53 protein-coding genes, 1 tRNA gene and 3 pseudogenes (1 of these 57 running past the window's edge) are annotated in these 57671 nt (G+C 41.6%); 11 read left to right on the forward strand and 46 right to left on the reverse strand.

Translation table 11 applies throughout. From position 1 onward, the window contains the following. Both B9T29_RS16275 and B9T29_RS07555 read left to right on the forward strand, forming a co-directional pair. Positions 1-1000 (forward strand): annotated as a pseudogene (locus B9T29_RS16275) (hypothetical protein); the annotation flags it as partial. A gap of 145 nt (positions 1001-1145) precedes the next feature. Beyond that, on the forward strand, positions 1146-2210 hold the full coding sequence (locus B9T29_RS07555) for a hypothetical protein (RefSeq protein ID WP_416202481.1): 1065 nt from the start codon (positions 1146-1148) through the stop codon (positions 2208-2210). A 95-nt stretch (positions 2211-2305) separates the two neighbouring features. Here B9T29_RS07555 and htpG read toward each other — a convergent pair whose 3' ends face one another. The 5 genes from htpG to B9T29_RS07580 form a co-directional block, all read right to left on the reverse strand. Beyond that, on the reverse strand, positions 2306-4225 hold the full coding sequence (htpG, locus tag B9T29_RS07560; RefSeq protein WP_086175336.1) for a molecular chaperone HtpG: 1920 nt from the start codon (positions 4223-4225) through the stop codon (positions 2306-2308). A gap of 93 nt (positions 4226-4318) precedes the next feature. After that, entirely contained in the window at positions 4319-4663 is a 345-nt protein-coding gene (locus B9T29_RS07565; protein WP_086175337.1) for a lysozyme inhibitor LprI family protein, read from the reverse strand. 179 nt (positions 4664-4842) lie between these two features. Beyond that, on the reverse strand, positions 4843-5454 hold the full coding sequence (locus tag B9T29_RS07570; protein ID WP_086175338.1) for an OmpW/AlkL family protein: 612 nt from the start codon (positions 5452-5454) through the stop codon (positions 4843-4845). A 302-nt stretch (positions 5455-5756) separates the two neighbouring features. Next, positions 5757-7169, reverse strand: coding sequence for a Na+/H+ antiporter family protein (locus B9T29_RS07575; RefSeq protein ID WP_086175339.1), 1413 nt, complete (start codon positions 7167-7169; stop codon positions 5757-5759). A gap of 130 nt (positions 7170-7299) precedes the next feature. Next, positions 7300-8169 carry an alpha/beta fold hydrolase gene (locus B9T29_RS07580; RefSeq protein ID WP_086175340.1) on the reverse strand — a complete coding sequence of 290 codons (870 nt, stop codon included), beginning with the start codon at positions 8167-8169 and terminating at the stop codon, positions 7300-7302. A gap of 119 nt (positions 8170-8288) precedes the next feature. Between B9T29_RS07580 and B9T29_RS07585 the strand changes: the two genes are divergently transcribed. Then, on the forward strand, positions 8289-8774 hold the full coding sequence (locus tag B9T29_RS07585; protein ID WP_086175341.1) for a DUF4442 domain-containing protein: 486 nt from the start codon (positions 8289-8291) through the stop codon (positions 8772-8774). Between the two features lie 49 nt (positions 8775-8823). On the opposite strand, the gene B9T29_RS07590 is transcribed toward B9T29_RS07585, so the two are convergent. Beyond that, on the reverse strand, positions 8824-9183 hold the full coding sequence (locus B9T29_RS07590; protein WP_086175342.1) for a DNA transfer protein p32: 360 nt from the start codon (positions 9181-9183) through the stop codon (positions 8824-8826). A 116-nt stretch (positions 9184-9299) separates the two neighbouring features. Then, positions 9300-9560, reverse strand: a complete 261-nt coding sequence (locus B9T29_RS07595) for a hypothetical protein (RefSeq protein WP_143223875.1) — start codon at positions 9558-9560, stop codon at positions 9300-9302. A gap of 339 nt (positions 9561-9899) precedes the next feature. Between B9T29_RS07595 and B9T29_RS07600 the strand changes: the two genes are divergently transcribed. Beyond that, positions 9900-10751 (forward strand): alpha/beta hydrolase, encoded by an 852-nt coding sequence (locus tag B9T29_RS07600; protein ID WP_086175344.1) that lies wholly within the window; start codon positions 9900-9902, stop codon positions 10749-10751. A gap of 161 nt (positions 10752-10912) precedes the next feature. Here the strand turns inward: B9T29_RS07600 and rpoC are convergent, their stop codons facing one another. The 14 genes from rpoC to B9T29_RS07670 form a co-directional block, all read right to left on the reverse strand. Continuing rightward, positions 10913-15112 (reverse strand): DNA-directed RNA polymerase subunit beta', encoded by a 4200-nt coding sequence (gene rpoC, locus B9T29_RS07605; RefSeq protein WP_086175345.1) that lies wholly within the window; start codon positions 15110-15112, stop codon positions 10913-10915. Between the two features lie 159 nt (positions 15113-15271). Next, entirely contained in the window at positions 15272-19360 is a 4089-nt protein-coding gene (gene rpoB / locus B9T29_RS07610; protein ID WP_086175346.1) for a DNA-directed RNA polymerase subunit beta, read from the reverse strand. A 304-nt stretch (positions 19361-19664) separates the two neighbouring features. Then, on the reverse strand, positions 19665-20030 hold the full coding sequence (gene rplL / locus B9T29_RS07615) for a 50S ribosomal protein L7/L12 (protein WP_086175347.1): 366 nt from the start codon (positions 20028-20030) through the stop codon (positions 19665-19667). A 48-nt stretch (positions 20031-20078) separates the two neighbouring features. After that, a complete protein-coding gene (gene rplJ, locus B9T29_RS07620) occupies positions 20079-20585 on the reverse strand; it encodes a 50S ribosomal protein L10 (RefSeq protein WP_086175348.1) in 507 nt (168 codons plus the stop codon). A 305-nt stretch (positions 20586-20890) separates the two neighbouring features. Next, on the reverse strand, positions 20891-21586 hold the full coding sequence (gene rplA / locus B9T29_RS07625; protein ID WP_086175349.1) for a 50S ribosomal protein L1: 696 nt from the start codon (positions 21584-21586) through the stop codon (positions 20891-20893). A 3-nt stretch (positions 21587-21589) separates the two neighbouring features. Continuing rightward, positions 21590-22018, reverse strand: coding sequence for a 50S ribosomal protein L11 (gene rplK / locus B9T29_RS07630; protein ID WP_086175350.1), 429 nt, complete (start codon positions 22016-22018; stop codon positions 21590-21592). A 118-nt stretch (positions 22019-22136) separates the two neighbouring features. Then, positions 22137-22670: a transcription termination/antitermination protein NusG gene (gene nusG / locus B9T29_RS07635; protein WP_086175351.1), complete on the reverse strand. Its 534-nt coding sequence runs from the start codon at positions 22668-22670 to the stop codon at positions 22137-22139. 7 nt (positions 22671-22677) lie between these two features. Next, the gene (gene secE, locus B9T29_RS07640) at positions 22678-23118 is read right to left on the reverse strand and encodes a preprotein translocase subunit SecE (RefSeq protein WP_086175352.1); all 441 of its coding nucleotides are present in this window, start codon (positions 23116-23118) and stop codon (positions 22678-22680) included. 73 nt (positions 23119-23191) lie between these two features. Further along, positions 23192-23267: transfer RNA gene (locus tag B9T29_RS07645), tRNA-Trp, on the reverse strand. Between the two features lie 52 nt (positions 23268-23319). After that, entirely contained in the window at positions 23320-24510 is a 1191-nt protein-coding gene (gene tuf / locus B9T29_RS07650; protein ID WP_086175353.1) for an elongation factor Tu, read from the reverse strand. 96 nt (positions 24511-24606) lie between these two features. Further along, on the reverse strand, positions 24607-26745 hold the full coding sequence (gene fusA, locus B9T29_RS07655) for an elongation factor G (protein WP_086175354.1): 2139 nt from the start codon (positions 26743-26745) through the stop codon (positions 24607-24609). 131 nt (positions 26746-26876) lie between these two features. Continuing rightward, the gene (gene rpsG / locus B9T29_RS07660; protein ID WP_004648014.1) at positions 26877-27347 is read right to left on the reverse strand and encodes a 30S ribosomal protein S7; all 471 of its coding nucleotides are present in this window, start codon (positions 27345-27347) and stop codon (positions 26877-26879) included. A 179-nt stretch (positions 27348-27526) separates the two neighbouring features. Continuing rightward, complete coding sequence (gene rpsL, locus B9T29_RS07665; protein WP_004648013.1) at positions 27527-27901, reverse strand: 30S ribosomal protein S12; 375 nt, start codon at positions 27899-27901, stop codon at positions 27527-27529. Between the two features lie 178 nt (positions 27902-28079). After that, positions 28080-29504, reverse strand: a complete 1425-nt coding sequence (locus B9T29_RS07670) for an EcsC family protein (protein WP_086175355.1) — start codon at positions 29502-29504, stop codon at positions 28080-28082. 280 nt (positions 29505-29784) lie between these two features. On the opposite strand from B9T29_RS07670, the gene B9T29_RS07675 reads away from it, so the two are divergent. Then, the gene (locus B9T29_RS07675) at positions 29785-31014 is read left to right on the forward strand and encodes a beta-ketoacyl-ACP synthase II (RefSeq protein WP_086175356.1); all 1230 of its coding nucleotides are present in this window, start codon (positions 29785-29787) and stop codon (positions 31012-31014) included. Between the two features lie 71 nt (positions 31015-31085). Continuing rightward, a complete protein-coding gene (gene hemJ, locus B9T29_RS07680; RefSeq protein WP_086175357.1) occupies positions 31086-31538 on the forward strand; it encodes a protoporphyrinogen oxidase HemJ in 453 nt (150 codons plus the stop codon). Positions 31539-31586: 48 nt separating this feature from the next. On the opposite strand, the gene B9T29_RS07685 is transcribed toward hemJ, so the two are convergent. The 4 genes from B9T29_RS07685 to B9T29_RS07700 form a co-directional block, all read right to left on the reverse strand. Then, entirely contained in the window at positions 31587-33047 is a 1461-nt protein-coding gene (locus tag B9T29_RS07685) for an amino acid permease (protein WP_086175358.1), read from the reverse strand. A gap of 139 nt (positions 33048-33186) precedes the next feature. Beyond that, positions 33187-33546: a RidA family protein gene (locus tag B9T29_RS07690; protein ID WP_166170803.1), complete on the reverse strand. Its 360-nt coding sequence runs from the start codon at positions 33544-33546 to the stop codon at positions 33187-33189. A gap of 51 nt (positions 33547-33597) precedes the next feature. Further along, positions 33598-34695 carry an alanine racemase gene (alr, locus tag B9T29_RS07695; RefSeq protein ID WP_086175360.1) on the reverse strand — a complete coding sequence of 366 codons (1098 nt, stop codon included), beginning with the start codon at positions 34693-34695 and terminating at the stop codon, positions 33598-33600. Between the two features lie 36 nt (positions 34696-34731). After that, positions 34732-35991 (reverse strand): D-amino acid dehydrogenase, encoded by a 1260-nt coding sequence (locus tag B9T29_RS07700; protein ID WP_086175361.1) that lies wholly within the window; start codon positions 35989-35991, stop codon positions 34732-34734. Positions 35992-36128: 137 nt separating this feature from the next. Here B9T29_RS07700 and B9T29_RS07705 point away from each other — a divergent pair, with 137 nt between their 5' ends. Then, positions 36129-36593 carry an Lrp/AsnC ligand binding domain-containing protein gene (locus tag B9T29_RS07705; protein WP_086175362.1) on the forward strand — a complete coding sequence of 155 codons (465 nt, stop codon included), beginning with the start codon at positions 36129-36131 and terminating at the stop codon, positions 36591-36593. Between the two features lie 58 nt (positions 36594-36651). Here the strand turns inward: B9T29_RS07705 and B9T29_RS07710 are convergent, their stop codons facing one another. After that, complete coding sequence (locus tag B9T29_RS07710) at positions 36652-37296, reverse strand: HAD-IA family hydrolase (RefSeq protein WP_086175363.1); 645 nt, start codon at positions 37294-37296, stop codon at positions 36652-36654. A 101-nt stretch (positions 37297-37397) separates the two neighbouring features. Here B9T29_RS07710 and B9T29_RS07715 point away from each other — a divergent pair, with 101 nt between their 5' ends. Continuing rightward, entirely contained in the window at positions 37398-38165 is a 768-nt protein-coding gene (locus B9T29_RS07715) for a hydroxymethylpyrimidine/phosphomethylpyrimidine kinase (protein WP_086175364.1), read from the forward strand. Between the two features lie 132 nt (positions 38166-38297). Here the strand turns inward: B9T29_RS07715 and B9T29_RS07720 are convergent, their stop codons facing one another. From B9T29_RS07720 to B9T29_RS07800, 18 genes and pseudogenes are all read right to left on the reverse strand, one after another. Continuing rightward, positions 38298-38633, reverse strand: coding sequence for a YegP family protein (locus B9T29_RS07720; protein ID WP_086175365.1), 336 nt, complete (start codon positions 38631-38633; stop codon positions 38298-38300). Positions 38634-38926: 293 nt separating this feature from the next. Then, positions 38927-39288: pseudogene (locus tag B9T29_RS07725) on the reverse strand (5-carboxymethyl-2-hydroxymuconate Delta-isomerase). A 187-nt stretch (positions 39289-39475) separates the two neighbouring features. Continuing rightward, positions 39476-39817 (reverse strand): zinc ribbon domain-containing protein YjdM, encoded by a 342-nt coding sequence (locus tag B9T29_RS07730; RefSeq protein WP_086175366.1) that lies wholly within the window; start codon positions 39815-39817, stop codon positions 39476-39478. A 96-nt stretch (positions 39818-39913) separates the two neighbouring features. Continuing rightward, complete coding sequence (locus B9T29_RS07735; protein WP_086175367.1) at positions 39914-40261, reverse strand: DUF488 domain-containing protein; 348 nt, start codon at positions 40259-40261, stop codon at positions 39914-39916. Positions 40262-40270: 9 nt separating this feature from the next. Further along, positions 40271-40735, reverse strand: coding sequence for an SRPBCC family protein (locus tag B9T29_RS07740; RefSeq protein WP_086175368.1), 465 nt, complete (start codon positions 40733-40735; stop codon positions 40271-40273). A gap of 219 nt (positions 40736-40954) precedes the next feature. After that, positions 40955-41172 (reverse strand): annotated as a pseudogene (locus tag B9T29_RS16775) (catalase); the annotation flags it as partial. Next, complete coding sequence (locus B9T29_RS16535) at positions 41144-41350, reverse strand: hypothetical protein (protein ID WP_228146580.1); 207 nt, start codon at positions 41348-41350, stop codon at positions 41144-41146. The pseudogene B9T29_RS16775 and the gene B9T29_RS16535, both read right to left, overlap by 29 nt. 722 nt (positions 41351-42072) lie before the next feature. Next, entirely contained in the window at positions 42073-42453 is a 381-nt protein-coding gene (locus B9T29_RS07750) for a ribonuclease E inhibitor RraB (RefSeq protein ID WP_086175369.1), read from the reverse strand. Positions 42454-42606: 153 nt separating this feature from the next. Next, complete coding sequence (locus tag B9T29_RS07755) at positions 42607-43560, reverse strand: hypothetical protein (RefSeq protein ID WP_086175370.1); 954 nt, start codon at positions 43558-43560, stop codon at positions 42607-42609. A gap of 235 nt (positions 43561-43795) precedes the next feature. Next, positions 43796-44461, reverse strand: coding sequence for an RluA family pseudouridine synthase (locus B9T29_RS07760; protein WP_086175371.1), 666 nt, complete (start codon positions 44459-44461; stop codon positions 43796-43798). 55 nt (positions 44462-44516) lie between these two features. After that, complete coding sequence (locus tag B9T29_RS07765; RefSeq protein WP_086175372.1) at positions 44517-44987, reverse strand: hypothetical protein; 471 nt, start codon at positions 44985-44987, stop codon at positions 44517-44519. Between the two features lie 593 nt (positions 44988-45580). After that, positions 45581-46294: an SIMPL domain-containing protein gene (locus B9T29_RS07770; RefSeq protein ID WP_086175373.1), complete on the reverse strand. Its 714-nt coding sequence runs from the start codon at positions 46292-46294 to the stop codon at positions 45581-45583. A gap of 132 nt (positions 46295-46426) precedes the next feature. Beyond that, positions 46427-46675: a DUF6868 family protein gene (locus tag B9T29_RS07775; RefSeq protein WP_086175374.1), complete on the reverse strand. Its 249-nt coding sequence runs from the start codon at positions 46673-46675 to the stop codon at positions 46427-46429. Between the two features lie 559 nt (positions 46676-47234). Continuing rightward, positions 47235-47936 (reverse strand): DUF1003 domain-containing protein, encoded by a 702-nt coding sequence (locus B9T29_RS07780; protein WP_086175375.1) that lies wholly within the window; start codon positions 47934-47936, stop codon positions 47235-47237. Positions 47937-48138: 202 nt separating this feature from the next. Then, positions 48139-48360: a hypothetical protein gene (locus B9T29_RS07785; protein ID WP_086175376.1), complete on the reverse strand. Its 222-nt coding sequence runs from the start codon at positions 48358-48360 to the stop codon at positions 48139-48141. Between the two features lie 121 nt (positions 48361-48481). Next, positions 48482-49180 carry a hypothetical protein gene (locus tag B9T29_RS07790; protein ID WP_143223876.1) on the reverse strand — a complete coding sequence of 233 codons (699 nt, stop codon included), beginning with the start codon at positions 49178-49180 and terminating at the stop codon, positions 48482-48484. A 205-nt stretch (positions 49181-49385) separates the two neighbouring features. After that, the gene (locus B9T29_RS07795; RefSeq protein WP_086175377.1) at positions 49386-49592 is read right to left on the reverse strand and encodes a hypothetical protein; all 207 of its coding nucleotides are present in this window, start codon (positions 49590-49592) and stop codon (positions 49386-49388) included. Between the two features lie 473 nt (positions 49593-50065). Then, complete coding sequence (locus B9T29_RS07800) at positions 50066-50209, reverse strand: zinc ribbon-containing protein (protein WP_086175378.1); 144 nt, start codon at positions 50207-50209, stop codon at positions 50066-50068. A 412-nt stretch (positions 50210-50621) separates the two neighbouring features. On the opposite strand from B9T29_RS07800, the gene B9T29_RS07805 reads away from it, so the two are divergent. Next, complete coding sequence (locus B9T29_RS07805) at positions 50622-52400, forward strand: retron Ec67 family RNA-directed DNA polymerase/endonuclease (RefSeq protein ID WP_086175379.1); 1779 nt, start codon at positions 50622-50624, stop codon at positions 52398-52400. 58 nt (positions 52401-52458) lie between these two features. On the opposite strand, the gene acnD is transcribed toward B9T29_RS07805, so the two are convergent. Beyond that, positions 52459-55065, reverse strand: coding sequence for a Fe/S-dependent 2-methylisocitrate dehydratase AcnD (acnD, locus tag B9T29_RS07810; protein WP_086175380.1), 2607 nt, complete (start codon positions 55063-55065; stop codon positions 52459-52461). A gap of 727 nt (positions 55066-55792) precedes the next feature. Between acnD and B9T29_RS07815 the strand changes: the two genes are divergently transcribed. Beyond that, a complete protein-coding gene (locus B9T29_RS07815) occupies positions 55793-56518 on the forward strand; it encodes a YgfZ/GcvT domain-containing protein (RefSeq protein WP_086175381.1) in 726 nt (241 codons plus the stop codon). A 56-nt stretch (positions 56519-56574) separates the two neighbouring features. Here B9T29_RS07815 and B9T29_RS07820 read toward each other — a convergent pair whose 3' ends face one another. Continuing rightward, positions 56575-56826 (reverse strand): hypothetical protein, encoded by a 252-nt coding sequence (locus tag B9T29_RS07820; RefSeq protein ID WP_086175382.1) that lies wholly within the window; start codon positions 56824-56826, stop codon positions 56575-56577. A 353-nt stretch (positions 56827-57179) separates the two neighbouring features. On the opposite strand from B9T29_RS07820, the gene B9T29_RS07825 reads away from it, so the two are divergent. Further along, a protein-coding gene (locus B9T29_RS07825; RefSeq protein WP_086175383.1) for a tetratricopeptide repeat protein crosses the window boundary here: on the forward strand, positions 57180-57671 show its 5' portion. Its footprint extends 315 nt past the window's final position; 492 of the gene's 807 nt are visible here — the first part of the coding sequence; its start codon is at positions 57180-57182; its stop codon lies off the right edge, out of view.

The following is a 57671-nucleotide window of genomic DNA, read 5'->3' on the forward strand; positions in this document are numbered from 1 at the left end:
CGAGACCGAGACCGAGACCGAGACCGAGACCGAGACCGAGACCGAGACCGAGACCGAGACAAATCTAACCGTATCTGCTGATGAACTTCAAATCATTGCTCTAAATAAAGCATCAAATCCGAGTGAGCTATTCATAGCGGAGGTTGATGCAAAGCAAGATCAGACAGCAACTGATGCATCTATGCAGCAAAGCCAGCAGCCTGCTTTCGTAGCAGAGCTCATTGCTGATTCTCCTCTCGCTGAGACGGATACAAAAAATCCGGCAGATCAATCCCCTGCAATAAAGGATGTTCCCGAAACTCTGAAACTTAATCAATACGTAGCGCATCTGCATTTGCTGCATAGCGAAGATACTTCGCTACAACAGCTATACAGTTTAGACATTTCTGACCTGCCTGAACTTTACCAGCATGTAGATTTACTGTTGTATGGGGCAGACATAGAAAACTGGCAACAACGCCCGATTTATCTGGCAGAACAGATTAGCCAGCAAGGTCATTTTATTAAATATCTGGCTTTATTGGGTGCAGAAGACCAGATGCAGGCCATTCGGTTAATGCAATTATTTAATGCTCCTTCCCAGCATGCCATGGCTGCAATTAAGCAGATTTTCTGGGTAGACTTGGCCGATCGTTTTACCGACATTGAATCGCTGTTTGATGCCTATATCCATAAGGCTGTTTGTATCTGGAATGATGAAAACTATATTCCGTTTATTCCTGCACAACTGCTTCAGACCCAAAAAATTATTCAGTTTGAAGAAAGTGCTGCCAATATTCATACTCCGCTACTTTTACTCAAAGAACGGCAAAAAATACGCATCATTCATGGGCAAAAACGTTTAGCCCTCTCACAGACTGAATCGGCTTATCCTTATTTTTTATTAGAACGCCATCATGGAATTAGCTGGCAAATGATTCAGATGATTATTGCCCAATTCAAGCCTCCAATCGATTGCCGGGAATTATATAAAGAGATTCAAAAACATATTTCAGATTAAGTTTTTATTTTTTGTAGCCAAAGCTTGCTTTTTAGTCTGTATTTTTAACAGACTAGACAGCATCAGATAATATAAGAGCAAGGATATGCAGCAAAAACAATTATCTATATTAAAACCCCTCTTATGTGTGTTGATCTCTGGATTAATGTCTACTGTCAGCTGGTCAAACTTAGCTGAAACCGGGGCTAATCAACCAAAGCGTATCGCAACAGAAACAGAAAAAAATTCTAATTTGCTCTATCAGATTCCAAGCCTGATTGATGCGATGCCGACAGTTTTACCGCAACAGTCGGATGCAGTGATTGTTCCTCCCATACAAGCCACTGAAAAGCAAAGCTGGCTAGATCGTAAACAATATGAAATCCGGAATTGGACCGACCGTAGCTCACATAAAATTGATAACTGGTTTGGAGAAACCGATCCGAATGATCCAGCTTCAGCAACCCTCCGCCTGATTATCGATAACAGCTGGAATAAACATGATGGTTATGAAATTAAGCCGCGTCTTCGTGGAAAAATTAAACTTCCGACCTTAGAACGTAAAGTCAGCCTAATATTTGGTGATGACTCTCTGGATAACGAACTGAAAAATAATATCGCCATTACCGATGAAAACCCGGATAGCAGCAGTAGTAAAGCTTTAGACAGTGAACGGACGCGAGAAAGTAACAGCTCTTTAGCCCTGCGTTGGTCTGATTTTTCCAAGCGTCTTCCTTTTGAGACCGATCTGGATTTAGGGGTCCGTTCAGGAGATGATATTTATTTACGGCTAAAGGCTTCCAGAGACTGGCAACTGGAAAATGATTTCAGATTCCGTGCTGAACAGATTTACCGCTATGGGATTCAGAGTGATAACTACTTAAGAACCAATCTGGAACTCTCACACTCTCATCCGAATCAGGCATTTCTGTCCAATCAGTTCAGCCTGACCTATGCGGATCAACAAGTTGATGACTTAAGCTGGGATAATTATCTGTTTAGACAGCACCAGTTTTTCCATAATAACCGTTTTGCCTATGGCCTCTATACTGGCGGTTTTTATAATAATAATGACCTCCGCCTGAACAGTTGGGGACCCTATATTTCATGGCGACAACCTTTCGTGCGTGAATGGTTTTTTCTACAGGGCGATTTGAACTATCTCAATGACCAGCGTGAAAACCGGAGTCATTTCCTGGGCGCATCAGTGCGCCTAGAAGCATTGTTCTAGGCAGGTCAGTTCCAGAAATTGAACAACAATGATTTATATTTTCCTGCAATAAAAAACCTCCCGAAGGAGGTTTTTTATTGCACAGCAAAGCGTACTTATTTCAACAATAAACTATTGATACGCTTAACATAGGCAGCAGGATCTTCCGGTAGACCACCCTCGGCAATCACGGCCTGGTCAAAAATCACATTGGCCAAATCATCAAACTGGTTCGATCCTTCCAGCTTTTTCACCAAAGGATGTTCCGGATTAATTTCCAGGATCGGTTTCGACTCAGGAACAACCTGACCGGCTTGTTTCAACATACGAATCAATTGTGGCGAAAGTTCACCTTCACCTGTCACCAAACATGCAGGCGAATCGACCAGACGCGTAGTCACCCGCACTTGTTGGGTTTTGGCCTTGAGTGCATCTGAAAGCTTATCCACGACAGGTTTAAACTGTTCAGCTGCTGCTTCCAGTGCTTTCTTCTCTTCAGCATCCTGCAGATCACCCAAGTCCACGGCACCTTTAGACACGTTTTGCATAGGTATACCATCAAACTCGTGCACAAATTCCATTGCCCACTCATCTACATGGTCTGCCATTAACAGCACTTCAATACCTTTTTTCTTAAATAATTCCAGCTGCGGAGAATTTTTTGCAGCAGCCAGACTATCAGCAGTTACGTAATAAATGGCCTTCTGACCTTCTTTCATGCGTGCCTTATAATCGCTCAATGAAGTGGAAACTTCATCATTGCTTGAAGTCGAGAAACGTAATAATTTTAAAATACGTTCACGGTTACCCAAGTCTTCACCCAAGCCTTCCTTAAGTACTGAACCAAATTCAGCATAGAAAGTTTTGAATTTTTCCTGATCCTGTTCATCTTCAGATTTTGCCAGACCATCCAGCATGGTCAGCACACGGCGGGCATTTCCTTCACGAATGGTTTTGACATCACGGCTTTCTTGCAGCAATTCACGGCTAACATTGAGGGGAAGATCGGCACTATCCACCACCCCTTGCACAAAACGCAAATAGTTTGGAATCAGGTCATCTGCTTCATCCATAATAAACACGCGTTTGACATACAGCTTGATGCCGGCTTTGGCTTCACGGGTAAAGAGGTTTCCAGGTGCCTTGCTTGGCACATACAGCAACTGGGTGTATTCGGTACTGCCTTCTACACGGTTATGCGTCCAGGCCAAAGGCGCATCAAAGTCATGGCTGAGATTCTTGTAGAACTCGATATATTGATCTTCAGTGATCTCGTTTTTATTGCGGGTCCAGAGTGCGCTGGCAGAGTTAATCGCTTCCCATTCGTCAGTTTTAACGTATTCACCAGACTTGGCTTGTTCACCTTCAGCAGCTTCTTCTTGCTGCCAGATTTCTTTCTGCATTTCAATCGGCAAGCTGATGTGGTCAGAGTATTTATTGATAATTTGCTTAACTTTATAAGATTCTAAATACTCAAGGGCATTGTCACGCAAATGCAAAATGATATCTGTTCCACGTGAAGCCTTATTGATTTGTTCAACTTCGAAATCACCGGTACCGGTACTGATCCAGCGTACTGCGTCAGTGGTATCGGCAGCTGCATGACGTGATTCTACGGTAATTTTTTCAGCAACAATAAAGCCTGAATAAAACCCGACACCAAACTGGCCAATCAATTGCGCATCTGACTTTTGATCGCCAGACAGTTTAGACATAAAGTCTTTGGTACCTGATTTGGCAATGGTACCCAAGTTATCAATGGCTTCCTGTTGGGTTAAGCCAATACCATTATCAGAAATGGTGAGGGTTTTATTCTCTTTATTCAGGCTGACACGTACATGCAAGTCAGGGTCATTCTCATAATATTCAGGATGATTAATCCCTTCAAAACGCAGCTTATCGCAGGCATCCGAAGCATTCGAGATCAGTTCTCGCAGGAAAATTTCAGGGTTTGAATAGAGAGAATGCGTCACTAAATGTAATAGCTGTGCTACTTCGGCCTGGAAACTATGTTTTTGTGCGCTATGTTCACTCATAAATCACTCCTTAAATTCATTACACAGTTTTTATTGGATGCTTAATGAATGGAGTGAGTTAGCGAATTTTCAATAGGACTAAATAAATTTTTCTTAAAAAGGACCCTGTTGATAGACCCGTTCCATATACAGATCCAGTTTTTGTTGGCGCATTTTATAAACTTCAGTTAAACAACGGCTTGAATTGCCACATTGATCGCGCAACTGTAACCATTTGACTTGTTCATCCTGAATGATCCCACGTGTTCCCATCGGTACCAAACGTTTAATCATCTGGTAGGTGGTGGCCATTTTGACATCCGCATCATTAATAGCGCGATGATCACAAATTGCATGTTCTGTTGCAGTACGTGCCTTGTCACAATTAAAACTGGCAGCAGATGCAGAACCCATCAAAAAACTAAAAAAGACTGCACCACATAAAGTGAATAATTTCATGATTCTTCTTACTCTTTTAGCTTATTGTAGACGATTAACTTAAACGCATTTTTAATGATTAAACAGAACTAAACTGCTCAATTTGTGTGATTTATTGTGACTGAATAAGTAAATAAAAAGATCCCCATCAGAGATGGGGATTTTGACGCTGATTTGTTATTTTAGTTTTAGTTTTGGTTTTAGAATTTGTAGCTATAACCAATGGTGTAAACAAGTGGATCAATATCCAAGTCAAATTGAGCAACAGTAGTATCGCCTGCTTTAACTGTCACTTCAGGACTAATTTGTGCATAACGTACGTCAGCAAATACACCCCAGTTTTTCGCATCAGCTGGTTTAAAGTTAAATCCAACTTGACCTGCAAAACCAAAGTCCTCTTTAACCTTAACGTCAGTACCAGTTAAAGGACCACGTTCGCTTTCATCCCAAGCAACAAATGCTGTACCACCAACCCCAATGTATGGTGTGAAGCCAGTTGAGTTTTTAAAGTTATATTTCACTGTTAATGTAGGCGGTAAATGTTTAATTTTAACCGCATTAACACCATCGAGTGTTACATCATGGCTAATTGGCGCTGCAAGAAGTAATTCAGTCGAAATATTGTCATTGAAAAAATATTCCACAGAAGGGGTGAACGCATATTCATTGTCAGCTTGAACAACGCCTACGCCAGCCACTGCTGTATCTTCTGTTGGAGCAACTACAGAACCACCTACTTTAACCTGCCACTGACCTGCCATCGCAGAAGCAGACATCCCCATTAACGCGATAAGAGCAACTTGTTTTAACATTTTTAAACCCCTATGGAAGAATAATAACAGTAATTTTCAAACATTAATTAATAATAAACACGCCTATTATTAATATGCAATAGCCATTAATTATTTTAAATTTCATTTATTTTTAAACTATTGAAAATATTGGTTATTTATTTTAAACTGACCAGCTTGGTTGGTTTTAAATACCAACCAAGCCAATCAGATTAATGATTATATTCCAAGTATATTGCTTGGTTTTATTATATTAATTATTTAATAACATTTATTTTAAATACATATTTTAAAATTAGCAATAAAATGAATTAAAAATTCAATTAAAGTACCATTGCTGCAATCCAGCCAAATACCAATAATGGAATATTAAAATGGATAAAAGTCGGAACCACCGTATCCCAAATATGATCATGCTGACCATCCACACCCAGACCAGCTGTTGGACCTAAAGTTGAATCTGAAGCTGGAGAACCGGCATCACCCAGTGCTGCAGCGGTACCAATCAGTGCCACAGTGGCCAATGGAGAGAAACCGAATTGGACGCAAAGCGGTACGTAAATTACCGCCAATACCGGTACACTGGAGAATGATGAACCAATCCCAATGGTCACAAACAAACCAATAAACAGCATCAGGAAGGCAGCCAAGGCTTTATTGTCACCAATCAGATGTACTACCCCATTCACCAAACTATTGATGTCACCAGTATGCGTCATCACCGAAGCAAAACCAGCCGCAGAAATCATAATGAAGCCGACCAATGCCATCATGCGCATGCCTTGAACAAAGACATCATCAGCCTCTTGCCATTTGAAGATACCCGCAGCAGACAGCACCGCAAAACCGACCAGTCCACCCAAGATCATGGAACCTGAATACAGCTGGGCAACCAAAGTCAAGGAAATCGCGAGTAGTGCCATCAGGATGGTTTTTTTCGCGATAATTGGTGCTTGTTCAGCTTCGTGTTTGAGTTCTTCGGCATCCGCTTGCAGACTCACTTCGCCCGCACGAATTGGCTTGTCCAGATCGATGGTGGTCACACGGGCAACCGCACGATCAATATAATGACGTGGTTTGCGATAGCTGAAAAATACGGCAGTCAATGTACCAATCAGCATGCCAATAACCGGAATGGCCATCCCCATCGGCATCATCCAGCGATCGACATGCAAGTCATAGGCTGCACCAATTTTATTGATATTGCCCATCAAAATTTGTTCAAGGAAAATTGAACCAAAACCGACTGGTAGGAAAATATAAGTTCCGACTAGACCCATGGTCAGTACGCATGCTGCCGCACGACGGTCCAGATTCATGTGATTCATCACTTTAAGTAAAGGTGGAACCAGTACCGGAATAAAGGCAATATGCACAGGAATAAGGTTTTGAGAGAAAATGGCTGCAATGAGTAAAATGCTTAACAGTAAATATTTTACTTTTCTGGTTTTTTGATGCGTGGCTTCCGCACCCAGCAAACCAATCAGTTTATGTGCTAAAAGATCAGGCAAGCCTGATTTTGACAAGGCTAAAGCAAAGGCACCCAATACCGCATAAGCCAAGGCAACCTCCGCCCCATCACCTAGCCCCGCATTAAATGCGGTTACAGTATCTGACAAACTTAGCCCTGCAACCAGGCCACCAATAATTGCTGAAATGACCAAAGTCAAGACAACAGAAACTCGTGCCAGTGAAAGTATAAACATCACGGCAATCGCAATTACTACTGCATTCATGGGAATTTTGAGGAAGATAAAAAAGCCGTTATTTTATCAGATTCGCTCTTTTGAAACTGTAAATAAATCGGCTTAGCAATAAACTATCAAATTATTGATTTTAATTAAAATTTAAATAAAGAATCTCTATTCAATTATTTTTTAAGGCAAATGCTTTAATATATTCTGCGACTAACTCGGCTTGACTTAAAATCGCCCAGTGATTGGCATCCACCTCAACGCGTTGAAAATTTTCCGCCCATTTTGGCACTTCATCAATCAGTTCAGGACTGACAAAATTGTCCTGTTTCAGCACGATGGCTTGTACCGGACAAATGGCAAAACGTCGACGTGGCATGCTTAAACGTGGAAGGAAATTGGCACGATATAGCCCGACACCATGCTTTCCATCAGAAGCAATATGAGTATTGCTAGGCAAGTCTTTTTGATGTTCTAGCTGCTGCAAAACTTTGCCCCATTTTTCAACGCTAAAAAAATGCCAGACTGTTGGGGCAAGCAATGGCAACTGAAAAACAGCGATATACCAGGATTTAGCCAGTTGTTTGAAAAATTTGGGCTTATTTTGTTTAAATTGCTGACGCATCCAAAAAGCAGCATGATCTAAACAGGGGCCAGAAATGGTGGTATAAGACAAAATCCTGTGGCTAAATCCGGCTTCAGTCACCGATTCCCAAGACTGGATTGAACCCCAATCATGAGCTGCCAGATGAAATGCCCGATCACCCAACACAGTATTGACCACACTTTCTAAATCGAGCGACAACTGTGCCAAACCATAGTCACGAATTCGTTTTGGAATGGATGATTTCCCGGCACCGCGTACATCATAAGTCAGCACATAAAAATCCTGGATCAACTGCTGAATCACCGGCTCCCAAACTTCCTGATTATCGGGATAACCATGGACCAGAACTAAAGCCGGTTTTGCCTCATTGCCCCAGGTTTTGACATAAAGACGCTGCTGATCCGAGGTGGCAACCCATTGTGTTTGAGCTTGCATGTATTATTATCCTATTCTTTTATTGACTATTTATTGCAGAGTCTGGGCAATGCGATCAATGCCACCCTGATCATTCTGTTTTAGTATGTTCTGAAGCCATAAAAAAACAATTGACCAAAATGAGCCTTTTAAAAAAACTACAGACAATTCCTGCCATTTCTAAATTTTTATTAAATCGCTATGCACCTTACCGCGGTGCAGGGATTGAGATTGATAAGGTCGATCTGGCGAATTCTCATATTCGCATCAAAATGCCGTTAACGCGTAAAAATCAAAATGTGGTCGGGGTACATTTTGGTGGCAGCTTATATTCGATGGTCGATCCTTTTTATATGCTGATTTTGATGCATCATCTGGGTTCAAAATATATTGTTTGGGATAAATCGGCATCTATACAATTTCTGTCTCCAGGCCGTGGTACGGTCTATGCCGATATTCGTCTAGATTCCACAGAGATTGATCAGATTAAGCAGCTGACTGAAAATCATGCGCCGGTATACCGAAACTATAGTGTAAATATTTTTGATGAAGCAGGCGTACGTATTGCCGAGGTACAAAAAACGGTATACATCCGCCGCAAAAAACCAAAGGCCAGCCCTAAATGATAAAAAGCGCCTGATCAACAAGCGCTTTTATTTAAATTCTAAACGTTAATTAACGTTTTTTCTGTTCGATTGCAGCACCTGCACCGCCACCAATCGCTCCACCAATCGCAGCTCCGGCATTACCACCAAACACGCCTTTACCCACAGCAGAACCAATGGCACCGCCTATACCGCTATAAGTAGCATTACGGTTAGAACCCCCTTGGGTCTTACTACCGACTGCTGCGCCGGCACCACCACCAACTGCTGCACCAAGGCCACCACCCACTTTATTCCCTACTCCACCACCAACGGCACCACCCAATGCAGCCGCGCCAATACGTTGATCTCTTGGAGACATCGAATCACAACCCACCAGCATAAAAGTTGACAAGGTTGCCATTGCCATCACGCTCATTAACTTTTTCATGGGATTTCTCTCCTTTTTTCATTCTTTTAGATTATGCCTATTTTGTGGAAGCAATGACCCTAAAATGTTACCCATTACAGTTAAAATGCAGCGTTTTGTAAAAAGCCCTAAAAATTTCAGGGCTTTTTTATTGGAGCTTTCTCGTCTTCACTGAGCACCACAATATCTTTGGTGATTATTCCATTTTCGGTCAAAACAGTATGTGAAGTTTTAGTGTTTTGGCCTAAATTCTTTTTCTGATCCAGCTTTAAGGTACGATGAATTGGGGCTTGTCCGGATTTAAACTCAACATCTTCTGGATCAATTTTTTTGGTTTGAGAAAGGACCTTGCCTTCTTGCTTTATAGTAGTATTCAATTCAATTTTTGAGGTGGACACAATCACACCGCCCTTTTGTATCATTGGAATACCTGAACATAGTCAAATACCGTTTTTTATCTTTGGCTTTAGGAGCAAGATACATTTTTTCTAAATGATCCCTCACTGATGGCTCATCATCAATGTAGATACGATTGATCTTGTTAAGGTATTAAATCAATGCAGGCTTTATTTGCCTAACATAAACAATTCGGCATTCTTGCTGTTGTATAAATACCCTATGTTGAATTACATATTTTCAAGCTAAAAGAATTTCAAAGAAAAGTATTCCAAGCGATCAATTAGCTTATAACAAAAATTTTAAAATGCTGTAGTACTTAAAGTTGCAGGAGAGTCAGGATGAAAAACCTTGTTTTATCGATATTGACATTGCTTTGCTTCAATCCATCAGCATATCCCAATGATTTCGATACGAATGCCCTGACTAAAGCTAAATCTTTGAAAAATATTCCTTATGGACAGCACCCTCAGCAAGTGATGGATGTATATTTTCCAGCCCAACCTCTAACAGATGAAAAGCCAGCCCCGCTCATCGTTATGGTCCATGGCGGGGCTTGGACCATAGGTGATAAAAATAATGCTGCTGTAGTAAAAAATAAAATTGATTATTGGAACAAACAAGATTGGATTTTTATTTCCATCAACTATAGATTACTTCCTGATGTGTCATTACAACAACAAACACAAGATATCGCTGAAGCACTCATTTATATTCAAAATCAAGCTCATCATTGGCATGCTGACTCTAAGCGCTTAGTCCTCATGGGACATTCCTCTGGTGCACATTTAGTCAGCTTATTAACAACACGTCCCCTTTGGCTGGTATCACAGCCTCAGCCTTGGCGTGCTACGATTGCTTTAGACAGCGCCGCTTATAATGTAGAGAAAATTATGCGGTCTCCGCATGCACGTTTTTATGATCGTGCCTTCGGTGATCAGCCCTTAAACTGGAAAGCCCTTTCTCCCACATCACAACTCCACCAAGCTTTACCTGCATTTCTGGCTGTTTGTTCGACCATTCGTGCCGACCAACCTTGCACTCAGGCACAGCAATTTATTCAACAAGCACAGAAATTAGGGACTAAAGCCCAGCTATTGCCTATCCCCCTTTCACATATTGAAATCAATAAATCGCTGGGAAAAAATAATCCATACACGCAAGCCGTGAATCAATTTATACAAACCCATTAATTGACCATTGGGACAAGCTGAAGAGAGCTCATTTAGCCTGTAAATTATGTGAGCACTATTTAAAATCCTATTTTTCTCAAATTCCGGAATATGCCCTCAAATGGAATGCATAAAAAAAGCCACCCGAAGGTGGCTCTTTTTTGACTAGTTTAAAGGACTAATTACAGACCGTTAAACTCATCGCTGAATGCCTGGCTTAATGCTTGGTCTACATCAGAGAAGTCATTCACAAGTGCATGTTCTGCAGCTTCTGCTTCTTGACGACGACGTTCCAAGTGGTAAGCAAGACCAGTACCCGCTGGAATCAAACGACCCACAACAACGTTTTCTTTCAAGCCACGTAGATCATCTTCTTTGCCTGTTACAGCCGCTTCAGTTAACACACGAGTTGTTTCCTGGAACGATGCAGCAGAGATGAACGAGTCAGTAGAAAGCGATGCTTTGGTAATACCCATCAATTGACGTTCAAACTTCGCAGGGAACTTGTTCTGTGCAAGAACGGCTTGGTTCTCACTCATAACACGGATGTAATCCACTTGTTCGCCTTTGATGAAGCTTGTATCGCCACCGTCAGTAATGTCGACTTTACGCAACATTTGACGCACGATCACTTCGATGTGTTTATCGTTGATTTTTACACCTTGCAGACGGTATACGTCCTGAACTTCGTTCACGATGTAGTTAGTCAACGCCACTTCACCTTTCAAGCGTAAGATGTCGTGTGGATTTTGCGGACCATCAGAAATGGTTTCACCACGGTTCACATGCTCGCCTTCGAACACGTTGATGGTACGCCATTTCGGAATAAGCTCTTCGTAAATCTCAGAGCCGTCATCCGGAGTAATCACAAGACGGTTCTTACCTTTAGTCTCTTTACCGAAGCTTACAACACCAGAAATTTCAGCAAGAATTGCATGCTCTTTCGGTTTACGTGCTTCGAACAAGTCAGCTACGCGTGGAAGACCACCGGTAATATCACGGGTACGTGAAGTTTCTTGTGGTACACGACCAATAACGTCACCGACACCAATCGTTTCGCCATCACGGACAGAAAGAATGGTATTTTGTGGCAAGAAGTAGAACTGTTCGCCACCATCAGTGGTATCCAATACAACCGCTGGACGCAAATCTTTACCTGACGCAGGACGTGAAGTCACTGGCAAGATTTCGATCGTGGTCATACCTGTGGCATCATCAGTTTTCGATGTCACAGTTACGCCATCAGCGATCTGGCTGAAACGTACTTTACCGGCAACTTCTGTAACCAATGGATGTGTATGTGGATCCCAAGTCGCTACGATACCGCCTGCTTCAACAGCTTCACCATCTTTCAACAAGATAGATGCACCGTAAGGAAGTTTATAGCGTTCGCGTTCACGACCTAAATCATCCGCAATACCGATTTCACCTGAACGTGAAGTCGATACCAGGTGACCTTTGGCATGTTGTACTGTTTTCACGTTGTGGAAACGTACTGTACCTTTGTTACGAACTTGTACGCTGTTTGCAGCAGAAGTTCGACTCGCAGCACCACCCACGTGGAACGTACGCATGGTTAACTGTGTACCTGGCTCACCAATTGATTGAGCAGCCATTACACCCACAGATTCACCTGGGTTAACCAAGTGACCGCGAGCAAGGTCACGACCATAACACTTCGCACATACGCCAAATGTAGATTCACAGTTTACAACTGAACGTACTTTAACTTCATCGACACCTGCTTCTTCAAGGAAGGCAGCAATTTTTTCGTCGATTAAAGTGTTACGTGGAAGAATGACTTCATCAGAACCAGCACGTTTCACGTCTTCAGCAACAACACGACCCAATACTCGAGCACCCAGATTCTCGATGACATCGCCACCTTGAATGAACGGAGTCATGACCAGACCGCCTAAAGTACCGCAATCAGGCTCGGTAATAACCAAATCCTGCGCTACGTCTACCAGACGACGAGTCAAGTAACCAGAGTTCGCTGTTTTAAGTGCTGTATCGGCCAAACCTTTACGCGCACCATGTGTTGAAATGAAGTACTGAAGTACCGTCAAACCTTCACGGAAGTTCGCTTTAATCGGGGTTTCAATGATCGAACCATCCGGTTTCGCCATCAAACCACGCATACCCGCCAACTGACGAATCTGAGCTGCCGAACCACGGGCACCCGAGTCAGACATCATGTAGATCGAGTTGAATGATTTTTGTTTCTCGTCTTCACCCTGTTTGTTTTTAACAGTGGTGAAAGACAAGTTGTCCATCATCGCTTTCGCTACCTGGTCGTTAGTACGTGCCCAGATATCGACAACCTTGTTATAACGTTCACCGGCAGTTACGAAACCTTGTTCAAACTGTTGTTCAATTTCGCGAACTTCAGTTTCTGCTTTTTCGATAATCGTATATTTGGTTGGTGGAATCAGCATGTCTTCCATACCAACAGATACACCAGAGCGAGTTGCTTGACGGAAGCCCAAGTACATCAACTGGTCAGCAAAGATAACGGTATCTTTCAGACCCAATTTACGGTAGCAAGAGTTGATTAACTTAGAGATGTTCTTTTTGGTCATCTCAACGTTAATTTGCTGGAAGTCCATACCTTCAGGAACAACTTCCCAAAGTAAGCAACGACCTGGAGTCGTATCAACAATAATGGTTTGCTGTTCGCGGTTACCATCTTCATCAATTACAGTCTGGTGTACACGTGCTTTTACGCGAGCGTGTAAATTCACTTGACCAGTCGCCAATGCGCGGTTTACTTCATCAGTATCCGCAAACACCATGCCTTCACCTTTGGCATTGATTGCATCACGCGTGATGTAATACAAGCCCAAGACAACGTCCTGAGACGGTACGATGATTGGTTCACCGTTGGCTGGAGACAAGATGTTATTGGTCGACATCATTAACGCACGAGCTTCTAACTGAGCTTCAAGTGTTAATGGTACGTGTACCGCCATTTGGTCACCATCGAAGTCGGCGTTGAACGCAGCACATACGAGTGGGTGTAGACGGATCGCTTTACCTTCAATCAGGGTCGGTTCAAATGCTTGAAGACCCAAACGGTGAAGTGTTGGCGCACGGTTCAACATGACTGGATGTTGACGGATCACGTGAGCAAGAACGTCCCAAACTTCCGGCGTTTCGCGTTCAACCATTTTCTTCGCAGCTTTAATGGTTGTAGCTTGACCAGATGCTTGTAGTTTCGCAAAGATGAATGGCTTGAACAATTCAAGTGCCATTTTCTTAGGAAGACCACATTGGTGCAAACGTAAAGTCGGACCTACTGTAATAACCGAACGACCTGAATAGTCGACACGTTTACCCAATAAGTTTTGACGGAAACGACCTTGTTTACCTTTGATCATGTCGGCCAAAGATTTAAGAGGACGTTTGTTCGAACCTGTGATTGCGCGACCACGACGACCGTTATCTAACAATGCATCTACAGACTCTTGCAACATACGTTTTTCGTTACGTACGATAATGTCTGGAGCAGCAAGGTCAAGAAGACGTTTCAAACGGTTGTTACGGTTAATCACACGACGGTAAAGATCGTTCAAGTCAGAAGTCGCGAAACGACCACCTTCAAGAGGAACCAACGGACGAAGATCTGGTGGAAGAACTGGCAATACAGTTAATACCATCCATTCTGGCTTGTTGTTTGACTCTTTGAACGCTTCCATCAACTTCAAACGTTTAGACGCTTTTTTCAGCTTGGTTTCTGAAGTTGTGTTTGGAATTTCTTCACGCAGGCGTGAAATTTCGTTTTCAAGATCGATATCTTTCAACAAGTCTTGAATCGCTTCTGCACCCATTTTTGCAGTAAATTCATCACCGTGTTCTTCTAACGCTGTGAAGTATTCTTCATCGTTAAGAAGCTGGTATTTCTCCATTGGAGTCATACCCGGGTCAGTGACCACGTAAGATTCAAAATACAATACGCGTTCGATGTCACGTAAAGTCATGTCTAAAAGAAGACCGATACGAGACGGTAATGATTTCAAGAACCAGATGTGTGCAACTGGAGAAGCAAGCTCAATGTGACCCATACGTTCACGACGAACTTTCGCAGTTGTTACTTCAACGCCACATTTTTCACAAATGACGCCTTTGTATTTCATACGCTTGTATTTACCACACAAGCATTCATAATCTTTTACTGGACCAAAGATTTTGGCACAGAACAAACCATCACGTTCAGGTTTGAACGTACGGTAGTTAATTGTCTCAGGTTTTTTAACTTCACCATGAGACCATGACTTAATCATTTCTGGTGACGCAAGACCAATACGGATGCGGTCAAACTCTACAGGAGCATGACCGTCTGAATCCGTCTTTTTGCGCATGATATCGAGCAAGTCTTTCAATTTTTTTCTCCGTGTGTCGGGAAGATTTTCACTTTCTCGACTGGGTCACAAATATTGTTTTTTACTGAAATTCGGGAATCTCAAAAAATCCCCCTAAATCCCCCTTAATAAAGGGGGACTTTCTCCCCTCTTTAGAAAAGAGGGGCCGGGGGAAATTTCTTAGTCACCATTTTTCAGTTCAATGTTGATACCTAAAGAACGGATCTCTTTGGTCAATACGTTGAACGATTCAGGCATACCTGGGTCCATATAATGGTTACCATCTACAATGTTTTTGTAGATACGAGTACGGCCTTCAACGTCATCCGACTTAACAGTAAGCATTTCTTGGAGCGTATAAGCTGCACCATATGCTTCAAGCGCCCAGACTTCCATCTCACCGAAACGCTGACCACCGAATTGAGCTTTACCGCCCAATGGTTGTTGCGTTACTAGAGAGTAAGAACCTGTAGAACGTGCATGCATCTTGTCATCAACCAAGTGGTTCAGTTTGAGCATGTACATGTAACCTACAGTTACCGGACGGTCAAAACGTTCACCTGTACGTCCGTCAAACAATACGGTTTGACCAGAACGTGGAATGTCTGCAAGTTCAAGTAACTCTTTGATTTGGCTTTCATCAGCACCATCAAATACAGGAGTTGCAAGAGGAATACCTTTGCGCAAGTTTTTAGAAAGCACCAGGATTTCATCATCAGTCAGGCTATCAAGATCTTCTTGCTCGCCACCGACTTTGTTATAAATCTTGTCTAAGAAGATACGCAGTTCAGCAATAGTACGCTGTTCTTGCAGCATCTTGTCGATTTTATCGCCAAGACCTTTTGCCGCCATACCCAAGTGAGTTTCAAGAATCTGCCCCACGTTCATACGTGAAGGTACACCCAGTGGGTTTAACACGATATCAACCGGTACACCGTTAGCATCGTGTGGCATGTCTTCTACCGGTAAGATGTTTGATACAACACCTTTGTTACCGTGACGACCCGCCATCTTATCACCCGGTTGGATGCGACGTTTAACTGCCAGGTAAACCTTAACAACTTTCAATACGCCAGTTGTTAATTCGTCACCTGTAGAAAGTTTGCGTTTTTTCTCAGCAAATTTCTCGTCAATTTCGAAGCTCTTCTCTTTCAAGAACACTTGAATTTGAGTTAAACGTTCAGCGATTGCTTCATCAACAGGCTGGATATCCAACAAATCAACAAGCTCTAAACCAGCCAATAAATCTTCAGTTAATTTATCGCCACGTTTAGTTGTGCCGCCACCGTTAGATTCTTGACCTTTCAACAAACGAACGATACGTTCACGTGCTGCTTCTTCGAAGATTTTGAATTCTTCTTTCAAGTCTTTACGGTAAGCATCAAGCTGAGCTTTTTCAATTGCTTGAGCACGTTCGTCTTTTTCAAGACCATCACGTGTAAACACTTGAACGTCAATAACAGTACCTTTAACACCTGAAGACACGCGTAAAGATGAGTCTTTAACGTCAGCCGCTTTTTCACCGAAGATTGCACGAAGCAATTTTTCTTCTGGTGTTAATTGCGTTTCACCTTTAGGCGTTACTTTACCTACCAAGATGTCGCCCGCAGTTACTTCAGCACCGATGTAAACGATACCTGATTCGTCAAGTTTAGAAAGTGCAGCTTCACCAACGTTAGGAATATCGGCAGTAATTTCTTCTGCACCTAACTTGGTATCACGAGCCACACATGACAATTCTTGAATGTGAATCGAGGTTAAACGGTCTTCTTGAAGAACACGCTCAGATAATAAGATCGAGTCTTCGTAGTTGTAACCGTTCCAAGTCATGAACGCTACGCGCATGTTTTGACCAAGTGCCAATTCACCGCCATCTGTAGATGGACCATCCGCAAGAACGTCACCACGACCCACTTTATCACCAAGTTTCACTAGAACTTTTTGGTTGATACAAGTGTTTTGGTTAGAACGTGTATATTTGATCAGGTTGTAGATATCTACACCTGCTTCACCCGCGATCATCTCTTCTTCGTTAACACGAATAACCACACGAGAAGCATCAACAAACTCGATACGACCACCACGTTTAGCAAGAACACATACACCTGAGTCGTGCGCTACGTTAGCTTCCATACCTGTACCAACAAGTGGCTTGTCAGCGATCAACGTAGGTACTGCCTGACGTTGCATGTTTGAACCCATCAATGCACGGTTGGCATCATCGTGTTCAAGGAATGGAATAAGTGATGCAGCAACAGATACAACCTGTTGAGCAGATACGTCCATATGCGTCACTTTTTCAGGAGGCATACGTACGAAATCACCTTGGTGACGTACAGAAACAAATTCTTCTGTTAAGTTACCTTCTTTATCAATTGCAGAATCGGCCTGTGCAATTACAGTACCTACTTCTTCAATTGCAGAAAGATATTCAACGTCATCTGTTACACGACCATCAACAACTTTACGGTATGGAGTTTCCAAGAAACCGAAGTTGTTACATTTTGCGTAAACAGACAATGAGTTGATCAAACCAATGTTTGGACCCTCAGGAGTCTCAATTGGACAAACACGACCGTAATGAGTTTGATGTACGTCACGTACTTCGAAGCCCGCACGTTCACGTGTTAAACCACCAGGCCCAAGCGCTGATACACGACGTTTATGTGTAATTTCAGACAACGGGTTGTTTTGGTCCATGAACTGAGACAACTGACTTGAACCAAAGAATTCTTTGATTGCAGCAGCAACTGGTTTCGCATTGATTAAATCTTGCGGAGACAAGTTGTCAGTTTCAGCTTGGCTTAAACGTTCTTTAACAGCACGTTCAACACGAACAAGACCAACACGGAATTGGTTTTCTGTCATTTCACCAACAGAACGAACACGACGGTTACCCAAGTGATCGATATCGTCGACTTCACCTTTACCGTTACGGATTTCAACCAATGTTTTTAATACATCAGTGATATCTTCGTTCGAAAGAATACCTTCAACTTCACGTGACTTCTGGTCTGTACCTACTTCGTAAGGACGACCCAAACGACGGTTGAACTTCATACGACCTACTGGAGACAAGTCATAACGTTCAGAAGAGAAGAATAAGTTGTTGAATAAGTTTTCAGCAGCTTCTTTAGTTGGTGGCTCACCTGGACGCATTACTTTGTAGATTTCTACCAGTGCTTCTTCACGACCGGTCGTGGTATCAGCACGTAATGAGTCAGCAATGAACGATCCTCGATCGATGTCATTGGTGAACAGAATATTGAACTGTTTAACACCGCCTTCTGCAATCTTCACCATGATCTCATGGCTCAATACTGTGTTTGCAGCAATAACATCACCGTCTTTTAGAGCGATGTCTTCAGCAGTGATACGTTCGTACAAGTACTCATCAGGAACAGAAAGTTTTTCAAGGCCCGCTGCTTCCATTTGACGTACGTGACGCGCGTTAATACGTTTGCCTTGTTCAACAATTGCTTTACCGTCTTTATCAACGATATCGAATTGTGCCATTTCGCCACGCAGACGTTCTGGTACAAGGTCAATTTGATAGCTACCCATGTCAAGATACACAGGTACTTTTTCGTAGAACATATCCAGGATGTGTTCGTTGCTATAACCCAACGCACGAAGCACCACAGTCGCAAGCAATTTACGACGACGGTCAATACGAACATAGACAAGGTCTTTGGCATCGAATTCAAAATCCAACCATGAACCACGGTAAGGAATGATACGTGCAGAATAAAGAACTTTACCGCTAGAATGTGTTTTGCCTTTATCGTGGTCAAAGAACACACCTGGTGAACGGTGTAATTGAGATACGATTACACGCTCAGTACCATTGATTACAAAAGTACCGTTTTCAGTCATGAGTGGCATTTCACCCATGTACACTTCTTGTTCACGTACGTCTTTAATTGATTTCGTTTCGCGATCTTTAATGATCAGACGAATTTTCACACGCATTGGTGCTGCATAAGTTGAACCGCGTAAAATACATTCACGCACGTCAAACTCAGGCTTACCAAGACTATACTCAACAAATTCTAAAGCAGCATTGCCAGAATAACTTTCAATAGGAAAAACTGAACGAAATGCGGCTTGGAGACCGATATCTTCGCGGTTTTTTGGTGTTTTGCCATCTTGTAAGAATGTTCGGTACGAGTCGACCTGAATCGCGAGCAAGTACGGAGCATTCATGACGCTAGGCAATTTACCAAAATTCTTACGGATCCGTTTCTTTTCGGTATATGAGTATGCCATCTGGAGTCCTCGGAAAGTAAACTAAGCTCGCCTGCAGAACGAGCCTAGAAGGAATTACACAGGCCGATATGGCCACCACTTTTTACAAATGCTGCAATTTTTAGTGGTATTAAAACGCTTAGCAATATTTTCAAATATAAAAAATATTGATAAGCATTTGATATTATTGATTTATTATAGTAATTGATGTTTTTTACATCAATCAAACAAAAATCGAGCCGATAATTGTAACGCAAAAAGGCTGATGACCCAAGAGCCATCAGCCATTTTTTGGGGTCAATTTAAAATTAGACCCCGATCGAAATTACTTAACAGTAACTGTAGCACCAGTTTCTTCAAGTTTTTTCTTAAGTTCTTCAGCTTCTTCTTTAGAAACGCCTTCTTTAAGAACTGAAGGAGCGCCTTCAACCATGTCTTTAGCTTCTTTCAAGCCAAGACCAGTGATTTCACGAACTGCTTTAATTACAGCAACTTTGTTAGCACCGAAAGAAGTCAACTCAACGTTGAATTCAGTTTGTTCTTCAACAGCAGCAGCAGCAGGACCTGCAGCAACAGCTACAGCAGCAGCAGATACGTTGAATTTTTCTTCGAAAGCAGAAATAAGTTCAACAAGTTCAAGAACAGTTTTTTCAGCAACTGCGTTTAAGATTTCTTCGTTTGTTAAAGCCATGAGAGTAACTCCAAATGGGTATTGAATGGTGTGAAAATAGATTTAAGCTTATGCAGCTTCTGACTCGTTTTTCTCTTGAAGCGCTGTAAGTAAGCGGCCCAATTTCGAAATAGGAGCTTGAAGAACATTGGCAAGCATAGTAAGTGCTTTCTCTTGGTTCGGAAGATTCGCGATAACGCTAACTTCAGCACCTTGATAAAGTTTGCCGTCAAATGCAGCAGCTTTAAGTTCAAATGCTTTGTTAGTTTTAGCAAATTCTTCGAACAAGCGAGCAGCTGCGCCCATGTCGTCTTCAGAAGTTGAGAAAGCCAAGATTGTTGGGCCAACAAGGTTGTCGTTCAAGATATTGAATTGAGTATCTTGAAGAGCGCGTTTAGCCAAAGTATTACGTACAACGCGTGTAGCAACACCTAACTTACGAGCTTCAACACGAAGAGCAGTTAATTGCTCAACAGTTAAACCTTGGTAGTCAGCAACAACAGCAGCAAATGCAGTAGAAGCAACTTCAGTTACTTCAGCTACGATCTGTTTTTTGCCTTCGATAAGAAGAGCCATTGTAAAACCTCCTAACGGTGATTTATGCACTCCAACGAGTACACTCCCAATTCGTAAATTTATTGCTAAATTTACACGCGGAGGATGAACAAATCACACCACCGCGTCTACTCGGACTGGACTTTTAAGAAGCGAGCTCCGAAGAACTCCCCTCGCCCGAGGTCTTTGACGCTGATAAACAAATATTTATCAATTCAAAGTTTGCCTAAGTTCGCAAAATACGACGGAGCGTTTCTTGCGTAAAAATCAAAGCAGCGCTTTGATTTTTACTCAGGACTTTAAAATTCTGTTAAATAAGTCGAGACTTATTTAGAAATGTTTGCTACGTCAACAACAAGACCCGGGCCCATAGTTGAGCTTAGAGTGATCTTTTGAACGTAAATACCTTTAGAAGTCGCAGGTTTTGCCTTCTTAAGGTCAACGATAAGCGCTTCAACGTTTGAACGAATAGCTTCAGCAGTAAAACCTACTTGACCAATCGCAGCGTGGATGATACCCGCTTTGTCTACACGGTAACGTGCTTGACCAGCTTTTGCATTTTTAACTGCAGTAGCAACGTCAGGAGTTACAGTACCCACTTTAGGGTTAGGCATTAAGCCACGTGGACCAAGAATCGTACCTAATTTACCCACAACACGCATAGCGTCAGGTGCAGCAATTACCACGTCAAAGTCAAGGTTACCCGCTTGGATACTCTCAGCAAGATCATCAAAACCAACGATGTCTGCGCCTTCAGCTTTAGCAGCTTCAGCAGCAGCGCCTTGAGCAAATACAGCAACACGTACAGTTTTACCAGTACCTGCAGGAAGTGTAGTCGCGCCACGAACAACCTGATCAGATTTACGTGGGTCAACACCTAGATTTACAGCCACATCCAAAGATTCTTTGAATTTAGCAGCAGGTAGGCTGTTAAGAACTTGCACTGCTTCTTCCAAAGTGTAAACTTTGTTTGCTTCAATAGCAGCAGCAATGGCTTTTTGACGTTTAGTTAATTTAGCCATGTCTTATAGCTCCACTTCCAAGCCCATAGAACGCGCAGAACCAGCAATGGTACGTACACGTGCGTCTAAATCAGCACCAGTTAAATCTGGTTCTTTAGTAGTCGCAATTTCTTCTAATTGAGCGCGAGTCAACTTACCAACTTTAGTTTTGTTAGGTACAGCTGAACCCTTAGCAATACCAGCAGCTTTCTTAAGAAGAATCGCAGCAGGTGGAGTTTTCATGATGAATGTGAACGACTTGTCGTTGTACACAGTAATCACTACAGGAATTGGAAGACCTTGTTCAACTTTTTGTGTAGCAGCATTGAATTCTTTACAGAATGCCATGATGTTAACACCACGTTGACCTAGTGCAGGACCAATCGGTGGAGATGGATTCGCTTTACCAGCTGGAACTTGCAGCTTGATATAGCCGTCAATCTTCTTAGCCATTTCAAATTACCTCTGGGTACAAACGCCGCTAGGCTCCCCAACATTATTCATGTAACAAAACTGTTACAACAACAATGCCCGATCCATAATAAATCGGGCGTTTTCAATCCAACTTAAATTAGTTCGCTTTTTCGACTTGACGAAATTCGAGCTCAACCTGAGTTGGACGATTGAATACATTGATTGTCAACGTTAAACGTGACTTCTCGTAAAGAACTTCTTCCACCACGCCTTTAAAGTCGGTGAATGGACCATCAATAACGAGTAATTCTTCGCCTGGCTCAAACATTGTCTTAGGACGAGGTGCTTCACCAGTATTGCGTACACGTGCAAGAATCGCATCAGCTTCTTTTTGCGTAATTGGAGCCGGTTTTTCAGCCGTACCACCAATAAAGCCTAATACTTTTGGACATTCTTTAACAATGTGCCAAGTATCATCATTCATTTCCATTTCAACTAATACATAGCCAGGAAAGAATTTACGCTCTGATTTACGCTTCTTGCCATCCTTCATTTCTACGACTTCTTCAGTCGGAACAAGGACTTCACCAAAGCTATCGGCTACAGCGCTACGCTGGATTCGATCATTAAGCGAGCGTAACACCTGTTTTTCATAACCTGAATAGGCATGAATAATGTACCAACGTTTCATAGCTCTCTTACCCGATAATAAACTTCATTAACCAGCCTAAAATGTAATCAAAACACCATAAAACAATGGAAGCGATTACAACAACCGCAAGAACATGCCAAGATGTGGTCACTGTTTCCTGCTTGGTCGGCCAAGTCACACGACGTAACTCAATTCGCGCGTCTTTCAACACACGAACAAAGCCTTTGCCTTGATGGGTGGCGTATAATAAACCTAAAGCCACTACGATACAAGCCAAAATCACACCAACGCGCACACCAACATTATTCGCAGGTGCCCAATACGCTGGCAAATACTGACCCACCATGGTCGCACCAATGAGTAAAATCAATGCGATAACCCATAGAACAATATCTAACGGGGAACCAGAATTAACAACTTCAGCAGAATTATTTCTTTGTGGAATTGGCGCTTCGCTTAATGCGTCACGCGATTTATCATTCGACATTTTTGTACTCGTCGTAGGCTTCGCGACTTATTATATGACAATTTAACCAGCATCAAGCTTTTTTTTTAAAAAATGGCAGGCCAGGAGGGACTCGAACCCCCAACATTCGGTTTTGGAGACCGACGCTCTACCAATTGAACTACTGACCTATAATACAAATCGGGAACTTAAGTCCCCGACCTGTAGTTTCAACTTATCGTATTATGCAGTTACTTTAGCAACTACACCAGCACCAACTGTACGACCACCTTCACGGATCGCAAAACGTAGACCTGGGTCCATTGCGATTGGGTGGATCAATTCTACTGACATTTCTACGTTGTCACCAGGCATTACCATTTCCACGCCTTCTTGTAATTGGATCGCACCAGTTACGTCAGTTGTACGGAAATAGAATTGTGGACGGTAACCGTTAAGGAATGGAGTGTGACGACCACCTTCTTCTTTAGAAAGTACGTATACTTCTGCATCGAATTTAGTGTGTGGCTTAATTGTACCTGGTTTAGCAAGTACTTGACCACGTTGAACGTCTTCACGTTTAGTACCACGTAGAAGAACACCACAGTTCTCGCCTGCACGACCTTCGTCAAGCAATTTACGGAACATTTCTACGCCAGTTACAGTTGTTTTAACTGTGTCTTTGATACCAACGATTTCAACTTCTTCGCCTACTTTCACGATACCAGATTCAACACGGCCAGTTACTACTGTACCACGACCTGAAATTGAGAATACGTCTTCGATTGGCATCAAGAATGCTTTGTCGATCGCACGTTCTGGTTCAGGAATATAAGAATCAAGTGCAGCAACCAATTCGATTACAGCAGATTCGCCATATTGACCTTGGTCACCGTTAAGTGCAGCAAGTGCTGAACCACGGATGATTGGAGTGTCATCACCTGGGAAGTCATAAGTAGAAAGAAGTTCACGAACTTCCATTTCTACCAATTCAAGTAATTCTTCGTCATCAACAAGGTCACACTTGTTAAGGAATACAAGAATGTAAGGTACACCAACCTGACGAGAAAGAAGGATGTGTTCACGAGTCTGTGGCATAGGACCATCAGTCGCAGCACATACAAGGATCGCGCCGTCCATCTGAGCAGCACCAGTGATCATGTTTTTAACATAATCGGCGTGACCCGGGCAGTCTACGTGAGCGTAGTGACGAGATGGAGAATCGTATTCTACGTGTGAAGTATTAATGGTAATACCACGTGCTTTTTCTTCTGGTGCAGAGTCAATTGCTGCGTAATCTTTCGCTTCACCGCCGTAAGTTTTTGCACAAATAGTTGCAATCGCAGCAGTTAAAGTTGTTTTACCATGGTCGACGTGACCAATTGTGCCCACGTTTACGTGTGGTTTGTTACGTTCGAACTTAGCCTTAGCCATGAGATCTTCCTTATTAAACTACTTATGGAGGGTTAGCTCCATAAGTGATTTTGGTTTTTAACTATGAATTAGTTTGGGCTTATAGTAATCGAAAGATTACTCGTCGTCACCTTTTTTACCGCCAGACTGGAATTTAGAAATGATGCCTTCAGCCACGTTACGTGGAGTTTCAGCATATTTAGCAAATTCCATAGAGTAAGTTGCACGACCTTGAGACATAGAACGCATAGAAGTTGCGTAACCAAACATCTCAGCAAGTGGAACTTCAGCTTTAATCGCTTTAGTACCGCCAGGAAGGTCATCCATACCTTGAACCATACCACGACGACGGTTTAAGTCACCCATGATATCGCCCATGTAGTCTTCTGGAGTTTCTACTTCAACTTTCATGATTGGTTCAAGAAGGATAGGATCCGCTTTCATGAAACCATCACGGAAGGCATAAGAACCCGCCATTTTGAACGACAATTCGTCAGAATCGACATCATGGTAAGAACCATCGAATAGTGTCGCTTTGATACCCACAACAGGGTAACCAGCCAATACACCATTCTTCATACGTTCTTGAATACCTTTGTCAACCGCACCAAAGAATTCTTTAGGTACAGTACCGCCGACAACTTCTTCAGCGAATACGTATTCTTTACCAGCTTCTTCAACATCCATAGGTTCTAAACGAACATATACATGACCGAATTTACCTTTACCACCAGTTTGACGTACGAATTTACCTTCTTGCTCAACCGATTTTTTAATCGTTTCGCGGTAAGCAACCATTGGTTTACCAATGTTCGCTTCAACGTTAAATTCACGTTTCATACGGTCAACAAGGATGTCAAGGTGAAGCTCACCCATACCCGCGATGATTGTTTGACCAGATTCTTCGTCAGTGCGAACACGGAACGATGGATCTTCTTTCGCCAAACGACCAAGTGCGATAGACATTTTCTCTTGGTCAGCTTTTGTCTTAGGCTCTACAGCTAAAGAAATTACTGGCTCAGGGAATTCCATACGCTCAAGGGTAATGATGTTTTTCTCATCACACAGTGTATCACCAGTCGTAACGTCTTTAAGACCTACACATGCAGCGATATCACCAGCGCGAATTTCTTCAACGTCTTGACGTTCGTTTGCGTGCATTTGCACGATACGACCGATACGCTCACGTTTCGCTTTAACTGGGTTATAAACTGGGTCACCTTGTTTAAGCACACCAGAGTAAACACGTACGAAAGTCAAGTTACCTACGAATTTGTCGTTCATGATTTTGAACGCTAACGCAGAGAACGGAGCTTCGTCAGATGCTTCACGAGTCGCTTTAGTTTCAGCTTTATCGTCAAGAATACCTTCGATTGCTTTAACTTCAGTCGGTGATGGCAAGAATTCAATTACAGCATCCAACATACGTTGAACACCTTTGTTTTTGAACGCTGTACCACAAAGCATTGGTTGGATTTCACAAGCCAAAGTTTGTGCACGAATACCAGCAATGATTTGCTCTTTAGTCAAATCGCCATTGTTAAGGTATTCATCCATCAATTCTTCAGATGCTTCAGCCGCAGCTTCAACCATGTTGGTGCGCCATTCTTCAGCAGTTGCTTGAAGGTCAGCAGGAATATCACCATATTCGAATTGCATACCTTGAGACGCTTCATCCCAAATGATGGCTTTCATTTCGATCAGGTCAACAACACCCTGGAAATTTTCTTCAGCACCAATTGGAATTACTACAGGTACAGGATGAGCACCCAAACGGGTTTTCATTTGTTCAACAACACGGAAGAAGTTTGCACCAGTACGGTCCATCTTGTTCACGAATGCTAAACGAGGCACTTGGTATTTATTTGCTTGACGCCATACAGTTTCAGACTGAGGTTGTACACCACCTACAGCACAGTAAACCATACATGCACCGTCAAGAACACGCATAGAACGCTCAACTTCAATTGTGAAGTCAACGTGTCCTGGGGTGTCAATTACGTTAATACGGTGTTCTGGGAATTGTTTACCCATACCAGACCAGAAACAAGTCGTAGCAGCAGAGGTAATTGTAATACCGCGCTCTTGCTCTTGTTCCATCCAGTCCATTGTTGCTGCACCATCATGTACTTCACCAATTTTGTGAGATACACCTGTGTAGAACAAGATACGTTCAGTAGTCGTGGTTTTACCAGCATCGATGTGAGCTGAAATACCAATGTTACGGTAACGAGAAATAGGGGTTTGACGAGCCATGATTTCTTGCATTCCTAAATTTTGTTGTTTAAAACAGGACGCTTTAAGCTGCCAGGCAGCTTAAAGCGATTCGATGACAAAACAGTGAAAACTGGTTTGCCACCCTCCTGAATAGGGGCTGTTTTATCCGCTTAGAAACGGTAGTGAGAGAAGGCTTTGTTGGCTTCAGCCATACGGTGCACATCTTCACGTTTTTTAATCGCTGAACCCTTACCTTCAGCTGCATCAAGCAACTCGCCAGCAAGACGTAAAGCCATTGTTTTTTCAGAACGCTTAGCAGCAGCATCTACCAACCAACGCATAGCTAGGGCAGTACGACGGGATGGGCGCACTTCCATAGGTACTTGATAAGTAGCACCACCAACACGGCGTGCTTTTACTTCAACCATAGGGCGAACTTTTTCAAGAGTAGTCTCGAAAAATTCAACTGGGTCTACTTTAGATTTTTCTTGAACGCGGTCTAAAGCACCGTAAACGATACTTTCAGCAATAGATTTTTTACCATCTTGCATTACGTGGTTCATGAATTTAGCGATTGTTTGGCTGCCGAACTTAGGATCCGGAAGGATTTCACGGGCAGCGACTACGCGACGTCTTGGCATTTTAATACACCTATAAATATGACACTTCAGGTTTATCCAGCATGAGTACAAAGTGTCATGTACTGTTCGCTGGCCTTACTACACGTCGCTTGAATTTTACAAAATTAAATGCAGAAATCAGACAAGCGAGACGATAAAGGATTGCGGTTCTACGGTCTTAAGAAGTTAATCTAAAAAGATTATTTCTTAGGACGTTTAGTACCGTATTTAGAACGAGACTGGTTACGATCTTTAACACCAGCGCAGTCTAAAGAACCACGAACGGTATGGTAACGTACACCTGGTAAGTCTTTAACACGACCACCACGGATAAGCACAACACTGTGCTCTTGTAGGTTATGGCCTTCACCACCGATGTAGCTTGATACTTCAAAGCCAGAAGTTAAGCGAACACGGCAAACTTTACGCATTGCTGAGTTAGGTTTTTTAGGTGTAGTTGTGTAAACACGTGTACAAACACCACGACGTTGTGGACAAGCCTTCAACGCAGGAACTTTTGATTTTTCAATCAAAGTCGTACGACCCTTACGGATCAACTGATTTGTTGTTGCCATTTGGCAATTCTCCCGTTAATAAAAAGCCTCAAAAAAATACCACTTTTTGAGGGCACACAATTGTAAGCGAAGATAGAAAAATGGTCAATATTCGAGACCATATCAAATATCGAACACTTCCTTATATGTAGGTCAGTAGCTGCGTTTTTAAAGACTTTACCCTAGGCTTTTTTGCACTCTATTTTGTAACTTTTTTCTTGGTTGGCTTAGCTGCTTCATTTTGTTCAGATTGGGAAGCAGCAAATTGCTCACTGCCCGCATCAATTCCTTGAACATCTGCCTGAGCATATTCATCTATTTCTGCTTCATCTACCGGTATGGCCGGTTTTTGCGGTTCAACCTGTGCATGAGGTTCAACCATGTGTTCAGCCAAATACTCTAATCCTTGTTCTACCCGCTCACTTTTACGTTCATCATCCACAATGGCATCATCTGCTTTCTTCTTAATAGTGACTTTGGCAATCGTGCCATGCCCTTCCACTGCTATGTCTTGATCAAGTTTAAGCTCGGCATTCAGATCAGTTTTAGTAAAGGGATTTAATAATCTTGGCGTTGCCTGTGCCAATAACTCTAAAGATTTCTCATAAGCCGCAATAGGAGATAACTCCGCTCCTTGGTGCTGCTGCAAATAGCTTCTGGCATGGGAAAATATCTGCTGGGCTTTCTGGTTGACATCTTCCACCAGTTTCCAGCTATAAGCTGCACCTATACCTGCTCCGGCAACCGGGGTTAATTTACTGATCAATGAAACTTTTGGAAGATGATTCAACCAGTTCCATTTCATTTCACCATTTTCATTGACCAGCCATTTTTTCAGTGGCTCGCTATCATTGCTAGAACCTAGCATGTTTTGCAATTGGGCAGTATCATTGGTTTGCAGCATATTGGACACTATTTTAAGTGCCATCAATACACTCTGTTTTTCCGCAATCTGCCCCAAGTCGATTTGTTTAAACACAAACTGGACAATATCCTGTTCGGTGTCTTTGTTCAGCTCAAAGCCATAAGCACGTCCCACCTGATAAATCATGCGTAGAGACATCAGCAGTGACAAAGGTAGGTCAATCGCTGAACCAACTACACCTGTAGCACCCGTCACGGCACCCTGTATAGAGGCAAGCCATTTATTTTGTTCAGCCAAAGCCTGGCTCAGACGTTTTGAACGTTCAACATCTTGAGTCAGTTCTTGTAAATCTTTTGCACCGGCCTGATCCAGCACGGCATCTACAGAACTCAGATTTGAAGTAAATTGATTTAAATGTTCAAAAAAATAGTCCGATACCTTGTCTGAAAAATCCGGTGAAACAAAATTAGCCACGCGACTGACCTTGCCGTACTGACGACCTAGCAATTGCCGCGATACATTAGGTAAATACTCGCGCATCATTTGTTGAGGATTATCATATTTCCTGGATTCAAATACGCTTTGAGAACGGGCACTTCCCTCAATGACATGACCATTGGTCAAGGCTCCATTGGCCTTGCCAGCACGTTCGGCAGCTGCATGATTCAGCACAGTCATTCCTGTTGCACTGATCTTTTTAGCCACTCCCAAAGCATTTGAGAAGAATCCACCTGAATGTTTATTATTGGTATCTGTCATTCTTTACCCTCATCTTCTATTCTTACAATTATTGATAAATACTAGGTGTAGTCTAAGTTTATCTCAATATTAATGTGTATCTTTTAGTTAATTATTCTGGGTAAACATTACAGATACATACTGTCAAAATAGGCATAATATTTGCCATAAGAATTCAAAAACCTTTCTGCTATCATGAATGCAACCGAAAGACATGAGTAATGCGCTGGATTGCGGTTTTTAGTTTTCTCCCTGAATCAGCTGCCTTTACTCAAAATATCACCATAGAAGGGATCTGTAGATGAAGCGTGTTGTAATCACTGGTATGGGTATCAACTCATGCATTGGTAACTCTTTAGAAGATGTCACTCATTCTTTACAAAACGGGGTTTCTGGAACACGTTTTAACCCGACTTATGCAGAATTAAACTTTAAGAGCCATGTCAGTGCAGCAGCTGAACAAAATTTTGACAACATTGACCGCAAATTGAAACGCTTCATGGGCGTGTGTGCAATGTATGCCTACAACTCGGCACTTTCTGCTGTTGAACATGCTGGTTTACAAGTTGAAGATTTAGCCAATAACCCGCATTACGGTATTACCGGTGGTTCAGGTGGCGGTTCAACCGCCTCTGTCATTGAAATGAACGAACTATTGCAAACCAAAGGTGCGCGTAAAGTTGGTCCTTTCTTTGTGCCGCGTAACATGACCAATACCATTACCGCAAACGTCGGTGTTGCATTCAAACTGCAAGGTGTAGCGCATACCATTACCAGCGCATGTGCAACTTCTGCCGATGCGATTGGTTATGCATATAACCTGATTCAATTGGGCAAACAGGATTTAATGCTTGCCGGCGGTGGTGAAGAAGATCACTGGTCACAAAGCTTACTGTTTGATGCCATGGGTGCGCTTTGCTCTAAATACAATGACACCCCTGAAAAAGCTTCTCGCCCATACTCTGCTGACCGTGACGGTTTCGTAATTGCTGGTGGCGGCGGTTTTGTGGTACTTGAATCACTTGAGCATGCACAAGCTCGTGGTGCAAAAATTCTTGCTGAAGTAGTGGGCTATGCAGCTAACTCTGATGGTGCAGACATGGTGGCTCCAAGCGGTGAAGGCGCAACACGCTGTATCCTGATGGCCCTTGAAGAAGCGAAACAGCATGGCGTTGACAAGATTGACTATGTGAATACGCATGGTACGTCAACTCCTGCAGGTGACGTGACTGAACTGAAAGCCATGGCACGTGCATTCGGTGAAGGCCAAGTACCGCCTATCAGCTCAACCAAGTCTATGACCGGTCACAGCCTGGGTGCTGCGGGTGTACATGAAGCCATTTATTCTGTCCTGATGATGCAAAATGACTTTATTGCGCCAAACATCAACGTGACTGAACTGGATGAAGGTGCAAAACCGTTTGATATCGTACTTGAAAAACGTGACGCAAAATTGAATACTGTGATGAGTAACAGTTTCGGTTTTGGCGGTGTAAATGCTTGTCTCGTTTTCAAAAAATGGGAAGGCTAAGCTAAGAAGTGTTGATCATTCAACCATGGATGATCAACTTCTGCCACACTGCCCTTTAAAAGGGTGAATGGATGGATGCTCCTTCTGATGCTTTCTTGTGGGTAAAAGCATTACATATTATTGCAGTCGTTTGCTGGTTTGCGGCGCTGTTCTACCTGCCACGTTTGTATGTTTACCATGCCATGAGTGAAGATGCGGTGAGTCATCAGCGTTTTGAAGTCATGGAACGTAAGCTGTACCGTGGCATCATGTGGCCCTCAATGGTTGCAACACTCATCACCGCACACTTTCTAGTGGATTGGGGTGATGCAACGCGTCATTACCACGACGCATTGTGGTTTTACCTGAAAGTCGGATTGGTCGGATTATTGGTGATTTACCACTTTGTTTGTGGTTACTACCGTAAAAAACTGATCGGTAATGCGCATTACAAATCACACAAGTTCTGGCGCTTCTTTAATGAAATGCCAACGCTGATTTTATTTGCCGTAGTAATTCTAGTGGTGGTGAAACCGATCTTCTAAGCATCAAAAAAGCCCTCAATCGAGGGCTTTTTTACATCTGACAAAAATTTAGTTCAACATTTCCTGATTGCTTTTCATCAGCATGTCCTGATGACGTTTACGCATCCGCGGTTTATACAGGAGCTGATAGGTCACGGCCAAAATAAGCAACCAAAGCGGACTGATCATCAGAGCACGCAAGGTATCGGCTTCCAGACTTAAAATAATCAAAGTAAAGAATAAAAATACCAGTACCACATAGGACATCCATATCCCGCCCGGCATTTTAAAAGTGGACTTGGCATGCAGTTCCGGACGCAGTTTACGGTAACGGATATAGCACACCATGATGATGCTCCAGATACTGATAAACAAAATCACGCACAGCGAACTTGCTAAAGTAAAGGCTTCAACCGTATTCGGTACAAAATATTGTAATGCTGCCCCCACCATAATAAAGGCGCAAGAGAACAATAAACCTTTTGCAGGCACAGCACGCTTAGACAATTGTGCCAGCTTTTGCGGTGCCTGCCCTTCCCGCGCCAAGCCAAACAGCATGCGCGATGTTGAAAACACGCCACTGTTCATGGAAGACATGACCGATGACAGCACCACCAGGTTCATGATAATAGCTGCTGCACCAATGCCTGCATGCATGAACAGCGACACAAAGGGACTTTGATCCGCAGGAATCTGGTTCCATGGGGTAACCGACATCACAATGAATAGTGACAATACATAGAACAAAATAATTCGGGTCGGAATGGCGTTGATTGCTTTAGGCAAGTTCTTTTCAGGGTCTTGGGTTTCTGCCGCCATAGTTCCAATCAGCTCCACACCAACAAAAGCAAACAAGGCAATCTGGAAACCGGCCAGGAAACCGCTGCCGCCTTGCGGGAACATGCCACCATGCGACCAGACATTGCTAAAGCTGGCAAGCGAACCACCTGGTGCATGAAAATGGCTAAACACCATAAAGCCACCAATACCAATCAGCCCTAAAATGGCCAAAATCTTGATGAGCGCAAACCAGAATTCAATTTCACCAAACAGACGTACGGCGAGCATATTAATGCCGAGCACCAGCAACACGCAGGCCACACTGATCATGGCCTGTCCTGATGGGGTAAAGGCCATACCTTCAGGCAGCCAAAAGCTGAGATAGTTGATAATAGCAGCCAAGTCTGCGATGCCAACCAGCACCCAGCCCAGCCAGTATGACCAGCCAATATAGTAGCCTGCACCCGGACCAATCAGGTCATGCGCCATATCGATAAAGGATTTGTAATGCAGGTTGGAAAGTAAGATTTCACCCAATGCGCGCATCAGGAAAAAGAACATGGTACCAATGATGGTATAGATCAATAAAATTGAAGGGCCAGCCAGGGAGATGGTTTTGCCTGAACCCATAAACAGGCCTGTCCCAATCGCGCCACCAATGGCAATGAGTTGCAGGTGACGGTTGGACAGTTTTCGTTGTAGTTCATGCGATGATGCCTTGGCATCGTCTGCTCGTGGTGTAGTGGTCATAACTGAACATCCTTTTAACATACGATTGCGTGTAAACCATGTGCTTTACATTGCCGGTCATCCCAACCAGCGACATTTACACGCCAGGCAGCAAATCGGTCTCAACCGCTTTGCTGCCATACGGGGGAGATTTTTGGCATTAAGGCTGTGCCGCCGTTACAGCAATTTCAATCAGCCAGTCCGGATTGACTAGATCTGCCTGAATGGTGGCACGCGAAGGTGGTGTACAACCTTTCATCCAGTCAATCCAAATGGCATTGACTATCGAAAAGTCAGCGAGATTTTTAATATAAAGCTGTGCAGACAGCAGTCGGGATTTATCGGTTCCGGCCAAAGCCAGCAATTCATCAATAGTGGCTAAAATTTCATGGGTCTGGCCTGCGACACCATTACCGGTGTTTTTAGGTACTTGTCCTGACAAATACACTACCTGATTAAACACAGTGACTGCGCTCATGACGGCGTTGCTATTGAACTTTTCTATATCGCTATGGGACATCTACATTTCCTTGTATCAATGAATTGAATGAATGATCTGATTTTTAAAAATTTAATCTTGAATAAAATTGACGCGTGCAGTGACAGCACACATCAGCTCATAGCCAATCGTGCCTGAACCTGCCGCCACTTCATCAATACTGAGCACAGTGCCGTGTTTCGATGTACCCCACAGCACCACTTCACTACCGACTTGGGCACTTGGGAGATGAGATAAATCGACCGCTAACATATCCATGCTGACACGTCCGACCAAACTGCTGCGTTGACCATCGACTAAAATGGGCGTACCTGTTGCGGTAATACGTTGATAACCATCGGCATAACCGCAAGCCACCACACCAATACGCATCTCGCATTCAGCAACAAATCGGGAGCCATAACCCACACTATCCCCCGCTTTAAGCTGTTGAACCGAAATGATCTCACTACGCAGACTCATCGCTGGTTGCAGGTTCCAGTCATCAATGCTGTGTGCAGGAAAATCGGGAGAACTGCCGTAAAGCATGATGCCGCTACGAATCACATCCGACTGCAACTGCTGATGGCGTAAGATGGCTGCACTGTTGCTGACTGAACACGCACCCGGTAAATCATGGATGATTGCCTCAAACAACTGGCATTGATGCTCAATGCCGTCACGTCCTAAACGCTCACCATCAGCATCCGAGAAATGCATCATGTGAGTGATGCTTTGAACATTATTCAGTTGAGATAATTGTTGCCAAATGTCGCGATAATGAACAGCCGCAAAACCCAGACGGTTCATGCCGCTGTTCATTTTCAGGTAAACATCAAACCGGGCTGGTCTGGGGAATCGGGCTAACCATTCAATCTGATATTGGCTATGAATGGTGAAGCTCAAATTCAGCTCATCACAGTCAAACAGGTCTTGCTCGGAAAAAATGCCTTCAAGCAATAAGATGGGACCTTTCCAGCCCAGAGCACGAATGCGTTTCGCCTCTGCCAAATCGAGCAGCGCAAAACCATCGGCAGATTTGAAAGCTTGATAGACGCGCTCAATACCATGACCATAGGCATTGGCTTTAACGACCGCATAGACTTGACTATTCGGCATTTTGGTACGAGCAACATTTAAATTGTGCTGCAGTGACTGAAGATGAATCACTGCAGTAATGGGACGTGGCATGTTGTTCTTCCTTGAATCAATATGACCTAAAACAGATTAGGCTGCTGAAGGGTAACGTTGGATCGATAGACCTTCGGTACTGATGTCCGGTTGATGATTCATGACTAAGTCACTGATGAGCTTGCCTGAACCGCAGGCCATGGTCCATCCCAGCGTGCCGTGACCGGTGTTGAGAAACAGGTTTTTAAAACGTGTTGCACCAATAATCGGGGTGGAGTCCGGTGTCATTGGACGCAGACCTGTCCAGAAAGTTGCTTCTGCCAGGTTTCCGCCCGGGAATAAATCCTTGGTGACCATTTCCAAAGTTGCACGACGATCCTGGTTCAAGCCATGGTTAAAACCACTCAGCTCAGCCATACCACCCACCCGGATACGCTGATCAAAACGGGTAATCGCAATTTTGTAAGTCTCATCCAGCACCGTAGACTGCGGTGCAAATGCAGGGTCAACAATTGGAATGGTCAGTGAATAGCCTTTCACCGGATAAACCGGTAAATTCAAATTCAATGGTTTTAAGAAGTCACGGGAATAACTGCCAAATGCCAAGACATAACGGTCTGCGGTAAGGACTTGTCCATTCACAACCACGCCCTTGATGTCATCGCCTTCAAGCACCAGTTTTTCAACATTTTGGTTGAACTTAAACTCTACACCCAGCTCTTTGGCCAAGTTGGCAAGCGCATTGGTAAATAGGTAGCAGTCGCCAGTTTCATCATTTGGCAGATGCAGACCACCGACCAGTTTATCTTTGGCAAATTCCAAAGCAGGTTCCACTTTAGCCAGATCATCTTTGAGCAAAAGTTCATGCTCCACACCACATTCTTTTAACACCTGAATGTCACGTTGCACCATGTCTAGTTGCGCTTCATTACGAAAAACTTGCAAAGTGCCTTTAGAACGGTTTTCATAGTGAATGCCGGTTTCTTTACGCAGCTCTCTGAGGCAGTCACGGCTATATTCTGCAACCCGGGTCATGCGCTCTTTATTAATTGCATAGCTGTGTGGATTACAGTTCTTGAGCATCTGCGCCATCCACTGTAATTGCCACATGCTGCCATCCATATTGATGGCGAGCGGAGCATGATGCTGGAACATCCACTTGACTGCTTTAAATGGAATACCCGGTGCTGCCCACGGCGTCGAATAACCCGGCGAGACTTGACCTGCATTGGCAAAACTGGTTTCTTCAGCAGGCCCAGACTGACGGTCCAAAACAGTAACGGTTGCTCCCTGTTGTGCGAGGTAATACGCACTTGCAACCCCGATTACACCACTACCCAAGACAATTACACGCATTGCTTATCCCTAACGCATACTAGTTTATTTCACTAGTATATTTTTTGATTGATAGTTTTTTTCACTGTTTTAAGCACTATAATCTAGGTAATTTAATAGTTTTGTCACGAAAAAATTCTAAAAAAAGGAAAATCATAATGCGTAAATTGGATCGTATAGATCAGCAGATTCTGGATATTTTGCAGCGCGATGGACGGATTGCCATCAGCGAATTGGCATCTCGGGTCAATCTGTCTACCACCCCCTGTTCGGAACGGGTCAAACGTCTGGAACGCGATGGCATCATCATGGGCTATTACGCGCGGCTGAATCCACAACTGGTCGATCGCAACTTGCTGGTATTTTTAGAAATCAAACTTTCAGCCAAATCAGGTGATGTGTTTGATCAGGTTGCACGTGATTTGGTGGAAATTCCTGAAGTTCTGGAATGTCACCTGATTTCAGGCGAATTTGATTATCTGGTGAAAGCACGTTTAAAAGAAATGAGTGCCTATCGACGTCTACTCGGCGACTTACTCAAAAAACTTCCCTCCTCCGCTTCCTCACACAGTTACATTGTCATGGAAGAAGTGAAGGAAAGTTTTTATCTGGATCTACATTAAAAGCACAAAAAGCTTGATTCAGGGTAGATACAAAGGGAAGTAAGCTTGTATTGAGTGATCAAAAAAATTGAAGCAGATCGGAAAATTTGGCTATCCGTGCTTTAGGTTTTGCCTGAGTGAGCTCTGCATCAGAGCCATAACCATAGTCCACTGCGATGGTGTCTATAGCATTGCTGCGAGCACCAAAAATATCATGCTCACGGTCACCCACCATCACACATTCAGCTGGATTTAAATTTTCCTTTTCCAGAATATAAGCAATCAACTCACCCTTGTTGGTACGCTCACCATTCAACTCACTGCCATAGGCATAAGTAAAATATTGCAGCAGATCAAAATGTTCTAAAATCTGCTTGGCATAAATTTGAGGTTTTGCCGTAGCCAAATACAAACGGAAACCTTTTTGTTGTAAAGTTTGCAAAGTTGCAGCCACATCTTCAAAAACATGATTTTCATATAAACCGGTCACGGCAAAACGTTCCCGATAGCCCATCAAGGCCTGTTCAGCCAAAACATCATCCACCGCCACATTTAAAATTTTCGCCAAAGAAGCCTGCAAAGGTGGACCAATAATCCAGTCGATGCTGACGTCATCGGCAATCGGATGACCTACTTTGGCCAGGCCATAACGCGCTGAAGTGGTAATCCCCACTTTGGGATCAGTTAATGTTCCATCTAAATCAATCAAAATATTCTTAATCACCAACCGACCCTTCAACTTAAATTTTTACTTCAAAAATACTATCGAGACTTGGCTCAAAGTTGCCTATACTAACGCAAATTTTGTGATTTAAGGACATCATTGTGCGCCCTACTGTACTTTGCTTTTCTGGTTTAGATCCATCGGGTGGCGCTGGCTTGCAGGCAGATATTGAAGCGATTGGCCAAAGTGGCGCACATGCAGCAATTGCCTGTACTGCACTGACCATTCAAAACTCGCAGCAGGTGTTTGGTTTTGAAGCAACCTCCAAAGAATTATTGCTGGCTCAAGCCCATGCTGTAGTCGGTGATTTACCGATTAAATGTGTGAAATCCGGTATGTTAGGCACCACAGACAATATTGCCGCTTTGGCTGAATTTTTACGTGAACATCCTGAATATCTGTATGTACTCGATCCGGTACTGGTGGCCAATAGTGGTGGTTCTTTGGGGGACCAAGCCACACTGGTTAAAGCCTTCGTCGAACTGATTCCCTTAGCCACCCTCATCACCCCCAACACGGTAGAACTTCGCGCTTTAACCGGAGTGGAAGATATAGACCAGGCAACGGCAAAACTTTTTGCCATGGGTGCTAAAGCGATTTTAGTCAAAGGCGGACATGAAGATACCCCGGACTATATCCGTAATGCTTTATATGTAGATGGCAAGCTGGTGTCTGAAACCCGCTGTCCTCGCCTTGAAGGTCAATATCACGGCTCAGGCTGTTCCCTGGCCAGCTTTATTGCCGGCCGTTTGGCACAAGGTGACGATTTAAAACAGGCTGTCAACCATGCTGAAACCTGGCTGTTTGGCGTGCTGAAAAAGGCGGAATCCCCTGTACCGAATGGCCAGAAAATCCCTAAACGCTTTTAAACCCATGTGCCGGATAAAAACTTGATGATCAATTCATTGTCCAGACTTGATCTCAGTTTTTTTACATTGTTTTTCTCTACTCAAAAATAAAGCATGTATCAATACATGCTTTAATCTGAGCATCGATTTGATTTATGCAATCAGGTCTTTAATGGTGGTACTTGAACCATTAGTTTTCACCGATTCAATGCCTTTATCGCGTGATTGCTCACTTGAGTAAAATTGGCTGGTGCCAATAATTTGATAATTTGCTGCCTTTAAATTGAAATAAGGCTTACCATTTTTCGCTTCCAGACGTTCATAGCGGCTATCCTCAGCGCTATTTTTTTGCACGGACTCAATGCCATTCTGTGCAGAAGCTTTGCTCTTGTATAATTCGCTGGTCAGAATCACTTCCCCATTACCAGCTTTCAAAACAAAGCGATATTGTCCATCGCTTGCCTGACTGACTTCATACCATCCCGCCATATAAAACACTCCACTTGTTATTGTAAAAGTTATAAAAGAATAGAATTACATTGTTAAAAAATACTCTATTTATATTAAATATAAATGACTTTTTATTTCAAAAAAGTACATTTTATGATCGTTATTTAAGTTTATCTTTGAATACTTTATCGTCTAAAAAGGATGCTTGGTTATTTGATCTAAGCGCAGTTTCATCAAAGCATAATTTTCATTAAAGTATAGTGATATGCCTCCAAGAGAATAAATTGCCGATCTATTCTCTCCTATCTGTTGATTCAATAACCCGCCAAGCCTTAAACAATTTTTTTAGCGTAAGTGGCTTTCTGCATTTCCAAAATTTCCACACAAATCTGTACCCTGATCTGGCTTTGGGCTGGTATATGCTGTTCGAGTGTGTGCAGAATTACTTGAGCAATTTGCTGTTGTAACTCCACACTACGTCCGGTCAATAAAGACACTTTGGCATGCACATAGGCTTGCGAGGTATCTTCTAAACCAATGACATAATCGTGCTGGCAAATGGCGCGGCTTTTTAGAGCTGATTCGCGGCAGTGACATAAGCTCCCTCAACCAAGGCCTGATTTAAAGCAAGCAAGATTGGTTTGGGGTCAAAATTTTCTACATTGTCGGAATATTCGAGATGGATATGCGGCATAACAACAATTCTTTAAGATGAATGACTATAGTTATAGCATGAGGGTGCTTTAATCATAAAACAGATCTGTCAATGTTTAATCAACAATGCTTCTCATAAAAGCCAGTAATATGAATTCATGCAGTCACTACTTCATAAAAAAGCTCCGGCATGTTGCCAGAGCTTTTTTGGTTTTTAATGTAGTGAATTAAGCTTTTTTCACAAATTCAGATTTTAATTTCATTGCACCAAAGCCATCCACTTTACAATCAAGATCATGCCCATCGCTAGAGTCCGGTAATAAACGAATGTTCTTCGCCTTGGTCCCCACTTTAATCACAGATGAAGAACCTTTAATTTTCAGATCTTTAATCAGGGTAACAGTATCGCCATCAGCAAGCACATTGCCATTTGCATCTTTAATAATTGTAGCCTGCTCAGTATTGCTTTCGCCTTGTTTCCATTCATGAGCGCATTCTGGGCAAATCAGTAAATCGCCATCTTCATAAGCATATTCTGAATTACATTTGGGGCAATTTGGCAAAGACATAAAAAAACCTCAAAAACACTACTATAGCATTTTATCCGCAACACGCCTGCTAAAACCTTATATAAATTATGGAATAAAACTGCTCATCAGATGCTTTCAGCTTTCCTCTAAAACCTTTTTAAGTACAATAACATGGTTATATTTTTCACTTTTTGCTGCAGTGATGAGGCTAATTTTTTCCTGTTTAGCGATTTCGCTAATTTGCTGCAATAGCGCTACTTGTTGCTGCAATTCAGCCCTGTAGCGTTGCTGGAACTCTTCCCAATGTTCGGGATCATGTGCATACCATTTCCGCAGCTCAGTCGAGGGTGTAATGTCCTTGGGCCACAGATCAATTTTGGCATCTTCCTTTTTAATGCCTCTGGGCCACAACCGGTCAACCAGAATACGTTTACCATCTGTAGCTAAAACTTCCGCATAGGCACGTTTGATTTGAATTTGCATTGCAAGCGGCTACTGATCTGGAATTTCAGGAGTAACCAGTAAAGTGAGCAGTAGTAAGGATTCCTGCCATCCCAAATAACAAGCTTCTACAGGAATAACATCGGGAATGCCAGATTGGGTAATATGCACTTCCGTTCCAACAGAAACTGCTTTTAATTGAATGATCACTTCAATGGTTCCCGGTAAATTCGGGTCATCAAACTGGTCGGTATAGCGTAGCAGCTGGTTAGCAATAATTTCATGATAGGTGCCACCAAAGGAGTGGCTAGAACCGGTAGAAAAATTGCTAAACGACATTTTGTAAGTCCCACCGACTTTGGCATCCAGATGATGAACCTTAGCGGTAAAACCATGTGGTGCCATCCATTTAACCAGAGCGTCTGGATCAATAAATGCTTTAAACACCCGTTCTGGTGGTGCGGTAAATACACAGTGCAGTTTTACTGTATTACTTTCTGTATTGGTTTCACTCATTTGCTGATCTCGCCTTATTTTTATTTTTCAAAGTTCAGTTTACTGTTGTTATGCCATGCCTATGTATGGCTTTAGTATGATATGAAGCAAGGCTTCCTTTTCCACAACTAAAAGCCACATGGCAATTTTCAGAGTCTCTCCAGATTAAATATACCTGCATTCAATCAGGTATTTCTTCATTTAAATCTGACATTTATTTCTAAATATTCTCTAAATATTTTAGTCTGGCATGTCATCAATAGGAGGGGGTTCTGTACGGGGCTGAATATTCATACAGTGTCTAAAACAAGATGAACGTTCATACGCCTGATGCGTACCCGCATGATCGAAACTAAAGGCTGGTGTTCTTTTATACCATGCCAAGGATTGAAAGACAGCACGTCATCTGAATAGACTCGACGTGCCGGACTAAAGGTCTTCTGCTTTGGGAAATGTAATGCCTTTTAAGAAACCGTGGGATTTAGCATGTGCATCTCGAACTGCATGACGATGCTTGTCAAAAACCTGAATATGGGTTTGAGCCATATGCTCTACAATGTACTGAATATCTTCTTCTTCATTTTCCTGTTTTTGTTCTACCTCTGGACGATAGGCCACATAATTATTGACTGCCATGCGGTGCTCCTTTCGATTCTTCGAATATGAATGAACTGCTTTTTAAAATTTATGTAGGGTCTGTTGGCAATTCGTCTATGTTTGCGACTACGCGTATTTTTTAGATGATACTAGGCGTGAAATACAAAATTTAGTCATTCTAAATGCGTAGTTCACAACGACGTAGCATCAAAAAATACGCTAGTCTCGAAGAGTTGTGGCGAAAATTATCTCAGACTTCGTCATGAAATTTAAAAATGAAACCACCATTCTTTGCATTTCATTCTTGCGACATATACGTCTCATGCTCAATTTTAGCCTACAACGCAAGCCATTTATGAAATGTGAACAGACCCTATAATCTAGTAAGGAGTACTCATTATAAATGCAGTGCTTAGTAAACAATTTGAGTATGTTTAGTAAACAAATGGGGGCAGATAAAATTAAGATGATGGGTTCTAAGGAAGATAAAATAATGAAGAAACTTTTTATTTTTGAATTTCAATTCAAAAATTTAAGAGAAATATCTACATGATTAAGAACAAACTGAATGTGATCATCCAAAAAGGTTCATTTTTAACTATGCCCTGTTCAGTTTTAATTCATTGATGATGATTTCATAAAATCCAAGTATTAAAAAAGCCCTAAACATTAGAACTTTTAGGGCTTATTTAAAGAGGTAAAATCAGATTTTAGGTTAACCCCGATGAATTCAGACAGGTTATAAATATTAACAAAATGAATTAACTTCTAATTTCGCCTTCTAAATCTTCGTCATCATAAACATAGGCCATACAACCCCAGCCATCGTATTCACCGCCATGCTGTTCAGCAATACTGCCAAACCACTCTTCAAGGTCGACAATGTCTGAATATTCAGGTTCCATATACACATAAATCGTGATAATCCACTCGACCGTGTCGGCTTCTTCATCTTCAAACAGGCTGATTTTTTGTTCTTCTTTCAGCAGATAAAGTGCGCATTTTTCTGCCTGTTCTTGAGTTTGAAAAGCGATGGAAAATTCAATTTCATGGGCTTCGGTCAAGTCGTCGCCATCTTCAGCCATTTGCCAAAGTACATTACCGTTTTCGTCATCGGGAAATTGTTTAAAATCGCGTGTCATGGAGCGCTTCCTTATTGTAATCAGGTACAAGCTATATCATGCTACACAGATTAGCTCAAGTTTGTTTCAATTTCTCGATTTAACTGCATCAATATTACTGAGGAAGCCTTTCTTTCTTTGTAAATTCTTATTTTTTCAATAGATAGACTGTTGTTAGCCTTCTATCATCTGTGCTTGCAACTCACTTTGTTCAGCCTGTTGCTGTGCCTTAAATGCTAAAACCAGGCTTGCAAACTTTAACTCTTCCAGACGTAACTTTAAAAATGATTCATTAATTCGGGCATAACTAAATGCTGTTCCATAATGATTGATCAGGATAAAGTCATCTTGCAGTGCTTGAATAAACTCCCCCATCGTGTCATCAGTCAGTTGTAATAAATACAGATCGGCCTTACTGTTAAACACATGAGTAACCAGAGCGATAGCCGAAAGTCGGCGATTTTCTTCAACATAATCACATTGTCCCACCGTGTTTGCTGCAATGGCATTTTTTATTTTACGGCGCACTTCTTTTAACTGCTGCACGGCATGAATTTCATCATAGCCATCAATTAACTGATCCAAAACTGTTTGTGCAGGATATAAATATTGGATGCCATAACCATGAATCTTATTTTCCAATGCTTTCGAAATTGCCGCTAAGTTTTCTTGTTCTACCGCTTGATTATAAACACCACCTAATCGTTCTCTCGCCTGGGCTTCCAGATTAACTCGGCTATTTTTTTCCAGTTTTTCCAGATAATGTCGAACACTTTCAATCTCTGCCTCGATTTTTTCCAGCAGAAACTCTGCTTCAGTTTTAGTGACTTCTACAAAGCTCTCGACCTGGTTTTTTCGCTCTGCAACATAGTCTTCAATATCTAAAACATCCTGATACTGACTGAGCTTTTCAAGCTTGTTTTTTAAATTTCCGATTTCTATACGACAGGTATTCAATTGATGATGCAGCGCATCGTTTTGCTGTTCATGCTCTGCCAGATTATTGCGCGTGCGATCCAGATTCACCTGTAAAGACTCGAGGTTGAGCTGTTTTTTTCTTATTTGTATGATTGCCCGATAAAGCAATCCCACCAAAATAATGGTGGTCAGGATATATAGATAAATCATTATTCTTATCTCAAAATTATTATTTCAAAGAAATGTGACACATTATTTATTATTAATTTTTCTCAATCACCAGAAAAAGGGATATTGTGTGCGAATGATCGCACTTTTTTATTATTCCAAGATTTTCATCATCATAAATCAGTTAGCTGACAAGAAGAAGATAGCTCTCATAGCATATATGTAACTTATTATTAAGATTATAGAATACTGAACATATAAATTCTTAAGATATTGATTAAAAAGGCACTTTTACCTTAATTTCAACATTTTCTCTGCTTAAAGGCTGTGTAAAAGACAGATAACTGGCATGTAAAGCCATGCGTTTTAAGGGACTCTGCTGCGGTGCTGGATGATAGAGCTTGTCGCCAGTAATCGGATGCCCGATATATTGCATATGCACCCGCAACTGATGCGAGCGCCCGGTAATTGGGGTCAGCAATACCCGGCTAATGTCTTCTGCTGCCGAATATTCCAAGGCCTGATATAGAGTCTTAGCAGATTTTCCCAATTCAAAATGCACGATTTGACGCGGCCGGTTTTCCCAGTCAGTAATTAATGGCACTTCGACACTGCCCTCAGCTTCAAGCTTGCCTTGAACCAGCGCAATGTAATTTTTTTTGACGGTACGTGCCTGAAACATTTTACTGACTGCCACTTCTGCTTCACGGTGTTTGGCAAACATCAAAATGCCCGAGGTGGCCATATCTAAACGGTGGGTAATTTTAGCATTGGGATAGCGTTCCAGTACGCGCAAATAAGCACTGTCATGGTGTTCAGGCAAACGCCCCGGAACCGACAACAACCCGGCCGGTTTTTCAATCACCACCAAGTCTTCATCTTCATAGACAATAGCAAGCGGTTCCTGAGGCGGCATATAAACGAAGTTATCGTTAATGGGCATAGCGAATACGGCATATGGGAGAATGGGCGCAAAATAACAATCTCTGCTACCGCTGTCAATGCCGTGACACCCGGCCAGAATTAGTCTGATGCGATTTTTCCCGGGTGGTCTTATAGCTGTCTTTCAGGGTTTCCAGCTGACCATTTAAAAAATGGTTAAGGTATGCTCTGGCCTGATCCAGAGTGAGCTGTTTAAAGGCCACATAATCCTTGTTTTTTAAGGTGACTAAACCAAACAGGTTTTTTTGCGGCGTGATAATTTCAATATCACTGTCCAGTTTAAATGCCAGCTGATCGGAAGCTGAATAGGCATTTAAGCTGAGGCACACGCTTTGCTGGGTATCGGTATCGGTTACGGTAAATGTGGTAATGGCCCCATTCATTTCCAGTTGCGAAACCAGTTGGCGACGCCAGTTGATTGCATCGAATTGGCTTAATATTTCTGTACTTTTAAATAATCCTAAAGCTTCTGCATCCTGCTCACTCAAGTGTTGCGGATGACGAATTTCCAATTCGTATTTTTTCATTGTTATTGGCTCATTTTATAATGATCAACTTGCATTCTAGCAAGAGTTTTTTCAGCCGACTATTTTGTTTTTTGATGGAAAATCACTTTATATCAATTGATAAGTATACTTTTAATGATGGAATGCACATTCAGCTGGGTAAAATTTGATATAGATTAAACAAATGAAAAGAAAAAGAATTGTTATTTTTTATTGTTTGGAAAAAATTTTTAGGGTGTTAGGGAAAACATTGGAGTTTACTTCAACTATCACACTTTGTAAGTGATGATCTTATAGCCTATAAACTTATGATCTATAGCGTCCTAAGCCGAATCGAGACCTTTTGGGTAAGTACTACACTCACGTTGTACGCAACTGGCAGCAATCTACTCTTTCCGATCCCTTATCACACCCTTGAGATATATGTTAGCCAAAGAGAATCGGGATTAATTTCCTAAGATTTTTGATTTTCTATTATTTTTGGAAATTTTTCCCTCCAAATAATTCATTCACAAAATTTTTTATCTTTTCAAGAAAAATAAAGGTTATTTATTGCATAAAAAACAGAATTAATGGAATTTGTCTCCAATCCTCAGCGTACATCCCTGCTCACTTTAATCGGCCAGATAATAATCAACCGTAGACACTACCCGGACTTTCTTTAAATACGGCGTATTACTGTCGCGGTCTTCAATACTAAACAGACCCTGATTGGCCGCCTTGATTTTACCTAAACGGCTTTTGGAATCTGCGGCAAATTTTTCTGCTACAGTGCGGGCATTTTGAGTTGCCTGTTCAATCATGGCCGGTTTAATATCATTTAACTTGGTAAATAAATATTCGGTTCTTTGTCCCGAATCATCGCCACCAAAAGCAATGCCCTTTTTACCCAAGACCACCAAGCGACTTTGCGCAGCCCTTACTGCATCTATTTTGTGAGTATAGACAGTAATGGTTTGATGTGCGGTATAACGCAGTGCCACATTGGCATCGCCGCCATATTGCTGGGCATATTTATCGGTGGTGACTGGAGCTCCGGTAGTGATTTCCCCAGCGCTAAAACCTTCCGCTTTCAAGAAAGTCTGTATTTGCTGGGTTTGTATTTCCATGGTGTCATACAGCTGGGTCAGATCCTGACTGGCAGAACTAAAACGAATCGGCCATACCGCCACATCGGCTTTGACCTCGCGTTCGGACAAGCCTTTGACCGAAACAATGCGTTCATATTGTTTAATTTTGACTGCACTACTGCCCAGAATCCATCCTGCCACAATCATCCCCAAGCAAATAAAAGCGCCTAAAACCAGTGCCGATTTAAATTGATTCATGGTTCTGAATTCCTCTTCTGCTTGATTTTTTATTGTAGTTTGACCATTTTTTAGCTTAGAAACTGCTGTTTAAGTGATGCTCTATTCGCATGTTTGCACCAGGCTTGGTTTTTGTAAATTGCTCAATCCGGTTTAGGCAGTTCGTATCAGATATAGGGCAAGAAATGGCACCAGATTAAGCAGTAAAATGCCAATTTTATATATGGCCATACCACCATAATGAATGGCATCAAAAGTGGTGTCTGAGAGCTGGAACCATTTGCCATGAACCTGTTTCATCCAGTCACGGGCAAAAATAAAGGCTAAAAACCAGATCATTAATATAATGTAATTAATCAGCAATGAACTAAGTAAAAAACGACTCCATAAATCATCATTCATCATTCATCATTTTTATTGTCTGCCTGAGTAGTAGCTTATGATTTCTAAATTAGCAGATTTTATCAACAAAAATGAACCACTGATTTGTATCCGTTTTTTTGAATTTAAATTTGATTTTTTAAAATTTTTATCATTTATTTTTATTTCAGAGAATTTTTTAGGGTGTTAGGGAAAACATGCTGTTTCACTTCAACTATTACAACTGGGTAAGTTATAACCTGATGCCTATAAATTGGTAATCTATAGCGTCCTAAGCCGAATCAAGACCTTGTGGGTAAGTACTACACTGACGTTATACGCAACTGGCAGCAATCTACTCTTTTCGATCCCTTTCACACCCTTGAGATATAGAATAGCCCAAGGCGTATGGGATTAATTTCCGAAGATTTTGCAATTTTTATCATTTTCAGGATATTTTCCCGTTTTATCCAAATTTATAAAAAAAATTCCCAATTCAAGTGAAAATATCGTTTTTAATTACGCTAAAGCCGTATGGATTGCAATTTTTTCTCTACAGAAAGGGCTGGGATCACGCAAGAGACCAGCCCTGTTGATCCTGTTATTTCTTCTTGGTCATTTCTGAAAGCAAATCCAGTTGAATTTCCTGAATCTTCGCCAGACGATCCCACTGATGCATTAAAAGATGATCGAGTTTTTCATGTAAATGCCGAATTTCCAATTCAGCTTTCAAGTTGACCTGATAATCATTTTGCGAACGCAAACGGTCTTTGGCTTCCTGCCGGTTTTGGCTCATCATGATTACGGGCGCTTGAATAGCTGCCAGACAGGACAGCATTAAATTTAATAAAATAAACGGATATGGATCTGCAGGATGTTTCACCATTACCACCGTATTGACCAAAATCCATAAGGCCAAGAAAATGGCAAAGCAGATCAAAAAGGTCCAGCTACCGCCGAAACTTGCAATCTTATCGGCCAGTTTTTCTCCAAAAGTCCAATTCTGATCGAGCTTGTTCTCTATATTTTTGCTGATCAGCTCATGCTGTTGCATACTGTTCAACACTTCATATTCCAGATCAGTGACTTCACCTTGTTCAGATTTTAATATGGACTGCACATACTGCATACGATATTTGGTTAAATCGGCTTGGCAGATAAAGTCTCCAGATGACCACTCCGGAAAATCCTTTGAGATTTCCTCTGTAATGACTTTTCGAATTGTTCCGATAGGAATCAGGCTTTTTTTAGGAAAGCTTTTCTTGCAGACCATACATGTTTGACATTCTGTTTTTCCATTCATAAGCGCGCTCTTGTTCTATTGTCACTTTTACTCTGTTTCAAAGCCACTATCCGGCTACCTGGCTTGCAATATAGGCTGGGATAAATTGTATTGATTTTATACCAGCTTGCTGCAAAGACCGCTGCGTCTTTTCTACCTGACTCAAATTTTTTAAGCATCCTGTCGGGATTGATCTTGAATATTCAGATCATAAACAGATACCTTATCTAACAAATAGCTGACGGGTATGATGATTGATATAGGCATTTAAACCATCGCCATACTGGGCCAACTGTTTCATGTTTTCGACATGTTGATATCCGGCACTGGCATAACTATAGGTATAAATTTTTGATTTTTTCCTGAATTGAACCCGAATGAATTCCCGGCCAATTTCATAGTTGGCCACACCTGAGTCATGATTGAGATCAAGATAACGTTGCAATTCAGCTGCCCTAAAAACTGTGAATCTAGGGTTTTACATGGGGATAATTTGATTAATTTTCAAACAAAATTAAATGATAAAATCCTCTGCTTAAGAAGCAGCGATTTGCATCTTTTAATATTCAATCAAAATACAATTCATCAAAGTCTTTTATCTTAGACAGGTAAATAGGCGCAAAATTGATTTTGCTCCATGTTTCTTTAAATTTGGGATCCCCTTCAGGGTCTTCGTTTAAATTTTGCCGAACCAACTTTTTCGCGGTTAAAAAATTAATACTGGTTTCGCTTTGTATATATGGGCCATGATTTTCTGAACTTTCATAACCCATCAGGCGCAGGTCATTGCCTTCTACTCTAAAGCTATATCCCCACCAACCATAGCGACCATGTCCATAATTGACCAAGAGTTTGTTTTTCTCTATACCCAGCATTAAATCGGGCGCGAAATACACGCCTCCATCTTCATTTTCTGAACTGAAACAGGACAGGTTTTGCAGCAATTTTTTGTATTTGCCATTTTCATTCAGCAGCACAATGAGACCACGGCGGTTACGGTCAAGCTTGCCACGGTATTCATCCATAACCCACTGCTTTGGATCTGTACTTTTGACAATCAATATCAGGTCATTTTTAGCGTCTTTGTTTAAATCACCTTCAATTGCTTCAAACAGCACATATTTTTCAGGAATATAGGCTTGGTATTTGAGGCGGTCTTTTTGCAGTTTGACCTGTTCGGGAGAAGCTGTAGTTTGGGCCAGACTTAGTGTGGGCATGGCAAGCGCCAGCAGCATATAGACAGATAAAGTAGAGCACTTAAACATAGCAACTATGGCCCTCATTCAATTTATTCTTTTGTCAGCTGAACTGAAGCCTTCAGAATAGCATTTACGACCAGATTCATCGAGGATCTACCAACGCATCAGCATAAGCTCATCACTTTATTTATGTTATCTATTTCCATTTGAACCCATCAAAAAACCCATCAAATAGTGGGTTCTTAGACAGCCATAATCATTGCTATAAATTTCATTCTACGCAGCACTTGCTACAGCCTTCCACTTTTTCAGTCGGCCAATTCATTCTTGCACGTTTATAGGCCAGTTCGTAATTTGCAAAATATCCAATCACAATCTGGTCATCGAACTTGGGCAGGTCTTCGCAGCCCAGTGTCGCATTGTGTATGTGGTGTACGCCTTTGGCTGTAGGTTGTTCATCTACAATAAATTTGATCATTTATAGTTCCCCGAATAATTTTTATAAAGTTCAACCATAAATAAACCCATATAAATATTATGGATTTAATTCCATATTAAAATTATGCCTTTATTGAGTAAAAATCAAGCGGTTTTACATGAAATATCAGCGACATTCTTTAAATAAATATTTCTTAAAAATTTTGTATAAACATATATTTTATTTACATTTTCAAGGCAGTTTTTTCCTGTTATTTTCTTGTCCAAAGCGTACCCAGCATATCAGCATAATAATTAGCATCCTGATACATCAGGGCATCCGCACAGACAAGGCAAAGACAGAATTGACAGCAAAGCCGCCCCAATTCATTCACCTGTGGAAATCACGGAATTTGCTATTCCGCCTGTAGTCGCGGTTGATACACTGCGATAGAATGCCCAGCCAACAAAAAAGCCCTGTCGAGTGATAGGGCTTTTGTTCAAAACAGAGGGTAACTGTTTGAGGTGTGCAGCTTAGGCAATTTTTTCGTTAAATTTATTGCCAAGGCATTTGGTACACGGTGGTAGACGATCAGTACCAATTTCTAAGTAGACGCGATGTCCACATTGAACACAAAAATAGAAGCCTGTTCCGGGTTTTTCGCCAGCAGTAACCATTTTTGTTCTCCATGGGTTTTAGAAATGGTGAACAAAGTATAGTCGCTTTTTTAAGTTTGTCTATTGTTCATTTTTAAAAATTATGGTGTCATTTTTGAAAATGATGATGTTGTTTGGGCGATGGGTAATTTTATAAAGAAATTTTGATTGTTTTATACAAATTTAGTTAATACTTTTTTCTTATCTAAACTAAAACTTTAATTATAATCCCACTAAAAACATCATAATAATTTGATTTTAATAGAAATTAATTATAGAATCCTCCAGCCCTTTGGGAAGATTTTTAGATTGCGTATCGCAGTCTGTTTTGAAAATGTGAAAGGCGTATTGTCAAATTTGCCAATGTTATGTTGTGTGCTGTTACTGGTAGTGCCGCTGTGCTGTGACCATATGAGTTCCCAAGGGGCACCAATTGAATAATTTGTTTCTTTTAAAATCCTGTCAAACACAAAGAGATTTAGCAATTTTATTGGGTTATTCTGAAAAAGACTTCACTCGTATCCTATTTAGTAAACCTATTTCTACTAAATATCAAAGTTTTGATATTCTGAAAAAAAATGGAAATAAGCGCAATATTCTTGCTCCAACTTCCGAACTTAAAACCTTACAAACTCGCTTATCTAAATTACTAACCAATTACTATGAAGAACTTGAACAAAAAAGATTATCTACTTCTTCATATGTAAAATGCATTAGCTCACATGGTTTTAGGAATAAAATTTCAGTTCAAATACCCATTTCTAAAAAAAATCGTACCTCTTTTGAGTCAAAAATTATTAATCTTGGTATATACAGTAATGCTCACAAGCATGTAGGCAAAAAATTAGTACTAAATGTTGATTTAAAGGATTTTTTTCAAAGCATAACTTTTTCTAGAATCATTGGTTTTTTTACAAAAAATAAGCATTTTCAATTACCTTTCGATATCGCACTATTAATTGCACAAATCGCTACCTATCGTCTAAACCAATCGAAAGAAGGCTTTCTACCACAAGGTAGTCCTTGTTCACCAATTATTAGCAATTTAATTGGCAATATACTCGATATTAAAATGTTGAGATTGGCAAAGGAATACAAATTTACATATACACGTTATGTTGATGATTTAACATTATCAACAAACTTACCTCAATTTGATAATGAAATTATTAAATTAGAAGGTGATACATGGATTCTTGGCTCCACGTTAAAATATACCATTCAAAGCAGTAAATTTAATATTAACTCTCAAAAAACAAGAATAACCAACAGAGATAATAGACAAGAAGTTACAGGTTTAACTGTTAATACAAAAGTCAATATCAATCAAAATTATTACCGTTATACAAGATCAATGGTTAATAAATTTTGTACTGAAGGTGAGTTTTTTAAGTCTAAAGTACATATGGATAAAGACAAGACTAGTAGAGAAGCATTAAATGGAATTTTAAGTCATATTTTTCTAATAAAAAACCAACAACAAATTGAATTTCCCCATACAACTAAAAATTTTAATGAGCTTAATGGTATTGAAAAACTTTATATAAAATTTCTCTTTCATCATTATTTTGTTCACCCACAAAGAATGTTAATAATCGGGGAAGGCTATACTGATCCTATTCATTTAAAATTAGCTTGTCATAAGCTTTTTCCCAATTCGCTAAATTTTTTAAAATTTTCTTCACTACAGGAAACAAAAAGATTTTCTAAAATTATGGGATATAGTGGTGGAACAGGATTACTTAACAAATTTTTAAAAAATTATAAAACAATTTATAAAGCTAAGACTATTAGTTTAAAACCATGTTTAATTATTGTAGATGGAGATAATGCAGGTGATGGAGTAATAAAGACTGCCCGAGGCGAATTCAAAGAAACGTTTAGACCAATTAATAACCCACCGTTAAGTTCCTCAGGTAAATTTGAATTTTTTCATATTTTTGAAAACCTATATATTGTTCAATTACCTAAAAATCAAGTAATTGAAGACCTTTATGATACTACTGTTACCACCTCATTAATTGGTAAACGGACTTATAACTCATCAAATAATAAATTTGATTTAACTAAATATTATGGGAAAAAAGAACTTTTTGAGAAAATTATATTTCCTAATCAGGATACAATTGATTTTTCAAAATTTGATTTAATATTTAACACTATTTTTCATATACAGGTTTATCATTATTTTTATAGTAATTTAAATAATTAAAAACCCTACATAAATGTAGGGTTTTTTCAAACAATATCAATGACTTTAGACTAAATCATCAAGCCACATTCCCTTCCAAGAAGTCCTGTGCAAAGCGTTGTAATACACCACCCGCTTCATATACAGAAACTTCTTCTTCGGTATCTAAACGACAAGTTACAGGCACTTCCACAATCTGATTTTTACCATCATCAGTTGCACGCTCAATCACTAAAGTTAAGGTCGAACGTGGTGCAATATTACCCACTACGCTATAAAGTTCAGTACCATCTAACTTTAATGTTTTGCGGTCTGTACCCGGTTTAAACTCAAGCGGTAATACGCCCATACCAACCAGATTGGTACGGTGAATACGCTCAAAACCTTCAGCAACAATCGCTTCCACACCGGCAAGACGCACACCTTTGGCAGCCCAGTCACGACTTGAACCCTGACCATAATCCTTACCTGCAATCACAATCAAAGGCTGTTTACGGTTCATGTAGGTTTCAATCGCTTCCCACATACGCATCACTTCGCCTTCTGGCTCTACACGCGCTTTTGAACCTTGCTTAATTGTGCCGTCCGAACGAACCACCATTTCATTAAACAGTTTCGGGTTTGCCAAAGTCGCACGCTGTGCAGTCAAGTGGTCGCCACGATGAGTTGCGTATGAGTTGAAATCTTCCTCAGGTACGCCCATTTTCGCCAGATATTCACCAGACGCACTATCCAATACAATCGCATTCGATGGTGATAAATGGTCAGTAGTGATGTTGTCACCCAAAATTGCCAGCGGACGCATATTGCTTAAAGTACGCGGTGCAGCTAATGCCCCTTCCCAATATGGCGGACGGCGAATATAGGTACTTTGCGGACGCCAGTCATACAATGGACTTGCCGATTTTTCTCGTTCACCCAAGTCAAACATTGGAATGTAGACTTTCTTAAATTGCTCTGGTTTTACCGCAACTTTGACCAGCGCATCAATTTCTTCATCCGATGGCCAGATGTCTTTTAAGTAAATTGGGTTGCCGTCTTTATCGTTGCCAAGCGAATCTTTTTCGATGTCAAAACGAATGGTTCCGGCAATTGCATAAGCCACAACTAAGGGTGGAGATGCCAGGAACGCCTGTTTTGCATAAGGATGGATACGGCCATCGAAGTTACGGTTACCTGAAAGTACCGCAGTAGCATACAGGTCACGGTCGATAATTTCTTGCTGAATTTTTGGATCTAGCGCACCCGACATGCCGTTACAGGTAGTGCAGGCATAAGCCACAATACCAAAACCGAGTTTTTCCAGATCGTGCAATACACCCGCTTCTTCAAGGTATAAAGCTGCTGCCTTAGAACCCGGTGCAAAAGAAGATTTCACCCAAGGCTTACGGGTTAGGCCCAGCTCGTTTGCCTTTCGTGCCAGTAAACCAGCTGCCACGGTATTACGCGGGTTTGAGGTATTGGTACATGAGGTAATCGCCGCGATAATCACCGCGCCATCCGGCATCAAGCCATCGGTACGGTGTTCAACCACACCGGCAATGCCTTTTTCTTTCAAGTCAGATGTAGAGACACGTGCATGCGGGTTTGATGGCCCTGCAATGTTACGCGTTACGGTTGAAAGGTCGAAACGCAGCACACGCGGATATTCCGCCTGCTTCATGTCTGATGCCCAAAGACCAATTTCTTTGGCATAAGCTTCAACCAGTTTCACCTGCTCTGCTTCACGACCGGTTAAAGTCAGATAATCAATGGTGTTCTGGTCAATAGAGAACATCGCTGCAGTTGCGCCATATTCAGGAGTCATGTTGGAAATCGTCGCACGATCCCCCACAGACATGCTGTCTGCACCTTCACCAAAGAACTCCAGATACGCACCAACTACACGTTCTTTACGCAGGAATTCAGTTAAAGCCAACACGATATCGGTTGCGGTAATGCCTGCCTTACGCTGACCCACCAGTTCCACACCAATAATGTCTGGCAGACGCATCCAAGATGCACGGCCCAGCATCACGTTTTCAGCTTCCAAACCACCGACACCAATCGAGATTACTCCCAAAGCATCGGTATGCGGGGTATGCGAATCTGTTCCTACGCAAGTATCCGGGAATGCCACACCTTCACGGTTTTGAATCACTGGAGACATTTTCTCCAGATTGATCTGGTGCATGATGCCGTTGCCCGCAGGGATCACATCAACATTTTCAAAAGCAGTTTTGGTCCATTCAATAAAGTGGAAACGGTCTTCGTTACGACGGTCTTCCACAGCACGGTTTTTCTCGAAGGCATCCGGGTCAAAACCACCGTATTCCACTGCCAGTGAGTGATCGACAATCAGCTGGGTTGGAACAACCGGATTGACTTTAGATGGGTCACCGCCCTGATCAGCAATCGCATCACGGAGGCCTGCAAGGTCAACCAGTGCAGTTTGCCCCAAGATGTCATGACACACCACACGGGCCGGATACCAAGGGAAATCGTGATCTTGTTTACGCTCAATTAGCTGACGTAAAGACTGTTCCAGAATAGCAGGATCACAACGGCGTACCAGCTGTTCGGCGAGTACTTTTGAAGTATAGGGAAGTTTTGCATATGCGCCTGGCTGAATATCTTCTACGGCTTGGCGTACGTCATAATATTCGAGCTGGGTACCTTGCAGTAGTTTGCGGTAGTTGTTGTTCATAGCTTACCTGCCTCTTGAATCATTTTTTCTTTACTACGTAATTGTTGTTGCGAGTTACAATCGGTTCAACGGCATAGTACACCGCCGAAAAGCCATTTCCCAAATCTTTTATATTTCATATATTTAGATATAAAAACAGGTGTTTTAGAAACATATTGTTACACAATTTTTGGGATATTTGCTCTAATCGTGCTTTTTTTGGAAAAATAGCGGGAAATAGGCCTCATTCTTTAGTATTAGATGTGCCTAAGCGAATACAAAACAATCTTGTTCTGTAATATTTATCCCAATCGTTTAAGTAGATGTAAAGCTTATATTTTTTATATTGCATTCGCTCTTGTCAGGCATTAAAACCTAAAAAATAGCGTTAAGCTGCAAATCTGATGATCTAGCACTGCTTTGGATGCGTATCTTTTGAATATGCTTGTTAGGTACTACCTATTTTTCATCATTCCATAATTCTAAATCCTTCAAATATGACATCAGAAAAGATCTTCAGCTTACAAAAAATTGATAAAGGGTAAAAATTTTTAATCGCCATTTTTGCATTAGAACAGCGATTTTAACGCTGATGATTTTGTCACTTATCCGCATTCATTTAAACAAAACCGCATATTTCTGAATTTCAGTAAAGCTAAGCAATCTGGGCTTTTTGTTTGCCTATCTGCCTGGCATGCTGCAAAATATCTACAATTAATGATTTGTGAAATATACCCAGAGGCTAATCATGGCAACGTCGACTGCTTTTACATTCTTCACTTTAAAGGGTGTAGATGCACAAAAATTCCTTCAGGGCCAAGTGACTTTAAATACCGAAGCCTTAGCAGAAAACCTGACTCGCTATACCGCGATCTGTAGTTTAAAAGGACGTATCCTGTTTGGCTTATGGCTAAAAAAAATCAATCCGGAAAGTTTTGAAATTGTCGTCACTGCTGACCAGGCAGAAGAATTTGCCAAGCACATTAAAAAGTTTGGTGCATTCTCAAAAATGAAACTGGAACAAGCGGGTCAAGTATTCCCTACACTAAATGGCGATACTACCGACTTTTCTACCACTGAAACCGATATTGCAGCTTGGCAGCTTCAAGCCATTGAAGCCGGTCAGGCCTGGATTGAAGCAAGTACTTCACAAGAATTCCAACCGCAAGAACTGCGTTTGCATCAGCGTGAAGGCGTACATTACGACAAGGGCTGTTACTTGGGTCAGGAAATTATTGCGCGTCTCTGGTTTAAGGCCAAACCAAAGCACTGGTTGCATTTGGTTCAAGGTACCGGTGATGCCCCTGCTGCTGCAACACAATTGAATAATGATGTAGAAGTGGTCAACAGCATTGCGGTTAATGGCGGCTATAAAGCCTTAGTCGTAGCGAAACCTGCTGCGCTTGAAGAGCTGGGATTACAAGTGCTAGATTTGCCTGAAGCCTTAAATGGCGATGTGGCACGTCCACAATAATATTCAAGTTGAGCAATCCCATTAAAAAAGCCTCCCGAATCGGAGGCTTTTTAAAATCACAAATTAAAATCGTGAAAAAGTTTGTTCATGTCTTTAATGACATACTCTTTAAAATGGAATGCACGCGCATGTTTTGCATCAATACGTGCAGTCTTTCCCTCATGTTCAAAGATATAAACACCGTCTTCTTTGCTCACCAAAAAGTTTTTGCCTAATCTCATCAACAATGCATCAAATTTATCTTCATCTGGAATGCTTTCATCCAGATTAATCTGATCATATGCCCGTTTAATACCTTTGATGAACATTTATCTACTCACACATGGATTCAGCCGCGATTTAAACAAAGTTTGACTTAAAAACAAAGTAGCGTTTACCTGTTCTGCATTTATATCTGGTTCAGTGCGTTATAGTTTTAAATTTTAAGATGCTAAACAATACATGTACAAAGCTCTTCAACAACTTAAGGCTAATTTAAGCTCGTCGGCCCAAAATTCATCCAGTAGTGATTATGTAAATATCTATGAAATTTTATTGCAATGCACAAATCATGTATTTACATTCACATAAATAAACTTATGATGTTGTATGAAGTGTTCCACATCCATTTTTAAACACATAAATGGAATTATGTGCATGTTTATAAAAGGTTTTTAAAAATATGAAAAAAATTATACTTGCTAGTCTTATTGCTTTGTCTTCAAATCTTGCAATGGCTGAAATGGCAACCAAGTCGGTTGATCCTGCATTTGCTAAAGTAGAAACACTGGTTAAAGCCAACAATATGAAAGGCGCTTATGAAGAACTTGATAAATTAGCCAAAACTGGGAATGCACAAGCACTTTATAATTTGGCCTACCTGACCCAAACCGGTCAGGGCACAACCAAGGACGAGAAAAAAGCCATCAAGCTATATCAAGAGTCTGCAAGCAAAGGCTATCCGGTGGCGAACTATGTATTAGGCAAAAACTACATGACCGGCACTTTAGGTCTTCCACAAGATACAAAAAAAGCCAAACAGTATTTAGAAAAAGCATCTAAGCAAGGTTTTGATGATGCCAGTGTAGATTTGGCAGTGTTGCTGTTTTCTGAAGCTACGCCAGCATCAGATAAATTGGCTTTGCAAAAATTAAATCCACTGATCAAAAAAGAC

The organism is Acinetobacter sp. ANC 3903, from assembly GCF_002135315.1.
Classification (GTDB): Bacteria; Pseudomonadota; Gammaproteobacteria; order Pseudomonadales; family Moraxellaceae; genus Acinetobacter.

Bases quoted from the DNA above. Each gene is read 5' to 3' on its own strand.
- B9T29_RS07555 (WP_416202481.1), top strand. From the start codon at position 1,146: ATGTCTACTGTCAGCTGGTCAAACTTAGCTGAAACCGGGGCTAATCAA.
- htpG (WP_086175336.1), bottom strand. From the start codon at position 4,225: ATGAGTGAACATAGCGCACAAAAACATAGTTTCCAGGCCGAAGTAGCA.
- B9T29_RS07565 (WP_086175337.1), bottom strand. From the start codon at position 4,663: ATGAAATTATTCACTTTATGTGGTGCAGTCTTTTTTAGTTTTTTGATG.
- B9T29_RS07570 (WP_086175338.1), bottom strand. From the start codon at position 5,454: ATGTTAAAACAAGTTGCTCTTATCGCGTTAATGGGGATGTCTGCTTCT.
- B9T29_RS07575 (WP_086175339.1), bottom strand. From the start codon at position 7,169: ATGAATGCAGTAGTAATTGCGATTGCCGTGATGTTTATACTTTCACTG.
- B9T29_RS07580 (WP_086175340.1), bottom strand. From the start codon at position 8,169: ATGCAAGCTCAAACACAATGGGTTGCCACCTCGGATCAGCAGCGTCTT.
- B9T29_RS07585 (WP_086175341.1), top strand. From the start codon at position 8,289: ATGAGCCTTTTAAAAAAACTACAGACAATTCCTGCCATTTCTAAATTT.
- B9T29_RS07590 (WP_086175342.1), bottom strand. From the start codon at position 9,183: ATGAAAAAGTTAATGAGCGTGATGGCAATGGCAACCTTGTCAACTTTT.
- B9T29_RS07600 (WP_086175344.1), top strand. From the start codon at position 9,900: ATGAAAAACCTTGTTTTATCGATATTGACATTGCTTTGCTTCAATCCA.
- rpoB (WP_086175346.1), bottom strand. From the start codon at position 19,360: ATGGCATACTCATATACCGAAAAGAAACGGATCCGTAAGAATTTTGGT.
- rplL (WP_086175347.1), bottom strand. From the start codon at position 20,030: ATGGCTTTAACAAACGAAGAAATCTTAAACGCAGTTGCTGAAAAAACT.
- rplJ (WP_086175348.1), bottom strand. From the start codon at position 20,585: ATGGCTCTTCTTATCGAAGGCAAAAAACAGATCGTAGCTGAAGTAACT.
- rplA (WP_086175349.1), bottom strand. From the start codon at position 21,586: ATGGCTAAATTAACTAAACGTCAAAAAGCCATTGCTGCTGCTATTGAA.
- rplK (WP_086175350.1), bottom strand. From the start codon at position 22,018: ATGGCTAAGAAGATTGACGGCTATATCAAGCTGCAAGTTCCAGCTGGT.
- nusG (WP_086175351.1), bottom strand. From the start codon at position 22,670: ATGAAACGTTGGTACATTATTCATGCCTATTCAGGTTATGAAAAACAG.
- secE (WP_086175352.1), bottom strand. From the start codon at position 23,118: ATGTCGAATGATAAATCGCGTGACGCATTAAGCGAAGCGCCAATTCCA.
- tuf (WP_086175353.1), bottom strand. From the start codon at position 24,510: ATGGCTAAGGCTAAGTTCGAACGTAACAAACCACACGTAAACGTGGGC.
- fusA (WP_086175354.1), bottom strand. From the start codon at position 26,745: ATGGCTCGTCAAACCCCTATTTCTCGTTACCGTAACATTGGTATTTCA.
- rpsG (WP_004648014.1), bottom strand. From the start codon at position 27,347: ATGCCAAGACGTCGCGTAGTCGCTGCCCGTGAAATCCTTCCGGATCCT.
- rpsL (WP_004648013.1), bottom strand. From the start codon at position 27,901: ATGGCAACAACAAATCAGTTGATCCGTAAGGGTCGTACGACTTTGATT.
- B9T29_RS07670 (WP_086175355.1), bottom strand. From the start codon at position 29,504: ATGACAGATACCAATAATAAACATTCAGGTGGATTCTTCTCAAATGCT.
- B9T29_RS07675 (WP_086175356.1), top strand. From the start codon at position 29,785: ATGAAGCGTGTTGTAATCACTGGTATGGGTATCAACTCATGCATTGGT.
- hemJ (WP_086175357.1), top strand. From the start codon at position 31,086: ATGGATGCTCCTTCTGATGCTTTCTTGTGGGTAAAAGCATTACATATT.
- B9T29_RS07685 (WP_086175358.1), bottom strand. From the start codon at position 33,047: ATGACCACTACACCACGAGCAGACGATGCCAAGGCATCATCGCATGAA.
- B9T29_RS07690 (WP_166170803.1), bottom strand. From the start codon at position 33,546: ATGTCCCATAGCGATATAGAAAAGTTCAATAGCAACGCCGTCATGAGC.
- alr (WP_086175360.1), bottom strand. From the start codon at position 34,695: ATGCCACGTCCCATTACTGCAGTGATTCATCTTCAGTCACTGCAGCAC.
- B9T29_RS07700 (WP_086175361.1), bottom strand. From the start codon at position 35,991: ATGCGTGTAATTGTCTTGGGTAGTGGTGTAATCGGGGTTGCAAGTGCG.
- B9T29_RS07705 (WP_086175362.1), top strand. From the start codon at position 36,129: ATGCGTAAATTGGATCGTATAGATCAGCAGATTCTGGATATTTTGCAG.
- B9T29_RS07720 (WP_086175365.1), bottom strand. From the start codon at position 38,633: ATGGCGGGATGGTATGAAGTCAGTCAGGCAAGCGATGGACAATATCGC.
- B9T29_RS07730 (WP_086175366.1), bottom strand. From the start codon at position 39,817: ATGTCTTTGCCAAATTGCCCCAAATGTAATTCAGAATATGCTTATGAA.
- B9T29_RS07735 (WP_086175367.1), bottom strand. From the start codon at position 40,261: ATGCAAATTCAAATCAAACGTGCCTATGCGGAAGTTTTAGCTACAGAT.
- B9T29_RS07740 (WP_086175368.1), bottom strand. From the start codon at position 40,735: ATGAGTGAAACCAATACAGAAAGTAATACAGTAAAACTGCACTGTGTA.
- B9T29_RS16535 (WP_228146580.1), bottom strand. From the start codon at position 41,350: ATGGCAGTCAATAATTATGTGGCCTATCGTCCAGAGGTAGAACAAAAA.
- B9T29_RS07750 (WP_086175369.1), bottom strand. From the start codon at position 42,453: ATGACACGCGATTTTAAACAATTTCCCGATGACGAAAACGGTAATGTA.
- B9T29_RS07755 (WP_086175370.1), bottom strand. From the start codon at position 43,560: ATGATTTATCTATATATCCTGACCACCATTATTTTGGTGGGATTGCTT.
- B9T29_RS07760 (WP_086175371.1), bottom strand. From the start codon at position 44,461: ATGCCCATTAACGATAACTTCGTTTATATGCCGCCTCAGGAACCGCTT.
- B9T29_RS07765 (WP_086175372.1), bottom strand. From the start codon at position 44,987: ATGAAAAAATACGAATTGGAAATTCGTCATCCGCAACACTTGAGTGAG.
- B9T29_RS07770 (WP_086175373.1), bottom strand. From the start codon at position 46,294: ATGAATCAATTTAAATCGGCACTGGTTTTAGGCGCTTTTATTTGCTTG.
- B9T29_RS07775 (WP_086175374.1), bottom strand. From the start codon at position 46,675: ATGAATGATGATTTATGGAGTCGTTTTTTACTTAGTTCATTGCTGATT.
- B9T29_RS07780 (WP_086175375.1), bottom strand. From the start codon at position 47,936: ATGAATGGAAAAACAGAATGTCAAACATGTATGGTCTGCAAGAAAAGC.
- B9T29_RS07790 (WP_143223876.1), bottom strand. From the start codon at position 49,180: ATGTTTAAGTGCTCTACTTTATCTGTCTATATGCTGCTGGCGCTTGCC.
- B9T29_RS07795 (WP_086175377.1), bottom strand. From the start codon at position 49,592: ATGATCAAATTTATTGTAGATGAACAACCTACAGCCAAAGGCGTACAC.
- B9T29_RS07800 (WP_086175378.1), bottom strand. From the start codon at position 50,209: ATGGTTACTGCTGGCGAAAAACCCGGAACAGGCTTCTATTTTTGTGTT.
- acnD (WP_086175380.1), bottom strand. From the start codon at position 55,065: ATGAACAACAACTACCGCAAACTACTGCAAGGTACCCAGCTCGAATAT.
- B9T29_RS07815 (WP_086175381.1), top strand. From the start codon at position 55,793: ATGGCAACGTCGACTGCTTTTACATTCTTCACTTTAAAGGGTGTAGAT.
- B9T29_RS07820 (WP_086175382.1), bottom strand. From the start codon at position 56,826: ATGTTCATCAAAGGTATTAAACGGGCATATGATCAGATTAATCTGGAT.